52 protein-coding genes and 1 riboswitch (2 of these 53 running past the window's edge) are annotated in these 56,959 nt (G+C 63.7%); of the genes, 33 read left to right on the top strand and 19 right to left on the bottom strand.

Translation table 11 applies throughout. The features are described from left to right. A protein-coding gene (locus ACMX2H_RS05885) for an ABC transporter substrate-binding protein (protein ID WP_414959583.1) crosses the window boundary here: on the bottom strand, positions 1-194 show its 5' portion. 1,003 nt of this gene lie to the left of the window's left edge; 194 of the gene's 1,197 nt are visible here — the first part of the coding sequence; the start codon lies at positions 192-194; its stop codon lies off the left edge, out of view. Between the two features lie 47 nt (positions 195-241). After that, positions 242-1,309: an ABC transporter ATP-binding protein gene (locus ACMX2H_RS05880; protein WP_414959581.1), complete on the bottom strand. Its 1,068-nt coding sequence runs from the start codon at positions 1,307-1,309 to the stop codon at positions 242-244. Between the two features lie 183 nt (positions 1,310-1,492). Here ACMX2H_RS05880 and ACMX2H_RS05875 point away from each other — a divergent pair, with 183 nt between their 5' ends. Further along, positions 1,493-2,278 carry a GntR family transcriptional regulator gene (locus tag ACMX2H_RS05875; RefSeq protein WP_414959579.1) on the top strand — a complete coding sequence of 262 codons (786 nt, stop codon included), beginning with the start codon at positions 1,493-1,495 and terminating at the stop codon, positions 2,276-2,278. Beyond that, positions 2,275-3,117: a cache domain-containing protein gene (locus ACMX2H_RS05870; protein ID WP_414959578.1), complete on the top strand. Its 843-nt coding sequence runs from the start codon at positions 2,275-2,277 to the stop codon at positions 3,115-3,117. The genes ACMX2H_RS05875 and ACMX2H_RS05870 overlap by 4 nt, the downstream gene beginning before the upstream one ends. Before the next feature lie 297 nt (positions 3,118-3,414). Here the strand turns inward: ACMX2H_RS05870 and ACMX2H_RS05865 are convergent, their stop codons facing one another. The 5 genes from ACMX2H_RS05865 to ACMX2H_RS05845 form a co-directional block, all read right to left on the bottom strand. Continuing rightward, positions 3,415-3,876: a hypothetical protein gene (locus ACMX2H_RS05865; RefSeq protein WP_414959576.1), complete on the bottom strand. Its 462-nt coding sequence runs from the start codon at positions 3,874-3,876 to the stop codon at positions 3,415-3,417. An 11-nt stretch (positions 3,877-3,887) separates the two neighbouring features. After that, positions 3,888-5,393, bottom strand: coding sequence for an SDR family oxidoreductase (locus ACMX2H_RS05860; RefSeq protein WP_414959574.1), 1,506 nt, complete (start codon positions 5,391-5,393; stop codon positions 3,888-3,890). After that, on the bottom strand, positions 5,387-5,560 hold the full coding sequence (locus ACMX2H_RS05855) for a hypothetical protein (protein ID WP_414959572.1): 174 nt from the start codon (positions 5,558-5,560) through the stop codon (positions 5,387-5,389). Before ACMX2H_RS05855 ends, ACMX2H_RS05860 begins: the two co-directional genes overlap by 7 nt. A gap of 2 nt (positions 5,561-5,562) precedes the next feature. Continuing rightward, complete coding sequence (locus ACMX2H_RS05850; RefSeq protein ID WP_414959571.1) at positions 5,563-7,056, bottom strand: peptide MFS transporter; 1,494 nt, start codon at positions 7,054-7,056, stop codon at positions 5,563-5,565. Between the two features lie 187 nt (positions 7,057-7,243). Beyond that, a complete protein-coding gene (locus tag ACMX2H_RS05845) occupies positions 7,244-7,759 on the bottom strand; it encodes a DUF6328 family protein (protein ID WP_414959569.1) in 516 nt (171 codons plus the stop codon). A gap of 209 nt (positions 7,760-7,968) precedes the next feature. On the opposite strand from ACMX2H_RS05845, the gene ACMX2H_RS05840 reads away from it, so the two are divergent. The 10 genes from ACMX2H_RS05840 to ACMX2H_RS05795 all read left to right on the top strand — a co-directional run bounded on the left by ACMX2H_RS05840 (position 7,969) and on the right by ACMX2H_RS05795 (position 16,501). Then, complete coding sequence (locus ACMX2H_RS05840; protein ID WP_414959567.1) at positions 7,969-8,523, top strand: dihydrofolate reductase family protein; 555 nt, start codon at positions 7,969-7,971, stop codon at positions 8,521-8,523. An 87-nt stretch (positions 8,524-8,610) separates the two neighbouring features. Further along, a complete protein-coding gene (locus ACMX2H_RS05835) occupies positions 8,611-9,432 on the top strand; it encodes a DUF4397 domain-containing protein (RefSeq protein WP_414959565.1) in 822 nt (273 codons plus the stop codon). 101 nt (positions 9,433-9,533) lie between these two features. Then, a complete protein-coding gene (locus ACMX2H_RS05830) occupies positions 9,534-10,310 on the top strand; it encodes a class F sortase (RefSeq protein WP_414959563.1) in 777 nt (258 codons plus the stop codon). A gap of 67 nt (positions 10,311-10,377) precedes the next feature. Continuing rightward, positions 10,378-10,950: an RNA polymerase sigma factor gene (locus ACMX2H_RS05825; protein ID WP_414959561.1), complete on the top strand. Its 573-nt coding sequence runs from the start codon at positions 10,378-10,380 to the stop codon at positions 10,948-10,950. Next, positions 10,937-11,677, top strand: coding sequence for an anti-sigma factor (locus ACMX2H_RS05820; protein WP_414959559.1), 741 nt, complete (start codon positions 10,937-10,939; stop codon positions 11,675-11,677). The genes ACMX2H_RS05825 and ACMX2H_RS05820 overlap by 14 nt, the downstream gene beginning before the upstream one ends. Before the next feature lie 57 nt (positions 11,678-11,734). Further along, positions 11,735-12,538 carry a TspO/MBR family protein gene (locus ACMX2H_RS05815; RefSeq protein ID WP_414959558.1) on the top strand — a complete coding sequence of 268 codons (804 nt, stop codon included), beginning with the start codon at positions 11,735-11,737 and terminating at the stop codon, positions 12,536-12,538. A 135-nt stretch (positions 12,539-12,673) separates the two neighbouring features. After that, positions 12,674-13,234: a Dps family protein gene (locus tag ACMX2H_RS05810; RefSeq protein WP_414959556.1), complete on the top strand. Its 561-nt coding sequence runs from the start codon at positions 12,674-12,676 to the stop codon at positions 13,232-13,234. A 161-nt stretch (positions 13,235-13,395) separates the two neighbouring features. Beyond that, positions 13,396-14,277, top strand: coding sequence for an acyl-CoA dehydrogenase family protein (locus ACMX2H_RS05805; RefSeq protein ID WP_414959555.1), 882 nt, complete (start codon positions 13,396-13,398; stop codon positions 14,275-14,277). Continuing rightward, positions 14,271-15,716: a PIG-L family deacetylase gene (locus ACMX2H_RS05800; protein ID WP_414959553.1), complete on the top strand. Its 1,446-nt coding sequence runs from the start codon at positions 14,271-14,273 to the stop codon at positions 15,714-15,716. Before ACMX2H_RS05805 ends, ACMX2H_RS05800 begins: the two co-directional genes overlap by 7 nt. Further along, entirely contained in the window at positions 15,713-16,501 is a 789-nt protein-coding gene (locus tag ACMX2H_RS05795; RefSeq protein WP_414959552.1) for a glycosyltransferase family 2 protein, read from the top strand. The genes ACMX2H_RS05800 and ACMX2H_RS05795 overlap by 4 nt, the downstream gene beginning before the upstream one ends. 63 nt (positions 16,502-16,564) lie before the next feature. On the opposite strand, the gene ACMX2H_RS05790 is transcribed toward ACMX2H_RS05795, so the two are convergent. From ACMX2H_RS05790 to ACMX2H_RS05775, 4 genes are all read right to left on the bottom strand, one after another. Further along, positions 16,565-16,921, bottom strand: coding sequence for a hypothetical protein (locus ACMX2H_RS05790; RefSeq protein ID WP_414959551.1), 357 nt, complete (start codon positions 16,919-16,921; stop codon positions 16,565-16,567). Between the two features lie 30 nt (positions 16,922-16,951). Next, positions 16,952-17,082, bottom strand: a riboswitch (SAM riboswitch). A 79-nt stretch (positions 17,083-17,161) separates the two neighbouring features. Continuing rightward, complete coding sequence (locus ACMX2H_RS05785; RefSeq protein ID WP_414959549.1) at positions 17,162-17,551, bottom strand: VOC family protein; 390 nt, start codon at positions 17,549-17,551, stop codon at positions 17,162-17,164. Positions 17,552-17,695: 144 nt separating this feature from the next. After that, entirely contained in the window at positions 17,696-19,048 is a 1,353-nt protein-coding gene (locus tag ACMX2H_RS05780) for a GAF domain-containing serine/threonine-protein kinase (protein WP_414959548.1), read from the bottom strand. A gap of 147 nt (positions 19,049-19,195) precedes the next feature. Next, positions 19,196-20,116, bottom strand: coding sequence for a DMT family transporter (locus tag ACMX2H_RS05775; RefSeq protein WP_414959546.1), 921 nt, complete (start codon positions 20,114-20,116; stop codon positions 19,196-19,198). A gap of 182 nt (positions 20,117-20,298) precedes the next feature. On the opposite strand from ACMX2H_RS05775, the gene ACMX2H_RS05770 reads away from it, so the two are divergent. Both ACMX2H_RS05770 and ACMX2H_RS05765 read left to right on the top strand, forming a co-directional pair. Then, the gene (locus ACMX2H_RS05770) at positions 20,299-21,042 is read left to right on the top strand and encodes a GAF and ANTAR domain-containing protein (protein ID WP_414959544.1); all 744 of its coding nucleotides are present in this window, start codon (positions 20,299-20,301) and stop codon (positions 21,040-21,042) included. Positions 21,043-21,235: 193 nt separating this feature from the next. Then, positions 21,236-21,568: a hypothetical protein gene (locus ACMX2H_RS05765; protein WP_414959542.1), complete on the top strand. Its 333-nt coding sequence runs from the start codon at positions 21,236-21,238 to the stop codon at positions 21,566-21,568. A 221-nt stretch (positions 21,569-21,789) separates the two neighbouring features. Here ACMX2H_RS05765 and ACMX2H_RS05760 read toward each other — a convergent pair whose 3' ends face one another. After that, the gene (locus ACMX2H_RS05760; RefSeq protein WP_414959540.1) at positions 21,790-22,608 is read right to left on the bottom strand and encodes a CPBP family glutamic-type intramembrane protease; all 819 of its coding nucleotides are present in this window, start codon (positions 22,606-22,608) and stop codon (positions 21,790-21,792) included. A 331-nt stretch (positions 22,609-22,939) separates the two neighbouring features. Here ACMX2H_RS05760 and ACMX2H_RS05755 point away from each other — a divergent pair, with 331 nt between their 5' ends. Further along, positions 22,940-23,737 (top strand): DUF4190 domain-containing protein, encoded by a 798-nt coding sequence (locus ACMX2H_RS05755; protein ID WP_414959538.1) that lies wholly within the window; start codon positions 22,940-22,942, stop codon positions 23,735-23,737. Between the two features lie 59 nt (positions 23,738-23,796). On the opposite strand, the gene ACMX2H_RS05750 is transcribed toward ACMX2H_RS05755, so the two are convergent. The 3 genes from ACMX2H_RS05750 to ACMX2H_RS05740 form a co-directional block, all read right to left on the bottom strand. Next, positions 23,797-25,197, bottom strand: coding sequence for a dihydrolipoyl dehydrogenase family protein (locus ACMX2H_RS05750; RefSeq protein WP_414959537.1), 1,401 nt, complete (start codon positions 25,195-25,197; stop codon positions 23,797-23,799). A 151-nt stretch (positions 25,198-25,348) separates the two neighbouring features. Beyond that, positions 25,349-25,999 (bottom strand): class I SAM-dependent methyltransferase, encoded by a 651-nt coding sequence (locus ACMX2H_RS05745; RefSeq protein WP_414959536.1) that lies wholly within the window; start codon positions 25,997-25,999, stop codon positions 25,349-25,351. Beyond that, positions 25,996-27,069, bottom strand: coding sequence for an NAD(P)/FAD-dependent oxidoreductase (locus ACMX2H_RS05740; protein ID WP_414959534.1), 1,074 nt, complete (start codon positions 27,067-27,069; stop codon positions 25,996-25,998). The genes ACMX2H_RS05745 and ACMX2H_RS05740 overlap by 4 nt, the downstream gene beginning before the upstream one ends. A gap of 74 nt (positions 27,070-27,143) precedes the next feature. Between ACMX2H_RS05740 and ACMX2H_RS05735 the strand changes: the two genes are divergently transcribed. Further along, positions 27,144-27,716: a helix-turn-helix domain-containing protein gene (locus tag ACMX2H_RS05735; protein WP_414959533.1), complete on the top strand. Its 573-nt coding sequence runs from the start codon at positions 27,144-27,146 to the stop codon at positions 27,714-27,716. Further along, complete coding sequence (locus tag ACMX2H_RS05730) at positions 27,716-28,336, top strand: phosphoribosylanthranilate isomerase (RefSeq protein WP_414959531.1); 621 nt, start codon at positions 27,716-27,718, stop codon at positions 28,334-28,336. The genes ACMX2H_RS05735 and ACMX2H_RS05730 overlap by 1 nt, the downstream gene beginning before the upstream one ends. 17 nt (positions 28,337-28,353) lie before the next feature. Here the strand turns inward: ACMX2H_RS05730 and ACMX2H_RS05725 are convergent, their stop codons facing one another. Continuing rightward, positions 28,354-29,046 carry a TetR/AcrR family transcriptional regulator C-terminal domain-containing protein gene (locus ACMX2H_RS05725; RefSeq protein WP_414959530.1) on the bottom strand — a complete coding sequence of 231 codons (693 nt, stop codon included), beginning with the start codon at positions 29,044-29,046 and terminating at the stop codon, positions 28,354-28,356. Between the two features lie 111 nt (positions 29,047-29,157). On the opposite strand from ACMX2H_RS05725, the gene ACMX2H_RS05720 reads away from it, so the two are divergent. Beyond that, on the top strand, positions 29,158-29,886 hold the full coding sequence (locus ACMX2H_RS05720) for a DUF2306 domain-containing protein (protein ID WP_414959528.1): 729 nt from the start codon (positions 29,158-29,160) through the stop codon (positions 29,884-29,886). After that, the gene (locus ACMX2H_RS05715; protein WP_414959527.1) at positions 29,883-30,857 is read left to right on the top strand and encodes an NAD(P)-dependent alcohol dehydrogenase; all 975 of its coding nucleotides are present in this window, start codon (positions 29,883-29,885) and stop codon (positions 30,855-30,857) included. The genes ACMX2H_RS05720 and ACMX2H_RS05715 overlap by 4 nt, the downstream gene beginning before the upstream one ends. A 308-nt stretch (positions 30,858-31,165) precedes the next feature. Here the strand turns inward: ACMX2H_RS05715 and ACMX2H_RS05710 are convergent, their stop codons facing one another. Then, a complete protein-coding gene (locus tag ACMX2H_RS05710; RefSeq protein ID WP_414959525.1) occupies positions 31,166-32,338 on the bottom strand; it encodes an SIR2 family protein in 1,173 nt (390 codons plus the stop codon). Positions 32,339-33,021: 683 nt separating this feature from the next. Between ACMX2H_RS05710 and ACMX2H_RS05705 the strand changes: the two genes are divergently transcribed. From ACMX2H_RS05705 to ACMX2H_RS05685, 5 genes are all read left to right on the top strand, one after another. Next, positions 33,022-35,499 (top strand): hypothetical protein, encoded by a 2,478-nt coding sequence (locus tag ACMX2H_RS05705; RefSeq protein ID WP_414959523.1) that lies wholly within the window; start codon positions 33,022-33,024, stop codon positions 35,497-35,499. Between the two features lie 2 nt (positions 35,500-35,501). After that, entirely contained in the window at positions 35,502-36,917 is a 1,416-nt protein-coding gene (locus ACMX2H_RS05700; protein WP_414959521.1) for a hypothetical protein, read from the top strand. A gap of 7 nt (positions 36,918-36,924) precedes the next feature. Next, the gene (locus ACMX2H_RS05695; protein WP_414959519.1) at positions 36,925-42,495 is read left to right on the top strand and encodes an ATP-binding protein; all 5,571 of its coding nucleotides are present in this window, start codon (positions 36,925-36,927) and stop codon (positions 42,493-42,495) included. 63 nt (positions 42,496-42,558) lie between these two features. Next, positions 42,559-43,971 carry a DNA cytosine methyltransferase gene (locus ACMX2H_RS05690; protein ID WP_414959615.1) on the top strand — a complete coding sequence of 471 codons (1,413 nt, stop codon included), beginning with the start codon at positions 42,559-42,561 and terminating at the stop codon, positions 43,969-43,971. Between the two features lie 196 nt (positions 43,972-44,167). Then, positions 44,168-44,575: a very short patch repair endonuclease gene (locus tag ACMX2H_RS05685; protein ID WP_414959517.1), complete on the top strand. Its 408-nt coding sequence runs from the start codon at positions 44,168-44,170 to the stop codon at positions 44,573-44,575. 37 nt (positions 44,576-44,612) lie between these two features. On the opposite strand, the gene ACMX2H_RS05680 is transcribed toward ACMX2H_RS05685, so the two are convergent. After that, positions 44,613-46,538, bottom strand: a complete 1,926-nt coding sequence (locus ACMX2H_RS05680; RefSeq protein ID WP_414959515.1) for an AAA family ATPase — start codon at positions 46,536-46,538, stop codon at positions 44,613-44,615. 3 nt (positions 46,539-46,541) lie between these two features. Further along, on the bottom strand, positions 46,542-49,664 hold the full coding sequence (locus ACMX2H_RS05675) for a DEAD/DEAH box helicase (RefSeq protein WP_414959513.1): 3,123 nt from the start codon (positions 49,662-49,664) through the stop codon (positions 46,542-46,544). Between the two features lie 517 nt (positions 49,665-50,181). Between ACMX2H_RS05675 and ACMX2H_RS05670 the strand changes: the two genes are divergently transcribed. The 9 genes in view from ACMX2H_RS05670 to ACMX2H_RS05630 are tightly spaced (at most 47 nt apart) and all read left to right on the top strand, a layout consistent with a single transcriptional unit that may run on beyond the window. Next, entirely contained in the window at positions 50,182-50,712 is a 531-nt protein-coding gene (locus ACMX2H_RS05670) for a MarR family winged helix-turn-helix transcriptional regulator (RefSeq protein WP_414959512.1), read from the top strand. Beyond that, entirely contained in the window at positions 50,709-51,800 is a 1,092-nt protein-coding gene (locus ACMX2H_RS05665; RefSeq protein WP_414959511.1) for a polyprenyl synthetase family protein, read from the top strand. The genes ACMX2H_RS05670 and ACMX2H_RS05665 overlap by 4 nt, the downstream gene beginning before the upstream one ends. 4 nt (positions 51,801-51,804) lie before the next feature. Beyond that, on the top strand, positions 51,805-52,689 hold the full coding sequence (locus ACMX2H_RS05660; RefSeq protein ID WP_414959510.1) for a phytoene/squalene synthase family protein: 885 nt from the start codon (positions 51,805-51,807) through the stop codon (positions 52,687-52,689). Between the two features lie 47 nt (positions 52,690-52,736). Continuing rightward, entirely contained in the window at positions 52,737-54,455 is a 1,719-nt protein-coding gene (gene crtI, locus ACMX2H_RS05655) for a phytoene desaturase family protein (protein WP_414959613.1), read from the top strand. Next, on the top strand, positions 54,452-54,841 hold the full coding sequence (locus tag ACMX2H_RS05650) for a lycopene cyclase domain-containing protein (RefSeq protein ID WP_414959508.1): 390 nt from the start codon (positions 54,452-54,454) through the stop codon (positions 54,839-54,841). Before crtI ends, ACMX2H_RS05650 begins: the two co-directional genes overlap by 4 nt. Continuing rightward, positions 54,838-55,185 carry a lycopene cyclase domain-containing protein gene (locus tag ACMX2H_RS05645; protein ID WP_414959507.1) on the top strand — a complete coding sequence of 116 codons (348 nt, stop codon included), beginning with the start codon at positions 54,838-54,840 and terminating at the stop codon, positions 55,183-55,185. Before ACMX2H_RS05650 ends, ACMX2H_RS05645 begins: the two co-directional genes overlap by 4 nt. Then, positions 55,182-56,039: a prenyltransferase gene (locus ACMX2H_RS05640; protein WP_414959505.1), complete on the top strand. Its 858-nt coding sequence runs from the start codon at positions 55,182-55,184 to the stop codon at positions 56,037-56,039. Before ACMX2H_RS05645 ends, ACMX2H_RS05640 begins: the two co-directional genes overlap by 4 nt. Beyond that, complete coding sequence (locus tag ACMX2H_RS05635) at positions 56,036-56,911, top strand: hypothetical protein (RefSeq protein ID WP_414959503.1); 876 nt, start codon at positions 56,036-56,038, stop codon at positions 56,909-56,911. The genes ACMX2H_RS05640 and ACMX2H_RS05635 overlap by 4 nt, the downstream gene beginning before the upstream one ends. A gap of 5 nt (positions 56,912-56,916) precedes the next feature. Then, positions 56,917-56,959 carry the start of a glycosyltransferase family 2 protein gene (locus ACMX2H_RS05630; protein WP_414959611.1) on the top strand. The gene runs 740 nt beyond the window's last position, so only the first 43 of its 783 coding nucleotides appear in the window; it begins with the start codon at positions 56,917-56,919; its stop codon lies off the right edge, out of view.

Here is a 56,959-nt window from a genome sequence, read left to right as displayed (position 1 = left end):
GAGCCGTCCTCGACGAAGCCGGCCCAGGCGATGATGTTGACTTCGCCTTCCGACTCGCCCACCTCGGTGGCGGCGGGAATGTCCGGAACCTCGATGCCTCCGGCCGAGGACGCGGGAGCGGAGCCGCCGCAGCCGGCCAGAACCAGCGAGAGCGAGGCGAGCGCCGCGAGCGGCAGGGCCTTGGTGATCTTCATGGGATTGCCTTTCCTTCAGGTGCGTAGTGCTGATGAGTGGTGCAGGTCTAGACGGTGTAGTTGAAGCGGGAGGACCACTGGAGCCGGACCCGGTCGCCGCGCTGGGCGCCGGAGGCCCTCGAATCGTTCTGCTCCTGGACAATCAGGGTCTGCCCGCCGGTGGTGCGCGCCACGTAGCGGGTTGCGGGACCGGTATAGATGATCTCCTCGATCACCGCTTCCACGGTGGACAGGCCGTCGGAGTCCACCGGCTCGTCCAGCTGCCGGACGTGGATCCGTTCCGGCCGGATGCTCAGCAGGGCCTCGGAACCGGTGAGCTGCTTGGCGAGGGCGCCTTCCACCAGGTTGGTGTTGCCCAGGAAGGACGCAACAAACCGGCTGCCCGGGCGTTCGTACAGATCCTCCGGGGTGCCAACCTGTTCCACCACGCCGTCGTTGAATACGGCCACCCGGTCCGAGAGCGTGAGCGCCTCTTCCTGGTCGTGCGTGACGAAGACGAACGTGATGCCCACGGTGCGCTGGATCTGTTTCAGTTCCACCTGCATCTGCTCACGGAGCTGCTTGTCCAGGGCGCCGAGCGGTTCGTCCAGCAACAGCACCTGCGGGCGCAGGACCAGGGCGCGGGCCAGGGCCACGCGCTGGCGCTGGCCGCCGGAGAGCTGAGAGGGAAGCCGGTCGGCCACCTGCGGCAGGCGAATCATCTCCAGGGCCTCGGCCACCAGCTTGCGGCGCTCGGTCCGCGGCGTCTTGCGCAGCTTGAGCCCGTACTCCACGTTCTGCGCCACGCTGAGGTGCGGGAAGAGCGCGTAGTCCTGGAACACGGTGTTCACGTCGCGTTCGAACGGGGCCTTGCGGGTGACGTCGCGTCCGGCCAGGTCGATCCGGCCCGAACTGGGCAGCTCGAAGCCGGCGATCATCCGCAGCACGGTGGTTTTGCCGGACCCGGAGGGACCCAACAGGGAGAAGAATTCGCCCTGCTGGATGTCCAGGTCGAGGCCCTGAACGGCGGTGAAGTCGCCGAAGGTCTTCACCACCTGCCGCAGCGAGATGGCCGGAGTAGCGGTGGCCGCCGTGCCGTCCGGGGCGGTGGTTGCGGAGGTGGCTGTGGCTTGCACGGCTGGATCCTTTCCCAAGTCTGATGTGGTGCGGGTTACTTCGTCCTGCGTTAACCTATGAAAGCAGATGTTAAATGTAAAGAGGGTCACATCGTGTAAATTTCTTGTTACGGATGTTCGGAGCGGCTCCGCATGACCGCGTCGTACCAATCAGCGCCCGATCCGTCTGGAAGGATCTACCGCATGCCCAAGGACTCCCCGCCACGACAGCGGCTGCTCGCTGCGGTCTTCGCCTCGTTGGGTGAGGGCGGCAAGGCGCAGCGCGTGGAGGACCGGATTGTGGAGGGCATTGCCGCCGGCGTGCTGGCCGACGGCGACCGGCTTCCGAGCGAGGCCGAGCTGGCTTCGTCGATGGGCGTGGCGACCGTGACCGCCCGGGAGGCTCTGGTGGGGCTGCGTTCCCGGGGGCTGGTGGCCACCCGGCGAGGCCGCGACGGCGGAACTTTCGTCACCGTCCCCACCGGCCGGCGCGCGGAGCTGGTGCGTGGCCGGCTGGGCCGCATGAGCCGGGTGGAGCTGCGCGATTTGGCCATCCACTACCGGGCCATCGCCGCCACTGCGGCCGAACTGGCCGCGGAGTTTGCCGACCCCGACGACGCCGAGGTGCTGCGGCGGATCCTGCACGGTACGCACCCCTCGGGAGTGGGCGGCGCCTTGGTCGGCGAGTTCCTCCTGGAGCTGGCGGCCTTGAGCCAGTCGGCGCGGCTGACCCGCGAGTTCGTCCGGCTCTACAAAGACTTTGGCCCGCTGATGTCGCTGCTGCATGAGGACGACGAGTTCGACGCCACCATGGTGGCGTACTGCGAACGCATCGCCGACGCGCTCGCAGCCGCTGATGCCGCGGCCGCCCGCGAAACCGTGACAGCGCAGATCCACACCGGCCTCGCGGCACTGATTGATGAACATGCCCGGCTGACCGACCGGCCCGCCGACCCCACGCCCGCTACCGATCAGAGGAGAACGGGATGAGCTCACCGGCCGAACTGGCTGCAGAACGTCACGCGGAACCGCTGGCCGACGTCACCGGATTCTTCGAAGAGATCCTGGCCGAAGTGGCCAGTTGGGTACCGGTTCTGGCGGAGCTCTTCGCCGATCCGGCGCGGCCGCCGGGTGGCAAACAGGTCACCACCACCATGCAGCCGCTGGCCGCTGCCCTGGTGAAACGCGGCGAGTGGCCCGTGGTGGGCGCCGGCTTTGTGGCCGCCGACCAAGTGGTGGCCGACGCGGCGTGGCACATGGCGTGGTGGCAGGGCGAGACCATGGAGCGGCTAGTGCTGCCCGCGCTCGCTTCAGCCTCGGATGCCTACATGCGACGAGAATGGTTCACCAGGCCGATGGCAACCGGCCGGCCGCATGTGACCGGACCCTATGTGGACTTCCTCTGCACCGACGAATACACCATGACCATGACGGTCCCGGTGGCTGCCGGCGGGCGCAGAGTTGGCGTGGCCGGCGCGGACGTCTTTGTTGAATCACTGGAGCCGCTGTTGCTGCCGGCGTTGAAGAAACTGCACCCGGCTGCAAGCCTGGTCAACCACGTGGGCCGGGTGGTGGTCTCCGCCGACGCGCAACTGGCTGCCGGCACGCTGCTGGCGCCGGGGGCGGTGCAGGCTCTGGCGGACCAGCAGGGTGGGATTGCCGCGCAGGCCCTGGCCGCGGCGGAATCGTCCAGTGACTTCGAGGCGGTTGCATACCTGCCCGCTGCGCCGAGGACCGTCCTGCCCCGCGGTGAGCACTACCCGGGTTTCAAGCTCACGGTTCTGGAGTGCGGACGGCTTCCGCTGGCGGTTGTCTACCCGGAGGGCTAATGCCCGACCGCCCAATCCCGAAGGCGTAGCCCCGAACTGCCATCCCGAAGGCGTTCCGCAAGCCGCCTTCGGGTAGCTGTGCGTACAGGATGCGCCACATTGCCTTCCGGCCGGTAAGCAAACCTGGCGCTGGTCCGCTTGAGCGGGCGGAGTTGTAGGGCCTTACTCCAAGCAAGCATGAGGAATGCTGGTCGATCGCCAACGAATGTGGCGCATCCTGCACACGGCTTACAGGCCCAATCACGCAGGAGTTCAGAAATCTGCTGGACCTCACGGGCCCGTGCGCGGCGGCGGGCGTCAGGAGTCGGGGCCGCCACGCAGGCTGGGAGGTGTTGCCTCGTGGTTCTTCAGCCCGTGAGTGCGCCGGTCTTCTTTCATCTCGGCCTCGAACAGATGTTTACGGCCGTCGGCCAGCTTCTCGCGGGCCTGCAGTTCCAGTTCCTTGCACGGGCCGTAGTAGGTCTCGTCGTACTCGTCGATGATCTGGAAGGTCCAGCGACCCTCGATCACGTTCCGGCCCACCAACTCCTCGTTGATCCGCTCGGCCACTTCATGGTGTCCGGCCTTGCGGAGCAACTCCACGGCGTCGCCGAGGGCAAAGTCGGCCTTGCCGGTGAGCCGGTGGAACGCGTAGAGGTGCCCACGGGCGTGTTCGATGACTTCCAGCGCCTCGGAGAGCTTGCCCAACGCCTCCACCGTGGCGTCGTCGAGCCCCTTGGGGCGTCGGTAGCGTTCCAGTGGTCCGTCGTCGGGGTTCATACTCCGTCAATTTAGCGGACGTTGGCCGCTGCGTCAGCAGTCTGCTCGCGTACAGCCGCCCGGTGGATGATGTTGCGCGCCATGGACGGGAAGATCAGGCCGTGGAACGGCAGGACCAGCCACCAGTAGAGCTTTCCAGAGAGCCCGCGGGGGAAGTAGATGGCGCGCTGGCGGTACACGCTGCCGCCGTCTTTCGGGGCCACCGAGAGTTCCAGCCAGGCCTGCCCGGGCACCTTCATTTCCGCATGCAGCCGCAGCAGCCGGCGCTCGCTGCCCTCCTCGATGGCTTCCACCCGCCACCAGTCCACGGCATCGCCCACGACGAGCCGGCCCGCATGGCGGCGGCCACGGGTGAGTCCGGCACCGCCCACCAGCTTGTCCAAGACTCCGCGGATCGCCCACGCCGCCGGCCACGAATACCAGCCGTTCGCCCCGCCGATCCCTTGGATCACCCGCCAGACGTCCTCGGCGGGAACCTCGGATCCCCGTTCCCGGTTGTCCACGAACACGGTTTGGCCAGCCCACTCAGGGTCGCTGGGCAGCGGGTCGGATGGCGGCGCGCCGGACGCGTTGGTCCAGCTGGTTTCCACCTCACCGCTGGCCATCTTCCCCAGCGCCAGCTGCACCGCCATGCGGTAGCCGGTCAGTCCGCCGTCGGGCTGCGGGATATAGCGGTCAATGTCGTGTTCGGCGGAAACCGCATCATGCTGCAGCGACTGCACCAGGGGCACCGCCATGGCGTGGGGGATCGGCGTGGTCAGCGCCACCCACCAGCCGGCGAGCGCCGGAGCGGGGATTGGCAGCGCGTAGATCAGGCGTCGTCCCACGCCTGCCTCGTGCGCATACCCGTACATCAGACCCGCATAGGTGATCCGCTCCCGCGAACCGATGTCGAAGGTGCGGTTGAGCCCGGCCGGCAGCTCCGGTGCTCGTTCCAGGTAGTGCAGCACATCGCGGATGGCAATCGGCTCCACCGTGCGCCGTACCCAACTGGGTGCCGGCATGAACGGCAGGTTTTCGGTCAGATGCCGGATCATTTCGAAGGACGCGGAACCGGAGCCAATCACGACGCCGGCCTGGAAGACTGCCGCGGGCACCTCGCCTTCCAGCAGCGCCCGCCCCACGGCCGCACGCGAGCGCATGTGGCGGGAGAGTTCGACGTTCTCCGGATGCAGCCCGCCCAAATAGACGATGCGATTCACCCTGGCAGCCGCAGCGGCACCGGCCACAGTGCGCGCCATCGCCAGCTCACGTTCCTCGAAGTCGGTGCCGGAGGCCATTGAATGCACCAGGTAGAACACGGTCTGGACATCCGCGCAGGCCCGCCGCGCGTCGTCCTCATCCGCCAGATCCCCGGCCACGATCTCGACGTCGTCATGCCAGGGCACGGCGGCGAGCTTGCCCGGGGAGCGGACCAGCACGCGAACCGCGTACCCGCGCGCCAGCAGCCGCGGAACCAGGCGGCCGCCAATGTAGCCGGTAGCCCCGGTGACCAGCACCCGTTGCGGCGTCACCACGGCGCCGCCATCACCGTGTGGGTCTCCACGCGCTCGCTGGCGCTCGCTTGGTCGATCACCGTGTGGGTCTCCACGCGCTCGCTGGCGCTCGCTTGGTCGATCACCGTGTGGGTCTCCACGCGCTCGCTGGCGCTCGCTAGGTCGACCACCGTGTGGGTCTCCACCACGCTCAGTGCACCCCGCTCATCAGGCTCTTAATCGGCTTCGCGGCCAGGAACAGCGCCACGGCCAGCGCCAGTGCCACCAGGCCGATCACGCCGAAGTAAGGGACCTCGTTCTCCGGATTGTAGAAGCCGGCCAGCACACCGGAGAGCGCCGTGCCCAGCGACACTGAAAGGTAGTTCAGCGCCACCATCTGGGTGCGGAAAATGTGCGGCGCCAGCTTGGTGGACAGCGACAATCCCACCGGGGAGATAAAGAGCTCGGCCAGCGTGAACATCAGCAGGATCCCCACCATGGCCAGCAGGGGAGCGGTGTTCGGACCGCCGCCGGCCAGCGGGATGAAGGCCAGGATGGCCAACCCCATGATCGCCAGCCCGATGGCGAACTTCACCGGAGTGATTGGCTGCCGCGGACCCAGCCGCGTCCACACTGCGGCGAAGACCGGGGCCAGCAGGATGATGAACACCGGGTTGATGGACTGGACCCACTCGATCGGCATTTCCCAGCCGAGGATGTTCCGGTTGAGCCGCTGGTCGGAGTACAGCGTCACCACGGTGAATTGCTGCTGGAACATGGAGAAGAAGGCCGCGCTGGCGATGAACATCGGGATGAAGGAGAGCACCCGCCGTCGTTCTGTTTCATTGATGTGTTTGCTGGACAGGATCACCACGAAGTAAGAGATCGCCGCGGCGATCGCCACCAGCGCTACCACGGTGGCCAGGTTTCCGGCGTTCACCAGTCCGGTCAGCACCGCCACCACAATCAGGATCACCACAACCGCGACGATGCCGCCCACCACCGGCATCTTGCTCCGGGGCAGCGGGTCGGCGATCAGGTGCGCTTCCTCCGGCAGGTTTTTGCGGGTCAGCGCATATTGGGTGAGGCCGATGGCCATGCCCACCGCGGCCAGCCCGAAGGCGAAATGGAAGCCAAGCGTGTCCCGGGTCAGTCCGGTCAGCAGCGGCCCGAACAGTGCGCCGATGTTCACGCCCATGTAGAAAATCGAGAAGCCCGCGTCCCGGCGGTCGTCGTCGAGCGCGTACAGCGACCCCACCAACGAGGTGGCATTGGCCTTCAGCCCGCCGGACCCGAAGGCCACCAGGATCAGGCCGATCGCCAGCCCGGGGATATCGGGGATCAGCGCCAGCGAAATATGGCCCAGCATGATCATGATCGCGCTGTAGAACAGCGTCCGTTCGGAGCCCAGCAGCCGGTCGGCCACCCACGCGCCGACGATCGTGGACAGGTACACCGTGCCGCCGTAGGCGCCGATGATGCCGGTGGCCACGGCCTCGTCGATGCCCAGACCGCCCTCGGCCACCTCGAAGTACATGTAGAGCAGGACCACCACCTGCATGCCGTAGAAGGAGAAGCGCTCCCACAGCTCCACGCTGAACAGGTTGGCCAGCATCCGCGGTTGGCCGAAGAAAGTTTTCCCTTCCGGACCGCGCTGATCAGTGCGGGCTCCGGTGGGAGGGGCCGGTTCAGACGGAATGCTCATGCGGCCATGCTTCCACTCGGGCGGAAGCCTGTCACGGGTTCAGCTGCCCGCAGGGGCGCCGGCACCGCCCGCGACGGCGCCCCTCGCGTCGGAGCCGCCCGCGCTTGCACTGCCCGCGCCGCCACCAGCCGCGCCGTGACCGACCGCGCTTACCGCGCCGGCGTGCTTAGCCGCCCCTCAGCAGGCGTCAGTCGTCGGTGCCCGGTCCGCTGTTGCTCAGGCCGCGCTGCAGCACGTGCGGCAGGATCCACAGCAGGAAGAGCATCACCAGCAGCACCCCGCCGCCGATCGCCAAAGCAAGCACATCCCCGGCGATCACATCCACAATGAACGCCACGCAGCCGGTGGCCAGCAGCCCAATGCCCAGCACTGCGATCTTCACGATCCGGTGCCCGTGCGCCACCGTGGCGTCCTTGAGGTGCAGGCCGAACAGCCGCCGGTGGATCGCCACCGGCGTAAGGATCAACCCGGTCAACAGCGCGGCCAACACCAGCAAGCCGATGTACAGTCCCACCTGGTACGGGGCCAGGTCCTGGAAGGTGCTCTGGAACGGAAGCGTCATCAGGAACGCGGTGATGATCTGCGCGCCGGTCTGCATGACCCGCAGTTCCTGCAGCAATTCATTCCAGTTGCGGTCCAGCTTCTCCTCGAAGGTCTCGTGGCGACCCCTCGAGTCCTCGTTAACGCGTTCATCCGTAGCCATACCTAAAACTTAGCGTCTCCGGAGGCCCATCGCGCGCGGAAAAAGCACGACGGCGGTGCCCTCCCAATGCCTGGACGGTCACCTGCCCGGACGGTCGCCACCGTGGGCATCGGACCGCCCTTCCGGCACACTGTTGTCAGACCGGCCAGGACCGTGGGGCCGGCTGCCCGGAACTGCTCGAGTCGTGACCGTTCGGAAGGACCATCCCCATGACCCGCACCATCTTCTTCACCGCCACCACCCTGGACGGGTACCTCGCGGATGAAAATGACTCGCTGGACTGGCTGTTCAAGCAGGACATCGACGGCGGCGGGCCGAACAGCTACGACAATTTCATCAGCGGAGTCGGGGCGGTGGTGATGGGCCGGACCACGTACGAGTGGGTCCGTGAACACCTGCTGGCGTCGCGGGAACCGTGGCCGTACAAGATGCCCGCCTGGGTTCTCTCGCACAGTCAACTGCCGGGCGTGGAGGGTGCGGACATCCGTTTTGCGCAGGGAGACATCGAGCCGATCCATGATGCGCTCGCGGCCGCGGCCGCCGGGAAGGACATCTATGTGGTGGGCGGTGGGGACCTCGCCGCCCAGTTCGCCGAGGCGGGGCTGCTGGACGAGCTGGTCCTGTCGATCGCGCCGGCTACGGTGGGCTCCGGTCGGCCGCTGTTCCCGCGCAAGTTCGACTTGGAGCTCACTGATCTGGCGCGCAACCGGTCCTTCATCTGCGCCATCTATAAGGTTTTGGGACCGGCCAAAAATTCTTCATGAAAGTGCATCCAAGCACGCGGTCCGGGCAGTAGTAGGGGTGTAAGCAGCCACACGCCTGGTGCACCCGGGCCTTTGAAGGAGAATCACATGCGCAAGAGCATTTTTACTGTTTCCGCCTTGGGGTTTCTGGCGCTCGGAGCGGCAGCCCCGGCCCAGGCAGCCGATCAAGAGGCCCAGCTCTCGGTCCTGCACGGCGTCCCGGACCTGACCGTGGATGTTTGGGTCAACGGCGAGCGGACCCTGGACGATTTCGCCCCCGGCGATCTGGCCGGGCCACTGGCGCTCCCTGCGGGTGATTACTCCCTGGCCATTACCGCTTCGGATGCCGAGAACGCGGATAACCCGGCCATCGGTCCCGTCGATGTCCAACTGGAGTCTGGCGGCAACTACACCGCCGTCGCCAACCTGGACGCCGAGGGCAATCCCGCCGCCAACCTGTTCACCAACGACGTCTCAACCATCGACGCCGGAAAGGGCAAGCTGACCGTGCGCCACACGGCCGCAGCCCCCGCCGTCGACGTGCTGGCCGGCGGTTCCGCGGTGATCAACGGCCTGTCCAATCCGGACGAACAAACCCTCACGCTGGACCCGGGAACCGTCTCGGCGTCCGTTGCCGCAGCGGGGACCACCGAGCCGGTGATCGGACCGGCCGACGTGCCGGTTGCGGAAGGCACCCACACCATTGTCTACGCGTGGGGCAGCCTGGACGATGGCAACCTGGCCGTGGCCGTGCAGAATATCGAAGGGCTCCACTCGGCGCCGGGCGCGGTGCCCGGCGGCCGCTCCGGTGCGGCCAGTGAGACCGGACCGGATTACACCAGCGCCGCAGTCGCCGGAGGGGTTGTCCTGTTGCTCCTCGGCGCCGGCGCCGCCGCCCGTCGCAAGCTAGCGATTCGCGCCACAGACTAGCTGCGGTGGGCTCCGAAGCCGGTGGCGCCTGCCCGGGGTGCCACCGGCTTCCTCCGCCCCGGCCATTTGCGAAACCTCACCCGAAACGTCAAGAAGGTGCCATGACCAACACGACGACGGCGGCCCGGTCCGGGTTCCTGCTCAGTGTGCTCCTTGTTGCCGCTGTCGGCTGTGCCGCGCCCCAGCCGGTCGAAGGCATCCAGCCGCCGGCCGCGGTGGACGAGGTTGCCGCACGGTCGGAAGGTCAGGGGGACGCCGGCGTCGCGCAGGACGGCAGAAGCCCGGGCACTCCGGCGCCACCGGACGATGCACCACAGGAATCCGCCCTGCCGGAATCTGCACCACAGGAATCCGCCCTTCCGGAATCTGCCCTGATCCCGGACCCGGCGGCCATTCCGGTGCACCGTGCGTTGCCCGCGGCGGCCGATGAGGAAGCGCCGCCGCCCACGCGGTTGATGGTGGCCGGAACGTCAATCGATCTCAGCGTGGTCGCCGTCGGAATTAGCGCTGGCAACCAGATGGAGATTCCGGATGCCGTTGACCGTGCCGGCTGGTACCGGTATGGCCCGGCGCCGGGGGAGGCGGCCGGAACCGCGGTGATCGCAGCCCACGTGGACACCCTCTCCGGTTTGGCTCCGTTTTCCGAGCTCAGGCAGCTTCAGCCCAACACGGCCATCACCGTAGAAAGGGCGGAGGCGGAAGCGCTCACCTACCGCGTCACCGAGGTTGAGTTGATGGACAAGGACGAATTCGATGCAGCTACCGTGTTCCGCCGGGACGGAAAACCGCTGCTGAAACTGGTCACCTGCGGCGGCACGTGGCTGGACGGACGGCAGGATTACAGCCACAATGTGGTTGTCACAGCGGTCCCTGACTGACTTTTCCGGCCCTTCAGCACCACGCCACGGGGTAGCTTCCCCTCCCGACGACCGGAAGGACGCAGGCTTGGTACCTCCTCCTTTCGACGCGTGGGACACCGGCATCGACACAGCTTTCGCGGCCGGTGACGAATCAGCCATCGCTGATGCCTACCGGCACCTGGCACCGCTTGTCCGCACGCTGGCCTCCCGGGCCTTGCGGGATCAGGCGGCCGCGGACGATGTGACCCAGGAGGTCTTCATCCGGGCGTGGCGGCTGCGGGACGGCTTCGACCCTTCGCTGGGCCGGCTTCCCGCGTGGATCGTCGGGATTACCCGGCGCGTCATCGCCGATGCGCAATCGTCCTCTGCCCGTGAGCATCGCAAACTCCATGCCGTGTCGGCGGTCCTGCCGGACCCCGAATACGCCGACAGTTCCCAGTCACCCGAAGCGCTCGCGGACCGGTTGTTGCTGGACGGCGAGCTCGAACGGCTCGGTGAACCCAAGGGCTCGATCATGCGCCTGGCGTTCTACGAGGATCTGACCCACGAGCAGATCTCACGCCGGCTGGACCTGCCGCTTGGTACCGTCAAGAGCCATATCCATCGCAGTCTGCAGCACCTGAAGCGCCGATTGGAGGTTGACCATGCGGCACCTTGATCCGGAACTGATCAGTTTGCTGGCCCTGGACGACACCATCGGCGACCGGTCCGACCGGGAACACCTCCGCACCTGCCCCGAATGCGCCGACGAGTACCAAGCCCTTCGCCGTGCGGTGATCGCAGCCAAAGCCGATCCCGAACCGGAACTCGAGTCTCCGGGCCCGCAGGTCTGGCAGGCCATCCACCGCGAATTGGGGCTCGCCCCGGAACTCGCGGAAGATCCCCTGCGGTCCGCGCCCGGCCCCGCTCCCTTGCGCGACGCCGCTGCGGAGCGACCTTCACCGGCGGCGCCCGCCCCGCGCCCACGGCCCCGGAACTTCCCGGCTTGGCTCGCCGCGGCGGCAGCCGTGGTGCTCCTGGCCGCCATCGGCGTGTCCTGGATCGTCAACCGGAACACCGCCACCCTGGCGCAGGCGGATTTGCAGCCCTTGGAGCAGTACGCAGCCACCGGGACGGCGCGCGTGGTGGAGAACAACGGGATCAGGGAACTCGAGATCCGGCTGAGCGCCAACGAGGCCCGCGGCTATCAAGAGGTGTGGCTGATCGCGCCGGACCTTTCCGGGCTCGTCAGCCTCGGCGTGCTGGACTCGGACAGCGGCCGGTTCCCCATCCCGCAGGGACTGGATCTGTCGAAATTCCCCATCGTGGATGTCTCGGACGAGCCGTTGGACGGGAACCCCGAACACTCCAGCGTCAGCATCGTCCGCGGCAGCCTCGGCACCTGACCGATACGTCCGCTGCCGACCCCAGCGGTGGACATCCCGACGACAGCCGGAGGAAGCATGCACCAGCAGACACACCGCGAACAAGGACTTGGCTGGCCGATAGTGGTCCTCGTCAGCTCGCTGGTGGCGATCGTTGCGGCCTTCATGGGCAGTGGGGTTGTGGTCGGGACTCCCATCCAGCAGGCGGCCGACGGCTGGCTGAACGAAGACTCCACACCGCTGGCCCCGGCCTCGCCGGCTTTCCGGATCTGGTCCGTCATCTACCTGGGCCTGTTCGCCTACGCGGTCTGGCAATTGCTGCCGGCCCAGCGGCGGTCCGAGCGGCATGCTGCCCTGCGTCCTTGGGCGGTGGCATCCATGCTGTTGAACGCGGCATGGATCTGGGTGGTGCAGGCCGGACTGCTGGTCATCAGCCTCGCGGTGATCGTGGCGCTGCTGGCCGTGCTGGCGCGTATCCTGGTGCTGCTGGTCGACACCCTGCCAGGCGGCCGGCTCGACATCCTCATCGTCGACGGCACGTTCGGCCTGTACCTGGGCTGGGTGACCGTGGCCACGGTGGCCAACTTCGCGGCCGTCCTCGCGGCGTCCGGGGTGGACGGCTTCGGGCTCTCCGTCACCTTGCTGTCATCGATCGTCCTCGCTCTGGCGGCGGCCATCGGCGTGGCCACCGCGGTGTACAGCCGTGGCCGGCTTGCCCCGGCGTTGGCCACCAGTTGGGGCCTGGGCTGGATCGCCGTCGGACGCATCGACGGGGGACTGGTGGATCAGGGCACCGCAATCGCCGCCGGTATCTGTGCGGCGGTGGGGCTGCTTGCCGCGGTGGTGATCCGGCTGGTCGCCGGCGGCAGCCCGCGCGATTAACCCGATTAGTAAGCTTGCTGAATTTCGCCCTTGGCTGACGAAGTGGCGTACGGCGGGACGTAGCAAGGGTTCGCCGCTAGGTTGGAAAACAGCAGGATGCCGACAGGCGGCATCGCCGAGCAAGGAGGTTTTCTGATGGCGGAAACAACCCGGTCCAAGGCAAGCTACACCGTTCCCGGCCTCAAGCTGGAAGACGGCCGAAAGGTCGCAAAGATCCTGCAGCAGCGGCTCCACGCGCTCAATGACCTGCAGTTGACCCTGAAGCACGCCCACTGGAACGTGGTGGGTCGGGACTTCATCGGGGTCCACGAAATGCTCGATCCGCAGATCGAGAAGGTCCGTGCCATGATCGATGCCGTCGCCGAGCGCATGGCCACCCTGGGCGTCTCCCCGAACGGGCTGCCAGGCGCCCTTGTCAAGGAACGCACTTGGGACGACTATGACATTCACCGTGCCGGCACCGCCGAGCACCTCGCCGCGCTGGACGTGGTCTACAACGGGGTGGTCGCCGACCACCGCGAGGCCATCGAAACCATCGGTGAAATCGACCCGATCACCGAGGACCTGCTGATCGGCCAGACGGCCGAGCTGGAACTCTTCCAGTGGTTCATGCGGGCGCACCTGGAGAACAGCGCGGGCGAACTCGCCAGCGGCGGTGAGAAAACGGAAAAGGGCGCGGCCAAAAAGACCAAGTAGCCCGGCCGCACGCTGTGGAACCTAACAGCGCCTTCAGGGTCCGGCAGCAGCTCCACCTCGAGTGGGGCGCTGCCGGGCCCTTGTTGGCAGAAGCTTCGCGGTGCGCGGGCGATCCGCTGCCGTTACTCCCGATCCTCCGCGCCGCCTCGGCCGCTGCACCCGTGCCCGGCTCCGGCAAGACCCTGGCCCTGTGGGAGTTCCTGGCGGCGCTGGCCGCCGAGGACCTCACCGCCGCCCGCGCGGTGGAGCCCCATCTGGACGCGGCCGCCATCCTGGCGCAGGCCGGGCTGGAGCAGCCCGCGGGGACAACCTGGGGCGTGTTCGCGGCGGAATCCGCCGGCACCCGTTTAGAAGCCAAGAACAACGACGGCGGTGCCTGGCTTTTGTCCGGCACCAAGCCGTGGTGCTCCTTGGCAGCGCACCTGGACCACGCGGTGGTCACCGCGCACGTCGACGGCGGTCGCCGGGCGTTCGCGGTGGACCTGACACAGCCGGCGGTCAGCGTTGAGCCCGCCGACTGGGTCAGCCGCGGCCTCGCCGCCGTGCCCAGCGGCCCGGTGGCGTTCGACCAAGCGATTGCCGCGCCGGTCGGTGGGACTGACTGGTACCTGCACCGCCCGGGTTTCGCCTGGGGCGGGATTGGCGTCGCCGCATGCTGGTTTGGCGGCGCTGTGGGGCTCTTCCGCACGCTCCGTACTGCCGCGACCTCCCGCACCCCGGACCAGCTGGCCTTGGCGTGGCTGGGCGAGGCGGACCGCTTGCTGGCTACCGGCGCGGACGTGCTGGCCGCCGCGGCCGCAGCGGTGGACGCCGGAGCGGCCGGAGCGGTCCAGGCACACCGCGTCCGCGGCCAGATCGCCGCAATCTGCTCGCGGATGCTGGAGATCTGCGGCCACGCGCTGGGACCGGGACCGCTGGTGTGGGACGAGCCGCACGCCCGGCGGGTGGCCGACCTGACGGTGTACCTCCGCCAGCACCATGCCTCCCGTGACGACGCGGCTCTCGGCGCCCTGGTCTTGGAACAGGCGGAGCCAGCATGGTGACCTTCTCCCACGTCGACGCCGGAACCACGGAAGCAGAGTGGCGCGCGGCGGGCATCGAGCGGCTGCCGGCGCTGGCCCAGGGAGTAGTACCCGTCCGCGGCTGCCGGCTGGTGGTGGCCGCGGCGCATCCCGACGACGAGTCACTCGGCGCCGCAGGGCTGATCCACGCCGCGCTGGTCCGCGGCGCGGATGTCACCGTGCTGCTCTGCACCGCCGGCGAAGCCTCCCACCCGGATTCGCCCACGTACTCCGCCGCGGACCTGCGCAAACTTCGGCTGGCGGAATTCCGCGCCGCGATGCAGGCGCTGGAATCCTCGGCGCAGGCGCAGGCGAAGGGGCGGGCACAGGCTGAGGCCAATGATCCGGCCCAAGCCATCTCGGAGGACGGAGCAGGGCCCGGGCGGCTGGAATGGAGGTTCCTGGGCATCCCGGATGGGAAGGTCAGCCAGCATGTCGACGTCCTTGATGCAGCCTTCGCCGCAGCCTTGGATGGCCACGCGCAAGCGGTGGTCGCCGCACCCTACCGCCAGGACGGCCATCCGGACCATGAAGCTGTGGGCCACGCGGCGGCCCGGTCAGCCACCGCCCACCGGGCAGACCTGCTGGAATTCCCCATCTGGTATTGGCATTGGGCTGACCCTGGCGCAGATAGCCGCTGGACGGAGTGGCGGACCGCGGGGCTCTCGGCGCCGGATGCGGCCGCCAAGCAGTTGGCCTTGGCCTCCCATGTTTCGCAGACGCAGCCCCTGTCGGCGGCAGCCGGCGACGAGGTGCTGCTCAGCGAAGCGTTTCAGGAACACTTTGACCGTGACGTCGAGGTCTTCGAGTGGACCCCGGCCGGGCCCGCCGGATCGGAGCACGCAGAGCACATCTTCGACCGGCTGTACCGCAGTAATCCGGACCCATGGAATTACCTGTCCAGTTGGTACGAACGACGGAAGCGGGTGGTCACGCTGGCGTCCCTCCCGGCCGAACGGTACGGGGATGCCTTGGAGATTGGCTGTTCCATCGGGGTGCTGACCGCCGAGCTCGCCGTCCGCTGCGATCGGTTGACAGCAGTGGATGCCAGCAGTGTTGCACTGGACGAGGCGCGCCGCCGGCTGGCGGACGTCAGCAACGTGGAGTTGGTGCACGCGCAGCTGCCCGCCGGGTGGCCGTCCTCGGCCGAGGACGGCTTGGATCTGGTGGCCATCTCGGAAATCGGCTACTTCCTCACCGGTCCGGAGCTGCGGGAGCTGCTTTGCAAGGTGCAGGAATCCATGACCCCTGGAGGGCACCTGTTGCTGTGCCACTGGCTGCATCCGATCGACGGGTGGGAACTGGACGGCGAACAGGTCCATGCGATGGCGAAGGAAACCACCGGCTGGAACGTGGTCGCACTCCACCGCGAACCGGACTTCCTGCTGGAAGTCCTGCAGGCACCGGAGCGTGCGCCGTGACCGCCGTCCCGGTCGCCGGCCCAGCCTCGGGCATACCCAACACCTCCGCCGGGGGACCAGGCGCGGCACCCACGTTGCGGCACATCGCCGTCGTTGTTCCGGTGCACAACGAGGAGCAGCTGCTGGGACGATGCCTGCGGCGGCTGCAACGGGCGATGGACGCGCTCCGTACCGGGCAGCCACACTGCAGCGTGCAACTGGTGGTGGTGCTAGACCGGTGCACCGACCAGTCGGCAGCCATCGCCGAGCACGCGGCCCACTCGGATGAACGGATCGCCGTGCTGGCCGGGGACTTCGGCTCCGTCGGCGCTGCCCGGGCGGCCGGAGTGTCCGCCGCGCTGGAAGCCGCAGACCACTACACGGCCGAGAAGACCTGGCTAGCCTGCACGGACGCGGACACCCTGGTGCCGGAGAACTGGCTGACCTCCTTTGTGCGGCTGGCCGATGCCGGAGCCGACGCCGTGGCGGGAACAGTGGAACCCGACACCGCCAGCCTGGCGCCCGGGCTCCTGCGGGCCTGGCGCCATAACTACGCCGGCCAGGAACCGAGCACCAGGGTGCACGGCGCCAACCTCGGCGTCAGGGCCTCGCTGTATCTGGCGGCCGGTGGCTTCCCAGCGCTGACGGAGCATGAGGACGTCCGGCTGGTCGAAGCCATCCGTTCCCTTGGCGGCGTGGTCCTGCCGGCGGCCCATCTGCAGGTCACCACCTCAGGCCGGCTGCAGGGCCGGACACCGGGCGGCTTCGCCGGCTACCTGGCCAACCTGAAAGCCGCTAGCAGCTGACGTGGTTTCCGCGCCCCACACGCACGGAGCACGCCAGCCCACGCCTTCGCCGAGCGCGCGTGGCTAAGCCCGGCACTCCACTGCCTTTTCAACCTGCCCTAGGTTGAAAAGGCGTCGGTCCAAGATCGTCTCGATCATCAGCACGCTAAACCGCGCGTGCCACATGATGTCGCCGCACGGGAGGGCCAAGGCTTCGGCGAGGCCTGCCGTGTCGTGGTGCCAGTAACGCCGCTCGTGGCCTGCATCGTCCAAGCGGACTCTTCCTTCTGCCTCCAGATGAACGGTGACCGGAATACCAACATCGTCGTGAAGTGCTTTCCGGGCCTGGATCCAATGGACGTTGTGTCCCGGGCCAAACCACGAGCACGCTCCCGTCTTCTGGTGGGGATCGTCATCGGCTCGGTTCGAGTAGTAGACCACGTCAGGGTCCTTTCCTGCAGTCCGCCGCGGCGGACACTCTTGCCCGCTCCAGTTGGAGGCGGACCGCTTCTTCATCCGAACCACCCGTGAGGTTTGGGGTTGGTGTGCGGCCATGTCGGAGCATTTGCCCTCCTAGCCGGAGGGGCGCGCATCTCGTGAAGCTGCTTTCAGCCTAGGGGCCGCCTCTGACAAAATTGCGAGGCGTGCTTGCCAGCAACCGCTGGCAGGTGCAGCGGCCGCTCAGGAACCTGTGCGGGAGCGCAGCATCTCCAGGTAGTGCGGGTTCCGCATGATGCCCAGTACGTTGCCGAACGGATCGACGACCGAGGCCGTGATGAAACCGTGCCCGCGGTCGATGAGCGGTTCCAGTTCCGTCGCGCCTTTCTCCAGCAGCCGACGGCGCGCCGCCTCCACATCGTCCACCTGCCAGTACAGGATGGCGCCGCCTGGATCTATGCCGTGGCCCGCGGGGGCGTGCCGGGTGTCGATCAGGCCTAGCTCATGCTGATAATCGCCGATCCGGAACTCGGCATAGCCGGGCCGCTCGAAGTACGGCTTGGTGCCGAGGAAGTCCGAATACCACTCCACCGCCGCCGGCAGATCCGCGGTCCAGTAGCTGACCGTACTCATTCCTCGCAGCATGGGTGCCCTTCCGGTCGTTAGCCAACGCCGCCCTAGCGACGATAAGCGTGATGCTGGGACGCTACCGCAGATCGTTCTGGCTGTCTGCCCTTTCCTGGGACACTGTGAACCGATGCGAAGCGGCGGGGAGCACTAGGAGGCCAGCGGCTCTGCCGGAAGGTGCCGGCCGCTGTCCAGCTGCAGTTCAAGGCTGTTCATCACCACGGCCGCCAGGTCCTCCAGCGTGAGGGTGTCCTCGGCGCTGAAGTCGCGCGGCTCGAAGTCCATCACGCACAAGGTGCCCAGATTGAAGCCTTCCCGGGTCTTCAGTGGCACGCCGGCGTAGAACTTCAGGCCGAAGCCGCCGGCCACCAGGGAGTTCGCCGCCGCGCGCGGATCCGCGGGGGCGTTGTTGATGATCCACGGTCCGTTTTGCAGGATGGTCGATCCGCACAACCCGGGCTCGCGGTCGATCTGCTGGATACCCAGACCGTGGTGCGATTTGAACCAGATCCTGTCGTGGTCCACCACGCTGATCGCGGCGATGGGCGCCGAAAACAGGCGGGCGACCATCGCCGTGATGCGATCCAGGGTAGCGTCCGGCGGGGTGTCCAGAATGTTGTAGCGCTGGACCGCTTCCATTCGCAGCGGCTCATCGACCGGCAGGATGGACACCTCCTTGTGCCGGCCGCGCAGCGAGAGTGCCAGATCGGACAGTGCCAGCGCCACGTCGCGGCCTGTGGGGCGTGCCTCTGGCTCGCGGGCGGTCATCGCGGTCAGTAGCGGCACCCACTCCGGCCCCAGCTCGGACGGGATCTCCGGGTCCCGCAGCAGCCGGGCGACCGCTGCTTCCAGCGGCGGGCCGGGAAAGGTTGTCACACCGGTCAGGCATTCCAGCAGCACGAGGCCCAGCGCGTAGATATCGCTGGCGGGGCCGGCCGGTTCGCCCTTGGCCTGCTCCGGGCTCAGGTAGGCGGCAGTCCCGTACATCCCGGAGACGTGGGCATCTTCTGAGATCACGACGGCGATGCCAAAGTCGGTGAGTTTGGCGCGCAGGCGGGCACCGTCGTCGTCGTAATTGAAGAGCATGATGTTGCCGGGCTTGACGTCCCGGTGAACCACGGAGTTTGTGTGGATGTAGGCCAGTCCCTCGGCCAGATCGTGGCCGATCTGCGCAACATGCAGCGGCGGCATGGGCCCCGCCTTCAAGCGGGCCTTCAGGTCTGCGCCTTCGATCATTTCCATGACCAGGTAGATCTGCGGATGTCCGGCTTCTATTCGGTCGATGCCCGCATCCAGCAGGGTCACCAGGTTGCCGTGGTTCAGCCGGGCCAGGAGCTTAATCTCCGCGTCGTCGTGGTGGAACTCTTCCTCGTTCATCGAGGGGCGTTGGATCACCTTGACGGCGACCTCGCGGCCCAGGACTTGGTCCTCGGCTCGGTACACCTTGGCGTTCGCTCCGGTGCCGACCAAGTTTATTAGCCGGTATCGCCCATTAAGCAGCATGCCGGATCGATCCAGATGAGGCGCCAACGTCTCCTGCTTTCTAGCCGTTACATGACGGCACACCGGCCATCACTTTGACAGCATCCTTACTAATCGTACGGGCGCCCGCTCCAGGAACGGGCCATAACGAGTCGGAATGCTGAATCGTTATGACTCTTCCACTGTCACCGCGGGGCACTCTTCGCTGCGGACGAGCACCCGGCGGCTTCGAGTGGTGAAGAAAACGCCCAGGATCACTGCCACAGCGCCGAGGATCTGCATCAGGCTGATGGCCTCGCCCAACAGGACATAGGCACCCAGCATGGTGAACACCGGCACGAAGTTCAAGAACACAGATGCCTGGGAAGCGCCGAGCGTGGCCACCGCCCGGTTGTAGAGGAGCAGGGCGATTACCGACGGGAAGATTCCCAAGTACAGCAGGCCGGACCACTGCCCACCGCTGATCGGGGGAATGCCCACCACCGCCCACTCCGCCAGCAGCAGCGGCAGCATGAACAAAACGGACAAACCGGTCATCACCAGGACGGTGCCGTGGGCGGGGAACAACGGGAGGTACCGCCGGACGGCGATGGAGTAGACGGCCCAGGACAGCGCGCCGATCGCCATGATCGCGTCGCCCGCGTTCCAGGACATCTCCGTCAGGCGCAGAAGTTGGCCGTTGGTGACCACCCACACCGCGCCGCACAGCGAGAGCAGGACGCCGGCCCACTGCAGCGGCCGCAACCGCTCGCGCAGCAACCAGAAACCCAGTAGCACCGTGACGGCAGGGATGGACGCTTCAAGAACCGAAACGTTGGTGGCCGAGGTGAACTGCAGTGCGGAATAGATCAGCGTGTTGAATCCGGCCACCCCGGTCACCGTCATCAGCAGCAGCGGCTTCCAGTGCCGGATGAAGAGGTGCCGGGATCGCCACGCGCTGCGGTAGCCGATGGGAAGGAGTACCAGGAAGGCGACGGCGATCCGACCGAACGCGATGGTCAGCGGCGGCAGTTCGCTCAGTGCTTTACCGGTCAGGATGTTGCCCGCGTAGAAGACCACCACCAGCATTAGCAGGAGATAGGCGCGCATGGTGCTCCTCCTGTTTGTTGCTGCGGCGGGTATCCGACAAAGACTAGTGCCAAAGACGGCGCCGGGCAGCAGGGGCGCCCATGAGGTCGGCGGAGTGATGCGGGCTACGGCAAGAAATGACGCATGGGCCGCCGGTTTTGGGTTAAATTAACGTCAACAAGGAACGGAGAAAGGGCAGCGCCGTGCCAGGCGAAAATCTTGATGCTTCTGAATTGACGGTGGAGGAGTTCCTCCACGACGCAGCAGTCGACAGCGTGGACATTGAGGTTTTCCTCAATGCGTTGGCGCGCTTGGCCGTACATAATCTTTCGCACTCGGATGAAGACCTTCTCTGCGGCATCACGCTGCTGCGCCGGAAGAAGGCCGGCACCGTGGCCAGCAGCAGTGCGCGCGCGCAGAGGCTGGATGAGATCCAGTACGACTACGCCGACGGCCCATGCCTGCAGGCTGCCCGGGAAGGGGCAGTTGTGCACGTTGCCGACGCGAAAGAAGAGACCCGCTGGCCCGAATATGGTGCCCGCGTGCTGGCTGAGGACGTCCGGTCCATCTTGGGTGTGCCGATCACCGTTGCCTCCGGTGACGCAGCCGGCCTCAATCTCTACTCGAACGAAGCCGGCAGGTTCGACGAGAAGACCATCGAAGCTGCGCAGAAGTACGCCCGCCAAGCGTCCCGGGCTCTGACCTTGGCAGTGCGCCTTGCCCGGCAGCGCGATGCGGAAGCCGACCTGCAAGCGGCGTTGGAGTCGAGGACCACTGTTGCGCTGGCCATCGGCATCATCATGGGCCAGAACAGGTGCAGCCAGGACGAAGCGTTTGAGCTGCTCAGGTCCGCCTCCAGCAACCGCAACATGAAGCTGCGGGACTTGGCGGCAGACCTGGTGACCTCCGCCGACCCGTCCACCGAGGGAACGCACTTCGACAGGTAAATTCGCTCGGCGCGGACGCCCGCATTGACACGGGGGTGTGGTGCTGTAGCGTGGAGCGTGGTTAAGCAGTTGGCCATCGAACACTCGTCTGGAAAGAAATGTTCATGAAGTACCAACTGCACATCCATGCCAATCCACTTTCTTCCCGCTGCCTCTTGCTGCGCTTCGATCAACGCAGGTCTGAGGTGACGAGATGAGCACAGCATTCGCCGACTCCGGCCAGTCCGCTATTGAACAGCCCGCTGCCATGCCGGCCGTTTCGGACCACGCAACCGGGCAAGCCGTCTTGGACCAACCTTCCGGCCAGGCTCCTTCCGTGCAGGGAAACGCCGGCCAGGCTCCTCCCGGTCAAGAAACTGTTCCGGCCACTGTTCCGGCGAACTTGTCGGAAATGACAGTCGAGGAACTCCTGGAGCTCAGCAGCCAGTCCTACCGGCAGCTGGACCGCAAACATCCGGTCCGCGATGCGTTGGTCCAGTACTACGCCATCGCCCGCGAGCTCGAAACCCGCGAAGCGCAGGGCTAAAGGCGCCTGGCGCCCATAGATCCGGAGGACTAGGCGATCCCCCCTACGCCTAGTCCTCCATCCCTGTTCTGCTTAGTCCTCCATCCACGCCGGCGTGAACAGCAGGTTCAAGCCCTCGGCGACGGTCGGGTGAGTGATGACGGGCCGACGGCGCCGGAAGAGTGGAGCTCCCTGCACCTACCGGGAAGGGCTGTTCCGCTCGCCGGCTGAACGGTAGGGGCTCAATACAAGAAAATCGGCAGCCAGTCGGGGTTGTGCGCGTGCACCAGCACGAGGAAAAGCACGAAATCGAAGATCAAGTGCACGGACACGACGTAAGTGAACGACTTCGTCAGCTTGAAGGTGTAGCCCTGAAGCAGCGCGAACGGGAAGGTCAGCAGCGGCCCCCACGCCTGATAGCCGATCTCCCACAGGAAAGACGAGAAGACCACGGCTTGCAGGATGTTGGCCAACCAGTCGGGAAAATGCCGCCGCAGTAACGTGAAGGTCGTGCAGATAAAGAACAGCTCGTCCCAGATGCCTACGGCGTTTACTCCGAGGAAGAGCCGCCAGAAGATGGTGGGGTCGGATGCGTCCGGCCAGTTTTGATAGACCCCTGTGCTGATCAAGTAGACCGGCAGAATGAAGTAGCCCAGCGCGACGACGCCGATAAGGTACAGCTTGGCTGGCAACGGCCACTTGCGCCCGGTGTTGACCGGAAACTTGATGATGTTCTCGCGATAGATGTACTTCGACACCAGCCAGGGCACCAGCACGGCCAATGTGAGGGCACCGCCCATGAGGGCCATGTGCGAGATACTCAGATCGGCGTTCAGCGGGACCAAGCTGACGATGACTATGCCCGCCGCGATCAGCGCCAGGTCCCGCAATAACTGAGCGTCGACGATAGCGGCAGTGACCAGGCTGAGAGCGAGCATGCTGTAGCCAGCGGGGTCATTTTCCATACCAAAAAGCAGTATTCCGGACGCCGAGAGCAGCACCGCCGGCACCAGTTTCCAACTGAGCGCGGTACGGGGCGGTTGGGTCGAGATGGTTGTCACGCAACCAGCATCTCAGCGCAATCCTCGGGCGGGAAACCGTCCAGAGTTCGGCGGGTTCTAGACCGACGCCGTGTGTCTAGTGCTGGCCCACCTTGGTGGTGCCGAACATGAGGGGGCGGCGGCTGACGTCGATGTTACGTTCCTCCGCCGAGAAGCCGCTGGCAAGCCCTCCGCCAATGGCACTCATCACCGCTGCTTTTTCCGAACAAATTGTCCTACCCGACCGCTAGTTTCTGTTGTGTGCCCGAGTGCCGCACCGCCCGGGCTGCAGAAATGGAAACTATTACGTTGGGGAAAGACCACCATGGCGATTAATCCGAATACGTCCGTAATGCCTCCCGCCCAGGGAGCGCCTGCACCGCAGGAGAACCACAACGCCGGCAAGGGCCTGGCGATCACGGCACTGGCGCTGGCGATCGTCTCGCTGCTGCTGTGCTGGGTGCCGATCGTCAATAACCTCGTCTTCGTGCTGGGGATTATTGCCCTGGGCTTTGCCATCGCGGCCACGGTCATCACGGTCAAGCGAAGGTCCAAGTCCAAGGGCATGTCGATTGCCGCGCTCATTATTTCCGCCGTTTCGATCATCGGCGTGATCGCTTCGCAGATGTTTTACGCTTCGCTTATCGACAGCGTTGCCAAAACCGTCGAGGACGCCGCGGACGGAGTGGTTGCGGTCGACGACGGCGAGCAGGCGGCGGTCGCCGAGGCCGCGACCCTGGCGCTGGGCAAGGAAGCGGCCATTGGGGATGAGTACAACGTCACCGTCAAAGCGGTGAACCTTGACGCCACCGAAGAAATTCTGGCGATGAACCAGTTCAACCAAGACCCTGAAGGGCAGTACGTCCTGATCGATCTGGTGACCGAGTACGTCGGCTCCGAGGAAGGCGATCCGTGGATCGATCTGGCGGTCAAGCTGGTCGGTGGCGATGCCCGCCAGTACGGCTCCAGCACTTGCATCGCTTCGCTGGAGCAAGAAGCATTGAGTGTCCCCACGCTCGAGAATGGTGGGGTCGGAGAGTACCAGCTCTGCCTCGACGTTCCGGCCGAAGCCATTACGGACGCCAAACTCTTCGTGGAGCCCACCATCTCCTTCGACAATGACGCACGCGTCTACTGGGCTGTGAAGTAACTGCTTTCGCCCACTCAGCCGGAACGCCGGTCCTGCGTAGTGCGGGACCGGCGTTCTGCTTAATCCTCCAGCCAGGCCGGCGTGAACAGCAGGTTCAAGCCCTCGGCGATGGTCGGATGGGTGATGACGGCGTCGCGGACGGCGATGTAGTCCAGTCCGCCGATCATCGCCATTTGCAGTACGGCGATCGCTTCGCTGGCATCCACTCCACGCAAGGCAGCGCCCAAGATCTTGCCGGTCTTCCGATCCAGCACTGCCTTCCATTCGCCGTCCAGCTGTCCAACGGTCCGGGCTCGCGGGATTGCGCTCACCGGCATCCGTGCGATCCGCACTTCGTGGCCGGCATCGCGTGCCTGCCGTTCGGTCAGGCCCACCCGGCCAAGCTCCGGCGTTGTGAAGACGGTGTAAGGGATGAGCCGCTCCACCGTGGACCTCGGCTGTCCCTCGCCGTGGGCAGCGGCCAAGTTCGCCTTGAGGATGCGGTAGTCGTCATAGGAGGCGTGCGTGAACTGCGGGGAGCCTGCCGCATCGCCTGCGGCCCAGACGCCGTCGGCTGACGTGTGCAGCCGGTCGTCCACCTGGATCATGCCCTTGTCGGAAAGCTGCACACCCACGCCCTCCAATCCGATGCCGTCGGTCACCGGCCGGCGCCCGAGCGCCACCAGCACTTCCTCGGCGGTGACCGTCTCCCCGGTGGACAGGCTGACCGTGACGGTGCCGTCGTCGGCGCGTTCGATCTTCTCCGCGGACGCCTCCAGCTTCAGCGTGATGCCGGCGTCGGTAAAGGCCTTCGCCAAAGCCTCAGCCACATCAGCGTCCTCGCGCGGCAGCAGTTGGCCGGCGCGCTGCACCACGGTGACCTGCACGCCAATAGTGTTCAGCAGGTCTGCGAATTCACAGCCGATGTAGCCGCCGCCCAAAATCACCATGCTGGCAGGCAGTTCATCCAGGTGCAGCAGCGTGTTGCTGGTCTGGACATTGGATTCGGCCAGCCCGTCGATGTTCGGCAGGGCCGGCCCGGTGCCCAGATTAATCACGACGTCGGTGCCGCGAAGCACGCGGGTGCCGCCGTCATTCAGCGAGACTTCGACGGTCTTGGGCGCCACGAACTTTGCCTCGCCCAAGATGAAGTCCATGCCGGAGCCGGTGAACAGCTTTTCCTGTCCGGCCACCATGGTGTCCACTACGTCTTCCTTGCGGTGGCGCAGCAGGTTGATGTCCATCCGCGGATTCTCCGACCCGGCCACGCCGAACTCTGCCGCCCGGCGCACTGTCTCCAGCACCCGGCCGGAATGGATGATGGTCTTGGTCGGGATGCACGCCACGTTGATGCACGTTCCGCCGATCATTGCCCGCTCGACCATCGCCACCGTCTGTCCCGACTTCGCCAGGTCCATCGCCAGAGACTTGCCGGCTTTGCCGCCGCCGACCACCAGCAGATCAAATTCCTCGGGTTCCATGACCATCCTTCCCTCGGGAGTGCGACAGATCCAGCCGCTTTAACGCCACCCTACGCCTCGGCACAGACCCGACGAGACCGCTGACCCTGCTCCGGGGCCGGCCACAGGCCGCGCGGACCCTGTGCGGACGCGAACCGGCCCCACCGCAACCTCAACGGCGCCGGGCAATCACCACGGTGTCCTCCAGCAAGCCCCGTTCGCCGTCCGGTCCCGTCGCCCCACGGCTCCTGACTTCGGCGCAGCGGACGTCCCACGCATTGTCCTGCAGGTCCAGGGTGGCGAGCTCCTCTTCCGGGGTGGGGAAGAAATGCCGATGGCCGGCCGCGTTCCCGGCCCAGGGCGGAGCGCCGGCGTGGGACACCAGCAGCAAGGTGCCGCCCGGAGCCACGGCCGCGGCCGCCCGCTGCAGGATGCCCGCCCGGGGAAGGTGGATGGGGGAGGCCAGGAAACAGGCGGAGACCAGGTCGAATTCGCCGGCGGGGAAGTCCTCCGCCAGATCCATCTGCTGCCAGCTGATCTGTTCCTTTCCCAGCCCGCGGGACTCGGAGACCTCCCGGGCGCGTTCCAGTGCCGTGGCTGAGATGTCCACGCCGGTGACCTGCCAGCCGTTTTCGGCCAGCCACACCGAATCGCCGCCCTCTCCACAGCCCAAGTCCAGAGCGCGCCCCGGTGTGAGCACGGGAGCCGTATCCGCCAGGACCCGGTTGACCGCTCCGCTCCAGATCCTGGAGCGCTCGCCGTAGCGGGCATCCCAGAAGGTGCGGGCGTCTGTCGCTTGCTCGGCGGAGGAGTGGCCGGTCATGATGCCCTCTCTTCTCCCGCTGTGGCTGAAATCGTTGCATAGACTGCCGCGGATGCCGTAGTGCCGGTGGCAGCGGACGTCTCGGCAGCAACTGCGGCCGCTGTGGGGTAGTTTTCCGCGGAGTCAGCAGGGTAACTTTCAGCAGAGGCCGCGGCCAGTGCGAAGTCCTCGGTCACCAGATCCGCGTTGACCATCCCGCCGGCCATCGCACCGGCGGCGATGCTGATCGGCACATTGGCGCCCGGCGATGTGATGTTTCCTGCCGCCCAAATCCGGGGATGGCTGGTGCGCCCGGTCGGATCGACCTTGAGGAAGCTGCCAAACGCCGAGTCCTCGCGTTCCAGCTCGAATTCGGCCAGGTAGCTGTCCTGCGGGACCAGCGTGGCGGCAGTGAAGACCGCGTCCACGTCCACCACCTCGCCGCCCTCGACGCGGATGCCGGTCAGCGCGTCGTCGCTGACCACCAGTTCCGACACCGGCCGCGGGTCCCTGCTGACGTTCCGCGCCGCGAGCTGCGCGGCAATGTCGCTGTCCACCGGTCCGGCCAAGGCCGTGAAGAAGACCACGTCATCGCTCCACTGCCGGATCAGCTGGGCCTGGTGGATGCCCATCGGGGAAGTAGCCAGCACGGCCAGCCGCTTCCCGCGGACCTCCCAGCCGTGGCAATACGGGCAGTGCAATACATCCCGGCCCCAGCGCTGCGCCATCCCCGGAATCGCCGGCAGGTCATCCCGCACGCCGGAGGCGGCGATCAAACGGCGCGCGGTGAGCTGGCCGCCGTCGTCCGTCTCCACCATGATTCCCTCAGTGGTCTCGCTCACCTGCTTGACGACAGCGGAGCGCACCTCCACGCCGTAGCCTGCCACTTCGGCGCGGGCCCGGCTGAGGAATTCCAGCGGGTCGGCACCCTCGTTCCCCAGCACCCCATGCATGTGGCTGGCGAAGCGGTTGCGCGGACTGCCGCCGTCGAGCACCAGGACCTTCCGCAGCGCCCGGCCCAGCATGAGGGCCGCGCTTAGCCCGGCAGCGCCGCCGCCGATGATGATGACATCCCATTCGTTGTTTTCCATGGTCCAAGGGTGCGGGAGCCGATGATAAGGTTGCAAGTATCTTTGCAGAAACAGCAAACTGAGGGAGGAGGGCCATGAAGGACTCGGTGCTGGAGCAAATCGGTCCGCGGCTGCGTGCCGCCCGGATCAAGCAGGACCGCACGCTGGAGGATTTGGCGACCCGCACCGGGATGTCCGTGTCCACGCTCTCGCGGCTGGAAAGCGGCAAGCGGCAGGCCAGCCTGGAAATCCTGCTGCCGCTCACCCGCGAGCTGCGGATCACCATTGATGACCTGATTCCGGCCGAGGTGCCGGATCCGCGGATCAAGCCCACACAGTCCGTCCGCAACGGCGTGCAGATTGTCCGGCTGTCCCCGCCCGGCTCGCCGACCCGCACGTTCAAGATGACCTACCCGGCGCGCAAGACCATGCCGCCGCAGCGAACGCATGACGGCTACGACTGGCTCTACGTGCTCTCCGGCCGGCTGCGGCTGAAGCTGGGGGAGAAGGACCTGGTGCTGGAGCCGGGCGAGGCTGCGGAGTTCGACACCCGCGTGCCGCACAGCATGGGCTCCGCGGACGGCAGGCGCGTCGAGATCCTCAGCATCTTCGGTCCCGACGGCGAGCAGATGCATACCTACACACACGGCACAGAGGGGCAGGAATAATGGCTCAAACCTACGTTAAGATCTGCGGATTGCGGACCTCCGAAGCAGTCGCGGCCGCCGTCGACGCCGGCGCAGACGCCATCGGATTCGTGTTCGCACCGGGCGGCCCGCGCACCGTCACTGCCGCAGCAGCCCGCACGCTCGGCGAAGCCGTGCCGGCGGAAGTCGAAACCGTCGGCGTGTTCCGCAACCAGCCCATAGCGGAGGTGATCGAGACCGCCCGCGCCGCCGCGGTGAGCACCGTCCAGTTGCACGGTGACGAACCGCTCAGCGATCTCCGCCTGCTGGAGGACGCCGGGTTCCGCACACTTCGGGCCTTCTCCGCCGAGGCCTACAGTTCACTCCCGGACGATGAAAAGGTGGACTGGGAAACCGGCCGGATCCTGCTCGATGCCGTGGAACCCGGTGCCGGCGTCACGTTTGATCCGACGGCCATCCAGGCACAGCCGCCGCGCGGTCACTGGCTGCTGGCCGGAGGGCTGACCCCGGCCAACGTCGGCATGCTGATTGCCGCGCTCCGGCCGCATGGCGTGGACGTCTCCAGCGGCGTCGAATCCAGCCGCGGCGTCAAGGACATCGGCCTCATCCGAGACTTCGTCCACGCCGCCAAAATGCGCTGAGCCGGCGGCCCGCCGCGTCAACGCCGGGCCGAGGTCCAGCCCTGCTGGTGCAGCCGTTCAAATCCGTCCAGCAGTAGGTCCAGCGCAAACTCGAACTCGAACTGGTCGTCGCAGCCCTGGCCCACCACGGATCCGTCGTCGTGCGCGCCGGCCATGGCAACTTCCGCAATATTGGGGAACCGCGCGGCCATTATCTGCAGCATCTCCGGCGGCACCTCCACCGGCGCGCTTTGCGAATCGTCGAACAGCTCCTGGGTGAAGCCCCACATCCGGCTCCCCAGCGCGTGCATCACGTGATGCGTCAGGTCCACCGAGAACCCGCCGGCCCGGAACATGCCGATCACCGAGTCCATGTAATCCAGAACCACCGGCGTCTTGTTGGTCCGCGACTCCAGCACCTGGCGGGCCCATGGGTGGCGCAGCAGCACTTCCCGCGCTGAGAGCACCCGCTGCCGGACCTCGCTCCGCCAATCCGACCCGGTGGGCCGCGTATCGATCTCGCCGACGATGACGTCCACCATCCCGTCGAGCAGTTCTTCCTTGTTGGCCACGTGCTTGTAGAGCGCCATCGGCACCACGCCGAGTTCTTGAGCCAGCTTCCGCATGCTGAGCGAATCGACGCCGGCTTCGTCCGCAAGTACGACGGCGGCGCTCAGCACCCGCTCTCTGTTCAGCGGTGCGCGGTGCACCGCCTCCGACTGCTGTGCCATCCGGACCACCTTTGGCGAACTGGAAACTTCCTCTTGACAAGTGTACGCCGTACACCTAGCTTTAGGAGCATAAAGGTGTACGCCGTACACCAACTACCCGAGGATCAGATGATGGTTACAGAAACCACTGGCGCCACTCCGGCAGCCAAGCGCTCCCGAACCGGCTGGCTGGTGCCCGCCGGCCTGATATTCATCAGCATCATCCCGGTGATCTTCGGGTCGCTGCGGATGGCGGAACTGACCGGCGGCGCTGCAGTCACTCCGACGAACCAGCGGTTCTTCGACTCGCCCATCCCGGTGCTGATCCACATCCCCGCCGCCATCGTGTACAGCTTGCTCGGGGCCTTCCAATTCGTTCCCTCGCTGCGGCGCGGTATGCGCGGTCGGCGCAACTGGCACCGCATCGCCGGCGTCATTCTGATTCCCGCGGGGCTGCTCTCGGCCCTGTCCGGACTCTGGATGGCGGTCTTCTACGATCTGCCCAAAGATGACGGCGTCATCCTGCTGGTCCTTCGGCTGGTCTTCGGCACGGCCATGACGGCGAGCATCGTCCTGGGCATCGTCGCGATCCGGCGGCGAAACTTCGTTGCCCACGGCGCCTGGATGGCCCGCGGCTACGCCATCGGCATCGCGGCCGGAACCCAAGCCCTGGTGAGCATCCCCTGGTTCGTGTTGGTCGGCCCGACCAACGAATTGAGCCGGGCGATCCTGATGGGGGCAGCCTGGGTGCTCAACCTTGCGGTCGCCGAATACTTCATCCGCCGACGCGCCCGCCGGTCCGCGTCCTCGCGGCGGCTGTCCGGCAGGTCCGCTGCCCTCCCGGCTGGAGCTTCCCGATGAGGGCCGCGGTGTACCGGCAGTTCGGTGCCCCGGAGGTCGTCAGCGTGGAAGAGGTGCCGCAGCCCTCGCCCGGTCCACGCGATGTGCTGGTTAAAGTCCACGCGAGCACGGTGAGCGCGGCTGACTACCGTTCCAGGAGCCGCAACGTTCCCAAAGGCCTCGGGTTGTTGGCCGCGAAAGGCCTGGGTCTCTTCCGGCCACGCAATCGAGTCTTGGGCATGGACTTCGCAGGCGTTGTTGCGGCCGTAGGGACCGACGTCACCAAATTCCACCCTGGCGATGAAGTCATCGGAATGTTCGGCGCTGACTTCGGCGGCCACGCCGAATATGCGTGCCTGCGCGAAGACGATAACCTCACCGTCAAACCCCGCAACATGGGCTTCGAGGAAGCCGTGACCCTTGTTTTTGGTGGACTCACCGCACACAGCTTCCTCAACCGCGCCGACGTCAAACCCGGGGATCCCGTCCTGATCAACGGTGCTTCCGGCGCTGTAGGAACGGCTGCAGTGCAGCTCGCCAAACAACTCGGTGCCCACGTCACCGGGGTCAGCAGCGCAGCCAACGCCGAACTCGTCGCTTCACTCGGCGCTGACCGGGTTATCGACTACGCCCAGGCCGACTTCACCGCTGAAGGCAAGACCTACGATGTCATCATGGACTGCGTTGGCAACGCCCCATTCGAGCGAGTCGACGCCTCTCTCAATCCCGGAGGCTCACTGCTCCTGGTCATTGCCGACCTCAAAGCAATACTGCGGGCACCCAGCCGCATGCGGAAAAGCGGCAAGCAAGTCGTCGTCACCAGCAAGTACACCGCCGGCGACCTCAAGCACCTTGTCTACCTCGCCGAAACCGGCCACTTCCGAGCCGTCATCGACGAGACCTACAACCTCGACGACATCGTCGAAGCCCACCGCTTCGCCGACACAGGCCGAAAGGCTGGCAACGTCGTCCTGCAGATCGCGTCAGCGTGAACGAAGCAACGAGCACGCTCACCATAAGGGAGGAAGACGACAGCGTACGTGGTGGGGTCACGGCCTGGGCGACATCGAACGAGCGCGCATGAGGGCCGAGGTGTACGGTATGGCCAACAGCGTCAGTAGCTCCGCAACTTCCCGCGGCGCCGCCCCGGAAATCGACGAAACGCTTTCGACCCTAGGCATGTAGAAAAACCCGGCGGAAGTCCTCGAAGCGTGGGCCTCACAGCCAACCGCGTGTACGCCCGGCCAGAGCAGCGTGGACAGCACGGGCTCCGCGGACAAATTCTCAAGCGGCGTCCCTCTTATAACTCTTCGTGGTACGAGGCATTCTCGGACCAGCCAAGGGTTCTAAGCATTTCGTCGATTACGTCAACCACACTGCTTTCACCTCGGGCAGCCGGCAGAGTCTTCAGCTTAAGGATTTCCCGCCTTAATTGTTTGTCCTTGGGGTTGAGTCCACCTTCATACTTCGGCGCCAAAAAATAGAAGTGACTTGCCGTGGAGTAACAGGTTAGGGCATCAAGAAAGATTTCTAGAGTGCGGGCCAAATCTTCCTGTGCCGAGTCTTCCATGGAGATGAAACTGAGATTGTCGCTCCAAGCGAGCGCTTGGAGCGGATCTGCGTTGAGCGTGAGCACTGTTCCGAGCATCCCGGTTCCGCCCTGTCTGCTGGGCATGGCCCGTCTAACGTCGTGGACTATCTCATGGAAGTGGTCGTCCTTGAGGCCGAATCCGACGAACAACAGGTGATGCGTCATTAGATGCGCCTTGACGAGCGCCGACAAGGCTTCCCTGTTCGCGTTGTATCCAAGATAATCGTCGCGCGTGAGCACAATGGAGTCCGGCTGCGAAACTGAGCCATGGAGCTTGAGCAGCCAACGCGAGCCCGTGTCGATGTGGGGGCTCATTGATTCGTGCGGGATGACGGCGCGATTTCGACCTGCATCGGTGCTTGCCCGTTCGAACAACGAATCGTAGTTCAGCGTGATGGCTCCCTCAGAAGGCAGATTTGCAAGCAATGTGGGCGCAAGTCCATACTTTTCCATCGAGAAGCTTCTCGCCACCAGCGACCCAAAAGATTCGCTCGAGTCATCACTACCTCGCGAAGATTCATGCTGGGACTGGAGGATGTTCGCCCGGTCTAGGGGACTCAGCTTCCGGAACCCCGCAGCCAAATCGGGGCTCAAGCCAATCCTTTGCGCCAGCTCATCCAGTAGGCCATCCCAGGAGGGAGCCCCTGAACTGATGCTCACACCGGAGCCCATGAAAGGAACCAAGCGTCCTTTTCTGGCCATGTGCGCAAGACGCTTGGCCTGGTCCAAGTGTCCAGGCGGAAGTGCGGACCAGTAACAGACCTCATTCGCTCGGCGGACCTCTTGAGCTAGCGCAAAGGCTGCTTCATCTTGGAGAACCAAAACGACGTCACACGCCAGCAGAGGTAATTCCTGGAGGATCGCGTCGAGAATGGCGCGCATAATCTCACCTCGCTGAAAGTCACCACCTCCTGCCGCCGTTCCGAAGAACGGGAGGCCTATTAAGGGAGTTGGGCGGGCTTTCGTATGTTCCGGTCGTCGCCTGTCAGAGACTGCCTCAACCGCTTCGAGAAGGAAAGCCCTCACCCTGGGTATCAATTCCTCGGCTGATTGAACTCCCCGGTGAGGTACGGCAGTAAACACGGGTAGCGGTTCATCGAGAGGCCACTCGGCTGCCGAGACGGCGAAAGCTTCACCTTTTAGAAATGAGGGTCCGGCACTTGTCCGAACAGCTTCGGTTAGCCCGGGCACGCCTTTTTCCCAGAAGGGACTGATATTGAGGTCTTCATCTGTAGGGGCCATCCATGCATCGCAGCGTAGGTGCAATAGATCGCCCATCGTCACGAACAGGTGCGAGTCAGGCATAGTTGTAGTTGTATCAGTTGACCGAACCGGAAGTCAGTTGAGAAACGTCGGGCAGGAAGTGCGAATTGAATTCGCGCGTTTGTCCCTGTCATGGCAAAGACCGTAAAATGCTGCTTGTGGCGACCGGGGAGATGCGGGTTGCTTAATACCAGCCCCTCCTAAAGCACAATCATGCGCTACTCGGTAGGGGTCTGAAAGAGGGGAGACGGTAAGCGCGTTACGCTGCCGTTCGCGTCGGACATGGATACCCCGTCCGGACCATGTATGTTGTCAATGTGGGGGAATCGAAACCGTGGAGTGACGACGAGACGACTGTACTCGTCGCCGCTTATTTTGAGATGCTTGACAGCGAAATCCAAGGCAGAGCCTATTCGAAAATTGAACTCAATCGGCGCGTGCAGTCTCTTACTGGGCGCAGCAAGGGTTCGATTGAGTTCAAGTTCTGCAATATTAGCCACGTCCTAGCAGAGTCCAGCTTGAGATTCGTTGAAGGGTATAAGCCGCGAAGCCATGTGCAGAACGCGTTACGTGTAGCCGTGCTTCAAGCGATGAACGTTGAGGAAACACGAAGCCCACGAATAGTCGACCCCCGATCGGCTGTGGCCAAGTCCGTGACTCAGTTGAATCTAGGAGACCGCACAGTCGTCTCCAAGGAAAGAGGTCCCTTGTCTGTCTCAAACGCCTTAACAGCGAGTGATGAAAATGTTTGGGACGGCCTTGTCGGTCTGTGGGACCGGGCGACAGGAGGAACCGACGTCGCTGCGAGACCGGACCACCCAATAGAATCAGCTTGGCCATCCGCCATGCGTCCGGCTGGCGTTCAAGAGGCCTGTGAGTGGCTGAAGGACGGGGTGTCTGCGGGCCATCCACCGCGTTTGCTGTTCCTTGTTGGAGGGCCCGGAGCGGGGAAGTCCCACGCGACTGCACAGGTGGTAGCCGGGATGCGGCTCAAGAGTGAACTTGACGACGGTCTGGCGCATCGACTCTACGAGTATCACGGAACCCAGTCTGACCTCGTCGTCGTCAATGACGCCACAATCAATCTGGAAGCCGGCAACCGGGCGCCGCTGATATCTGATATCGATGGGATCACGTCCATCTACGTGGACGATGCAGTTCCTTCTCGACCTCGTCACCTGATGGCGTGCGTAAATCGAGGCGTCCTAGTTGAGGAAATGTCCGACTCTCGACTCCGTGAGTCCAGAGACTGGACCGCCGGAGATATACTCGTGCGATGGCTGTACGGTTTCTCCCTCAATGACTCGAATGAGTCGTCTTGGCAACTGAATCACGTTACCGAGCAAGACTTTGTACAGTCCGCCAGGCTGAGCTACCTGGACAAGCATGTTGCCAATGTGTTGGCTGTGTTCGTTGACGAATGCTCGCTCTTCGAGGGACGTCCCGCCATCACCATCGGGGCCGATTCCACCGTGTCTGCTCAAGACTATCGAATTGTGCCACTGGCTCAGCGTTCAGCGATGGAAGCCACGAGTGCTCCCGCCGCTGATTTGTTGGTCAACGTCCTAAAGACTGTCGAAGAATCGCTTGGCCGCCCTCTTGAACAGGTGCGCGGACAGATTGCGGATCCACTACGGGCTAATCTGGAATCTCTCCGCTCACCTCTGGTTCGGTCAGGTCTGCTGACCATGGCGCGAAGCGCTGAGTTGGTGTCGGCGACTCGCATGACGTACAGGGAACTGTGGGGGTACCTTACCCGCGCTTTGGTTGGTGATGCGCCATCCCGGATGCCTCGTGAACGTCTGGGTGAGTTCGTCATATCGAACCAGCCGATCGGATTAAGTCCGGAGGATGATTTTGAACGCCTGCGAATCTTGTCAGGTCTTAGATTCAACCAAGGCATCTTTGGTGCTGGCATGCGCTCGGCAGCTGCGGAGGGAGCAAGCCGGGATCCTGTCCTGAAGCTTTTAATCCCAGTTGATCCAGTAAACGATGCCGTGCCAGGTTCGAGCCCGGATTCCCCAGAGGGAGGGTGGGCTACTCGTATTTCTGACGCGTTTGCCGTGCACGCCTCGGACGGTACACCGCTCCAGAGCCTGCATGACTCGACATCAGAAGACAGCGCCTTCCGTGCAGTCGTGAAGGACTTTGACAGACGCCTAGACGAAGCCTTTTGCCAACTTCTGAAGTCGCCGAACCTCAAGGATGACCAGCGGTTGGAAGCCACCGGCTGGTACGGGGCCTACTTGACCCGGCTTTATGCGGTGTCCAACGGGATCTGTGCGTTTCGACGCGAAGTAGACATGCTAATCAGAACCTGGGTGCAATCCCCGCATCTCCCGGATGATTTGAAGTCTCCGCTGCGTACTCTCATTAGGCCTAAGCGGGATCCTGCTGAATCCGGCTCTTCCCTGCTGCCGCTGTTCGACAGTCGAACTGAACCGATTACCGGAAGAACCACGGAGCCAAAACTTGCTGTTCGCGTCAGGGAACCAGAACTTACAACCGACCGACGAGGTCAAGGCGAGCAGGTCCTCCTGCTTATCGGAACAGACGGATCTACCAGAAGCAGAGTGGCCTTGGACTTTGCGCTAATTCGGGAGGCCATGGCCTGCGTGGACGACCACGTAGGCGTAACGGACCTCATCGATGTGACAGCACCCCGATTGGAACGCGTTCGCGCATCGCGGCTTCTTTCGTCCCACCTGCACGGGGCGGAGTTCTGCTTATTGGATGGAGATCGTGAAGTCCAAATAACACAGCGGTACACGAAGGAATGATTATGGACAGGGTTGCCAAAGCAGAACATCTCCTGCTCCCGTTTAACCGGCCAGAGTACTTTTCCGTGCCGGAAGCCCTGCTCTCGGCGCTTGCCTGGAATGCCTACGACATCGCTTCAGACGTTGAAGTGCGAAAGCCTGTCGGTCTGATGTACAAGGCCGATCCTAAGGAGACGCAGTATCTTTCGCTCCGTCCGACGAAGCCAAAGGGGGCCGCGGCAGAAGCGCTCGGACTCGGGCTGAAGGAACGCGCATTGAGTACCACTGCTTCCGACCTGCTTCTGGGTGAGGCAGTCGCCTCGAGCGTCATGGGCATACGAATCGAAAAGACGGGAAACCAGCCTTCTAGCCCTATGACGCCGGCCCTTGCGCTAATGCAGGATCCCCGCGGTGTTCTTGTGAAGAAGGGGCCACCAGACTTCGCCTCCATAATTGAGGGCCTCTTTACCGTTGGACATGTCTCAGGCGGGCCGACGGCATCAGCGACGGAGCGATGGCTGCGGGCAGCGGATCATCGGCTGGACTTGGACCCGCTGCTGAAGACCATTGATATGTCCATGATGTCAGCCGTATTCGAAGATCGATGCAGCCGGCGGGAATCGTTCCCGATTTCTCAAGACAGCGTCGATTGGTGCGGTTTATATCCGGATACTCCCTATGAGTGGTTTGCCAAGTCCTGGACGGCGTTGACGTCGCAAGAGTGGGTCGAGGCGCTTCCTGCGCGAGTATGGGTCGACTGGGCCACCACCGTCCTGAGACTCGCAATGGGGCTCGGGTTCCTGTGGGAGTATGCGTGGTATGAGGCGCTGGGGACCGCCATCATGCAGGACTCGGTACCTGACACCTTCGACGAGTTGCGGACTATGGTCAGGGCGCCCCTGCCTTGGCAATCCAGCCGCTCCTCCATATCCGTGCGCGATGTTGGGTCCAGCATCAAATGGCGTATTTCCCGAGGCGAAAGGATTAGGAGGAGCCTCAAAGAACGGCTGGATGAACTTGGCGGACAGCAGGACGCCATTGAGTTCCTTCGCGACGCCGCGGAAAGCGAGTTCAGGCGCTCGTTAGCGGTCCAAGCTGCAGAGAAAAAAGAAGCCGGGAAGCTTGTCTGGGAGACAGTCAAATACGGCCTGCAGGTGCGCGAATCGAGTGGGCCATTCACGGACTATTACGGGATTCTCAAGACCAGAGGGCGCCGATACCTCCTTATAGATCCAGGCACCGAGTGGATTGCGGTGGTTGCCAGCCTTACCTGCGGCACTCCCGGGTCTCAATGCAACGTGGGAGATGTGTTACGTGACCTAACGATTTTAGGGATGAGGCCTGAGCTCGGCGACCTTGTGTCGCTGCTCGAACGGGCCGGAATGGCGCGTGGCAGCGCAGATGCCGACCACGCCGTTATAGTCGAGAGCGCTTTCTAGGAGAATCATGGCATCCATTTCGTTGGGCAAAGTTCTGGGTCGAGCCCTCGCCGCCACTAACGGCCTCGTCCACGTCCACCTGCCTGAGGGAATCGGCAGGGACTCCGCTGAGGAGATCGTCCGGTCTGCCAACCTGGCCCGACCAACGACGCCGCCGTTTGCCCTTCTGGTCACTGCGGGGACTTCGTCTCTCGACGATGCGAACTGTCCACGCGTGAATCCTCAGCACACGATTCAATATCGCCAAGGTGATCATCTGGCTGTCGTATATGGTCGCCAACCCGATCTTTCATCCTTCATCCAAGTCTTTCGCGAGGTCTTCGGTCAGAGCTTTCCAGAACAAGCCGGAGGGCCAATCGCCCTCCCTGAGATTTCCGCTCTGATCGTTGATGAAATTGTCGGAGAATTCGGCGTTGCCGAACTGAACGATAGCCAACGAGCGCGCTGTTCTCAGATACTTGCGTCCTGCCTTTCCACACTTTCGACAGTCCATTCGCGGTCGGCGGACACTGGAAGAAGCTGGAACGCGGCTTGGTTTGCGCACGTCGATCGCGGAATAATCAACCTCTGGGCTATGCTCGCCCATCTGAGGTCTGCTGGCTCTCCTCTCGAACTGCCGGAGGCCCTAGCAGCGTATGCGTACGCATGTTTCGCCCTCCCAAAACCCACTCCCGGCACCGCAAAGTCATTCGTTGCCTCTGTATCTGCGGCGGTGGCGCTCGGAGATTCCTTGTCGGAGAGTTGGAGCGACGAGGAAACCTTTCGGATGAGCGCGGGACAGCTAGCTACTCGTCCCGAGGTGAAAGCTGCGGGCGGCAAACACGCGCTTGAGGACTTCGTAATTGATGACTTTGATGACGCTGTGTCCAGATCAGGCAGTACATGGTTGGGATTAGCCGAAGTTATCGGCGTCTCGCCAGAAAACATTGAGCGGTTCTCGGATTTGAGCGAAGGACAGTTTAGGAGTCCGGCCCGGGAGGACAGCGGCTCCGAAAGAATTGATATTGCCTTCTCCAGGGGTGGGTCGCTCGTGCTCGACCCGGAGCTCCCGGACAGCCCCTACCTCATTCCCTTTTCTTCCGATGGGACAGCTGGAGATCGCCAGCTGCAATCCGAGCCTCTAACGATTCGAATTCCGACCCTGGAGCCTATAGAGCCTGCCGATGCCCGCTCTTCTCTGTTGACCTTCAAAATCCTGCCTGCAAATATCGGGAACTGGGTGGGAGACGTTGAAGTGGCAGGCGACGGTAGCTTGGTTGCCGTTGGTCGATTTGTCAAACCCAACGGAACGGGACGGAGCGCCGCGCCATTCCGGCTTGTATCACTCAGAGTGTCGCTCCCCGCCAACGACCCCCTTTCCCATAAAATCCGAAGTGACCTGACTACCAAGGCGTACGTCTTTTCCGGTATGCAGACGTTCCTGGCTGCAGCTCCATTCAAGAAATCGGGGGCGCTGGGAAAAGTAAGGTATATGGGACCGATGAATTGGATCCCGTCGCCCAGCCTCGATGAGCCTCAGCAGGATTTTGCGGAGGAACTCCCGGAGGTGGCTGGTGGGTATCAAGCAATGCTGTGGCACGCTTCCGCCGAGGATCAACCGCTGCTGGATGGTGTTGCGCTCAAGATGCATCCCGTCCTGAAGGGGCTCTTCCCACTACGTTTCACTCCCACTGGTGATAGCGAATTTGTGGCCAACGGCCATTCCTTCCGGGTCAGGCCTGTCGCAGCGGGCGGAGGCCAACAATCTGCGCTCCTCGCTGCGGCAGTCAAGCAACAAGTTGTACCCGACAGACCCAAAGCAGCGACGGAGGGGTCAGTCCGAGGGCAGGCCGAGGCATTCTATGCCAGCCGGTTAGTCGCCGGAGACGATTCCGTTGTAGCGGCCCTCGGTCACATAATGATGCCTAGCAACGAGTCGACGCGCATCTGGGACGTACGCCCTCAAGACGACGGGGCTATTCTCATGCCGGACTCCGCGCGGACAGCCCTTGGCAGTGTGAGCTATTTTGAGCTGGACCAAAACTTCGTACGCAGCGTCGAAGCGGAGAGATTCCGTGATGCCTTTCGGGCCTTGAACCTGAGTGACCATCTCCGGCGGCAGGATGTCCGAGGTGAGGGAGTCGATTACGAGTGGCCATCACGGACGTCTTGGCGGTCGCTTTGGGCAACCCCGGTATTGGGTGAATATTTGGATGCTTATGCACAACTTGTTGACGCTGCCCGGGCTACAGGTAAGGATGAAAACGTTTTCTGGGCGGCATATCCGATGTCAGTCAGCGTCTGGGATGTCCAGGGTGATGCAGGCTGTCAGGCGGTCCTTCTGAGCCCGCTCCATCCGCTGCGGCTGGCATGGCTAACGGGTGCGGAACACGTACTGTTCGAAGCCGTGAATTCAGTGCAGCATGCCGGCTCGATCGAAGGCTGGAACCTCCCACTAGTTGGTCCTGGGGAGTCTAGCTCGGGTCGTATGTTGGCGGTTCCCACGGACTCTGGGGAGGACCAAATCTTCTTGGGTTGGTCGATGATGCTTCCTCCTGGAAGGTCGAAGCCCCGGCGGCTGTCCCCGCCAGACCGGATCGGAAATGCGGTAACACCGGGAACGGCTGTGAGCGGACTCAACGCGACAGCTGTTGATGCGGCGTTGCGATCCTTCCGAAGAATGCATCCCCACATCACGACGCTTACAGTAGACCTTCACGCGCAGGACCGGCAGATACGTCTCACCGAGATTGACGACGCTGTTCTAGCCGTCGCGGAGGAGTGGGGCAAAGATGAGACAGGACGGCTTATGGGCGGCCTCAGAGTGCTCGACTCGGTGAGGCGCGAGGGGCCGGTGCCCCGAGACGCGGTCACAAAATTGGTCCGCGAGAATCACGACATGCTATTGACCTGGTCCAGATACGCACCGCAATCAGATTCAAAGGCCTGGTGCAACATACGGTTACTTCAAGACTCAGGCACGACCGTCCGGGTTGCGGACGGTGGGACGGCACACGGCGTGCTGGGTGGCGTTCCCCTACGCCGGTTCGAAAGCAACCTGAACCGACTGACGGACAGACGACTCAGCCTGAGCCAACCTGCGGTTCCAGGTGAAATGGGATGGATCCCATTTAGCAGGGCCCTCGCAGCCTGTGAATCCGAAGGTTCTGCCCCCGTCGTCGAGGCAGGGATGCTGCGCCGTGACGTTGCAGATGCGACGGCAGACTGGACCGTCATGGGCGAATCGTTCCTTAGTCCCGCCATCATGGCTGAGCTGATGGATGCGCACGGCGGAGGTGCGCGGATGCTGTGGGAATGGCGTCCGCCTGTGTTCGAGCGCTCCACCGACGTTCCTTTTATGGAACGTCGTCCCTTTGTATCCATTGCCAAAGTCCCTGACAGTTTCGGGAATCAGCTTGAGAGCCTCCTGACGAAAGCAACGGGTCGGCAGGACACTTCTGATTTGAAAGCTACTGTCATGTCGACACTTGGTAGCCGTGGCGTCGGCCTATCCTCGCTTCTCTCGATGGGGGGAACACACGTGGCCGGTGCCCTGGGATTCTTCCTCACATTCGGGCTTTTCGATAGGGCAGGTTCCTGTACGACGAACCGATTTGTTCTTCCGATTGATGCTGCGGACTACTTCCTGCGCACGCTTGCCGGGCAGGCGAATCACGGCCAGCACCAGCGTCGTGCGGATTTGCTGTTCATAGCCATGGACGAAAACGAAATCGTTCTTTCTCCAGTGGAGATCAAATGCTATGGACTCAATGGTGACTCCATGAGCTCCACACTTCCGAGTCCGAACTCAGCGGCGCTGAAAGAGCCTTTTGCGCAACTCGAGGCCAGCTATCGATTGCTGAAAGGAATTGAGCTCAGGGCTGCTGAAGTTTCGGGCGCGGACAAGGTCATCTGGATGAATAGCCTGGCCACCTTAGTTGAGACCGCGGCGCGGCTCAACCCCGTGCTTGCGGGCTCCCCGGGGGACTTTGCCAGCCGCCTTGCCGCGTTGGTCGATGGCCGCTTGAAGGTTCGTGTGGGCAAGCCGCTCCTTACATATCTTCAACACGGCGCTACGACCTCCACCGGTGACTCCTTTTATGTCGGAAGAGCGGGCAGCGACGAATTTCAAGTCGGCGCGTTAATTGCAGACACCGGGACAGTTTTTGAAAGTTTGGATTCGGCTGATCCGTGCGAGGCTACAGAGCGCTGGTGCGAATTGGTCAACTGGTCTGTGGCCGAGCCGGACGACGTATCTTCCGAGCTAGGCAGTCCCGACGAAGACTTGAATTACCGAAATGGCACTCTCGCGGTGTCCGCTGGCCGACACGCTACTCTTCCGGTGCCAGAACCGTTCACGCCTAGCGGCCAAGGGCCGGCAGAGCAGGATGCGGTCGCTCAAGATCAGCGCAAGGCTTCTTTCGCACCTGAACCGGGGTCACTGGGCGATGGGGAACTCTCCTCAGCCCGGATAGCCGGTGACGGGGTCCGAATCAGGGTTGGCCATCTCTTAGGAGCCCTGGGGAAGACCGGCGTCGATTTTTGGCCGAGCAACACGAAGCTCAACCAAATGAACGTTGGCATCGTCGGCGACCTGGGAACAGGCAAGACTGAACTCGTAAAGGCCTTGATCTCGCAGATCCGGGAACAAACACTTGAAAATCAGCCGCACGAGTCCACATCGATGCTGATTTTTGACTACAAGGGCGACTTCCAGAAGGAGGAGTTCGTCAGCCGAGTCGGTGGCGTTGTCCTGGAACCACATCAGATACCGGTGAACGTATTCATGCCTGTAACGGGGGAGCATTCAAGGCTGCCATACCAGCAAGCGGCAGCATTTGTCGACGTGCTCAGGAAAATATATCGGGGCGTCGGCCCGGTGCAAGCTAGCCTTTTGAACGAGGCTGTCAGGGAGCTATACGAACGGAATAACAACAGGCCGCCGACACTTGCTGAGGTTAGGGCGGAGTACTTGGACAAGTCGGGCAATCCAGATTCCGTATCGTCTATTCTTGATAGCTTCGTGCTCAGCGGAATTTTTAGCGCAGATAGGGCACTTCTAAAGCCATTCAGCGAGTTGCTCGAAGGCAAAGTGCTTATTGTTGCGCTAGACCGACTGGGCCCGGACCAAAGCGCCAAGAATGCGCTCGTGGCTCTGTTCTTGAACTTGTACTACGACAACATGTTGAGGGGGGACAAACCGCCATTCCAGGGCAGTGACCCCCAGCTTCGGTACCTGAAGTCGTTCCTATTGGTCGACGAGGCAGTCAACATCATGCGATACGACTTTCAGGTACTGATGGATTTGATGCTGCAGGGTCGACAGTTCGGCTACGGCGTTATGCTGGCGTCCCAGTATCTTTCGCATTTCAGGGAGGGCCGCGAGAACTACGGCCAACCATTGCGGACGTGGTTCATCCACAAGGTGCCATCCGTGAACGGGCGGGAGCTTGCAACACTGGGACTGCCGGACCTTTCGGCCGATGTGCCCCGGAGAATCCCCGAGTTGCGTCAACACGAAGTGCTGTATAAGTCCTTGGGGTGTGACGAAGGCAGGTTCATTCGCGTGGTGCCATATTACGAGCGGTACGGGCTTTGATGTGTGAGGATCGGTGCGCCGTGCCCAAGGAATAAGGTCCGGTTCTGTCAGAATGTACCAGTGATGAAGTTCGTTGACCTGTTCTCCGGTTGTGGTGGTCTCTCGTTGGGTATGGAACGGGCGGGGGGCGAACTTGTCGCGGCCGTAGAGAAGTCAGACATGGCCGCGCGAACGTTCTTCCATAACTACGTCGGGGACGCGGCGGACGCGCGAGTCTGGCAGCAATACCTGCAGCTGAGTCTCCGGCGTCAGTTCGAAGGCAAAGTGTTAGTGAGTGAGCTGGCCAACGTGCTTGCCGATGACGGCCTGATGGGTAAATTCAGTGATCAGGATCTTGATGCCGTAGTGGGCGGCCCTCCGTGCCAAGGGTTCTCACTCGCTGGCCGTAGACTCAAGGATGACTTACGGAACAGGCTCGCTTGGGAATATCTGGTTTTCGTGGAACGGACCAAGCCAAAAGCGGTCGTAATCGAAAATGTCGTCGGAATGAGCCAGAGTTTTGTTAAGGGCGAAGAATCCTCCTTTTCTCAGCTGCAGGCCGCCCTCACCAAAATCGGATCCGGGTACGTTGTCCAAGCCGTTCGCGTGAACGCGGTGCACTACGGAGCTCCCCAGTTTCGCCCTCGACTAATGCTAATCGCATTAAGAAGTGACGTTGCAAAGAGACTTCGAATACAGGCCACTCCTGGGATTTGGAAGTCAAATTTTGCAGACCAGGTGGTCGATATCCCGCCGCTAGCGCCCGTCCCAACCACCTTTTCGAATCGCGCATTCAGCATCCGTGATGCCATCTCTGATTTGGGTGGTTGGGACGCAGCCGACGTCGGACGGAACGGGGAATACTTAGCCAAACTAAAGAAAGCGGAGGAGGCCGTTCGGCCCAAACGCAGCGACGTTTCGAACGGTCCTCCGAATCACACGACTAGGCGGCACACGGATATTGTTGTTACTCGGTTCTCTTTCTACCGGATGATGCATAGCAATGGCATTGATCAACGGCTACTCAGCCAGATGAGCTCTAAGGACCTGGAAAGTCAGAAGTCGATGGCGAAGCGTGCTTTAGCGGACGTCGAATTTCCGCTGAATCTGCAGTGTTCTGCACGCCCTTCGGCAGTAAGGACAATCTCTTCTCTGGACGAGTTGGTCGATCTTAGTGTTGAACTGGTGACGCGGAAACACAGCCAGAAGGTGCTCAGCCCCATCGAACCGAGCCGAACAGTCGTTACTCTGCCTGATGACTACGTCCATCCCATGCAATCCAGGATTTTTACCGTTCGGGAGCTAGCACGTTTCCAAGGCTTTCCCGATTCATTTGAGTTCCTGGGCAGGGAAACTACTGGTGCTCACCGACGGAAGTTGGAAGTGCCGCAGTATACGCAGGTAGGGAATGCGGTATCACCTTGGCAGTCGCTTGCAGTGGGCACTCTTCTCTCAGGGCTGCTGGAAGAGTACGGAGGAACTTCGGCGTCAGAATAAGTTTCCACAAGTTCTTGATGCGTTGTCCTACTAATCGGAAAGCGTTATTCGCTGCCGCAAGCAATTGTTCTGCCCGGCCGGGCTCGATGTGGCCGCCGACGCACTCCCCGGTCGCCCACCGAGCGAAGCGAATATTTCCGTTGTGAGCGCACCTTCCGCCGGCCCGATGTGCGAGCGAGCCAACTAGGATAAGAGCATGGCGGACTTCATGAGCCCTGAACGGCGAAGCGCCCACATGGCCAAAATTCGTTCCAAAGATACGAAGCCTGAAATCATGTTAAGGCGCATGTTGCACCGCGACGGGCTTCGGTATCGGCTCCATGATCGCAGGCTACCGGGCAAACCGGACATAGTGTTTGCCGGCCGAAGGAAAGTCATATTTGTCAATGGGTGCTTTTGGCACGGACATGACTGTCCGGTCGGTTCACGAGTACCGAAAAGCAACACTGAGTTCTGGGTTGAGAAACGGCAGCGGAATCAGAAGCGGGACGCCCTGCAGCGAACGCAACTCCTGGAGCAAGGCTGGAAGTACCTTGACGTCTGGGAGTGTGAAGTTTTGGCTAACGACGACATTATCCGCCGTGTCAAACTGTTCTTGGGATAGCGAATAAATAAGATTTTTCGGACTGCGGGAGGCGACGCTATGGCGCGCTAAAAGCATTCGTCGACACCAGCCGTGTGGCGGCTCGCGCCAGTGCTGCCGGGAGCGGCTTGTCGTGGATAACCACCAGCTCATGGTTCGCCCTCGTTAGCGAGGTATACAGTCGGCCGTTAGTGCCGGTATCAGCTCTGAAGACTGCGGGCTCAACAACGATTACGGCATCGAACTCGAGACCCCGAGCGTCCTCGGGCGTCAGGAACTGATACTTTTTCCCTTGCTTGTCGACCTGAGTCCAACGTCCCTCGCCCTGCCAGCCGGACTTCCTCGCTTCCCGTGCGACTTGCCCAACCAGTGGCGAGATAACAGCGATGCTTCCAACCGGATACTCCGAAGCCAGGCGCTGGCACTCTTCGAGTGCGAGCGATTCCATGCTTCGCCGCCGGATTTGGGCATTAATTACGCTCGGTGCCTTCCCCCTGCCAAGCGGAGATTGACGTCGGTGTCTGGTGATGAGCGGAAGGAGGGAAGCAGCAAATTCTGTGATGGCCTGAGTAGTCCGGTATCCATCATTAATGGTTCGTTCGTCCCAAGTGCTTCCGGTCAACCAATTGCTGATGTCCTTCCAGCGCTTGAAGGTCCGCTGGGAATGGCGTTGCTGCATGTCGCCAACCAACGTCCATGTGCCCGCGTTCAGTGCTTCCAGGACCCGCCATTCAAACGCTGTCAGATCCTGTGCCTCGTCGACAATTACATGCTCAAACTTGGCCGCGGGCACTAGACAGATCTTCATAAATGCAAGGAGCGGCCACAGGCTAGGATCCAGAATTGCCTCGGCTAGATCGCGTGGAAGCGCCCTTCGCCAAGCATCCACCGGCTTGCGCAACTTAGCGCTGATCGTTGTGTTGGCCCCGACGAAGTCGGCATAGAACCGGTCTAAAGAGTCTCGGTGCTGGGCCTCCCGCTTCCAATCATCGGCAAAGGCGGCTACCGCGATATCGGCTCCGGCCGGAACCGGCTTGGTTTCGGTAGAGCGCGTTGTAGTCGTCTTTTCGGACTTAATATCTAAGAGATCGAGCATCAGTCCCAACGCCGAACCAACCATGACGTTTTGCGTCCGTCCGGAGAGTTCGGTGACTGCCGTGCTCACATGGTCTTCCCATGCGGGCGTTGGTCCTAGGAGCAGAACCCGCTGGTGGGCGACACCAGTGCGTTGTGCGTCGACGAGCCAAGCGGCCCTATGCGTGGCGATGATCGTCTTGCCTGTGCCTGCGTGGCCTTGTATGACGAGTGACTTATCGGGGGCAAACGTCACCAAGGAGTACTGCTCTGCCTGGAGAGTCGACAACACGGACTCAAGCCCTAGACTGCGTGGTGCGGAGAGGGTCACCCGCAGGAGATCATCAACCGTGGACACGTCTTCTGACAAGTGCGAAGTAGAATCCGGTACTGGAGTCGGGGCCTCTGCGGGCGGCGAGGCGAGCTCAACCTTTTGTTTAGCCTGAGCTTTCGCCAGCCAGGATCTCGCCGACGGGCCTGAGGGTCGTGCAGGGGTGGGCAGCGCCTGTGTCTGCGTAGGCTTCGGCGAAGGGAAGGCTTCCTTCTCCTTCGGCACCACCCATTCGTCTGAGTAGTTCGTTAACCTTTCAATGCGCTTGACAAATCTTCGTCGCACACGAATTTTCTGTGAATCCCATTCCTGCGAACTTCCGAAAAACACTGCAGCCGCCGGAGCAGCCCAACTGACAACATACAAGCCTTCGAGATTTACATGGGTCGGCCCGATGTAGTAATCCTCAAAAGTTCCAGGTTTTTCACCTTGCAGGGATACTCGTCCGGCCAGTGGTCCAAACTTGTCCGGCCGCGGTCTCATCCCTGCGACCTTGTGAACTTCCTTGGTCTCAAGCGCTTTGAGGTAACGGCTATTCATGGAGTTCTCGAAGGCGAGCGTCCGTTGCTTCTCATCCAATAGTTAGATCACTTCCAACTGTGCAATGGCGAGCTCTTCGAGGGCGAGACTGGTTTGGTCGCTTGCGTTGATGCGCGCCATTGAATCGTTGAACCGGTTCTCGCTTCGCCGCAGCTGCCCCTCGAAAGCATGGCGCATGGAGGGCGCTTGCGACATGCGGTTTAGGATGGACCGCCGTTCGTTTTTGTGGACCTGTTCGGCGCGCATTTTGCGCTCCAGAACAAGTGCATTATTTTCACGACGTCGGTCTTGCTCAAGCTCCTGCCGGCGCTGACGGAGAGCGTCGAGAACTACGCTCGCATATGTCCCGGCACTTGGATGAAGGCCACTTGGGCCGTTCATCAGAGTTCCTGCTGCAAGCGCCGTGAAGAGCAGGCCTCCGACAGCCTCGGCGGCTCGGCGCCCTGTTCTAAGGTCGATGGCGTCAGTCCACAGCTCGCTGGTGGGCCGAAGACCACGCCATTCGGCGGCAGCTATGGCAACGAGGTAGTCGCCCGGCGGGCACTCCTCGTTCCCTCTTGCCCGAAGGATGGAGAATCGCGGAACGTTGTGTTCCGCATAGTCGTGCGCGGCAATCTGAACCAAAGGATGATGACCGTTTAAAAGAGTTCCACCATCGACTCGAGCCGTCTCTGAGTCCAGCCACACGTGGACAGCAGATTTCTGGCGAGCAAGGTGTTCCACTCGGCTGATCTCCGACGAGGTCTGGCCCTCCTCTCGTCGCCAAGCCACCAAGCGATGCAGCATGTCGCTACTTAGGGACACCCGAAGTTCGTGTTTTGCTGCGTTAATGTCAGCTTTTCCACCTCGAATATTCGTCCAATCTGCAACGAGAGTCGCAAGCTCTTGTTGGCCGAGATACCGGCCTCGGGCGACCCGCTTCTCCACTGCTTCAATGCCGAATTGGTCCTCTGCTTGCAGCTTGGAGGATGCCGAATCCAGCTGTTTTGAATCCGCTCGATTTTGTTCGACCGCCGCAATTGCTTTATTGAGCTTGCGGACCTGTTCTTCAGGTGTAAGTCTAAAATCCAGAACCACTTCTTGGAATTCGTCAAAGGTCTCGGCCAGAATAGGTTCAAGATCACCAATGGAATGTTCAAATACACCCACCCGGTCTAATAGCCGTTCCATAATCCGGGTCTCGATTGTTCCTGGCGTCGAAAAGTTGAGGATCAGGATTTTCTCGGAAGTCTGGCCGAGCCTGTCGATACGACCGATTCGCTGTTCGACCTCCATCGGGTTCCATGGCAAATCGTAATTGACCACGAGCGAGCAGAATTCGAAGTCAAGGCCTTCGCTTGCGACGCGGGTGGCGATTACCAAATCGTATCGACCTGACCGGAAATCTCTCATGATCGCCTCTCGGTCCTCCACGCTGACTCCGCCATGGAGCGCAGCTATGCGGAATGATCCGGATAGCTGCTTATAGAGATAGTCGAGGGTTTTACGAGAGAAAGTGAAGAGTAAGGCCTGGCGGCCGCGCATTTCGGCCGACGAGATGGCCGATACTAAGGCGTCGAATTTGCTGTCGATCCCTGAGAGCGCCCTTGCAAGTTTCGTGACGTTTGGAGGAGGGGTCTCCTGTTGCAGGAATGTATGGCCCGTTCGCACGGGCCCGTCCCCGTTATCGTCATCGAATTCGTCGTGCAAAACGCTGCGAGCCGTTGCTGGAAGGCAACTGCCCGCCAGTCTCAATGGCATTTGCAGGGCGAACCCGGTAGGAAGCTGCCGTTCAAGGGCGACCTCCCGGATCCATGCGTAGTAAGCGTCATAGAAATCCTGCTCAGCGGACGTCCAATTAACGGGCTTATTTATTGCCTCACGCACAGTCGTTGCCTCGTTAACCTCGGACTTCTTCGTCCGAGTAATCGCCGCTGACAGGCCGTGCAGTTGGGAGCATGACTCCCGCAAAACCGGCGCCTGCTCCGGGCCGAACTCGTCGCCTTCGAGCAGCTCCTCGAGCCGAATATATGCGGCCCTTTGCCTGAGGGCGGATCCCATGGCGGACGAACCAATACCCCGCAGCCAGCGCCGTCTCTGCTCGTTGGAAATGGTGGGATCCGTTGCACTACGTCGAAGCGCTTGTAAGGGCTCATGATGATCGAGACGGGCCTGGAGGTCCTGCTCGGTTTCAACTTCACCTGGCATGAGAAGCTGCATCAGGGAAAGCAAGTCCCGATTGCCTAGGTTTAGAGGAGTGGCACTGAGCAGAACCATGGCGTTGGACCAATCGCGGAGCAGCAGGCCAAGCCGGTGGCTGGCGGTTCCAGAATTCCGCATCTGATGCGCTTCGTCAACGATGCACAGATCGAGGCTGAAGTTCAGGCTTTCGAGCTCCCCGAGCTCCTTAAAGTTACGAAAGGTCTGCAGGGAAACGACCGCGGCAAGCCGGTTGGGCTGTGAACCTTGTTCCAGTCGCTCTACCAATTTGGAAAGGTCTGCAGTTGAGTACTTCTCAAGTTCGAAACCGAACCGAGCCTGCATTTCCGATCGCCACTTCTCGACTAGAACTGAAGGGCAGACAACCATGACCCGGTCCGCTTGTCCGCGTGCCGCCATCTCGGTCCAGAGCAACCCGGCTTCGATTGTCTTGCCCAATCCAACTTCGTCGGCAATGAGCATGCGCTCGGTTGCAGAGTCCAGATACTTTAGGACGGGTTTGAACTGATACGGAAGAATGCTAGTTTTCGAAACGCCATAAGAGAACAGCGCGTCGGTGACGCCGCGATTCAGCTTAGCCCGCGTCAACATGGCTGCGAAGCTTTGTGCATCAGCGGGTGGCTCGTATACCCAGTCTTCCTCTCTGCTGGTTTCGGGGATCGGCTCCAGATCGGCTTCGGAGACCAACTCTGGCCGACCATCAATGCGGACACGATATGACCAGGAGGTTCCTTGAAGGTGCCGGGACATGATCACTGCGTCGCGGCCCGTGGAACGCGAAATTGCGACTCCCTGAGCCGGAAACATGGGGGAATGGACATCTGTCCCTTGTTCCCACCAATGTTCCAGCCACTCCAAGCCAGCAGGTCCCAGATCACTCTCTGTCGCATCGGCAAGGGGAATATCCTCCGCCGGTCGAGGCGGCACCGTCGACACGTGGTCACCGTGAAAGACAAGCGCATCCATGGTTCCGTCGATTATGGCCCAGTAAATACCAGGCGGGAGGGGCGGAAGCGTTTCCGGAGCAGCGAGAACGCGGGTGTCACTCGCAATGTTCAAATCTATGGGGCGATGGCCTATCTGCAGTACGCGACCAAATCGACCATCGCCGAGCAAAGAAAGATCAGAAGGTTGTGGGTGGTATCCACAGCGATCGATATTGATGGTGGCCCCCTGCACCCGACAATATGTGTTTTCCCAGAATGGGTTAGTTAGAACCCAATATATCTATATTTTTGAGAAAGGCTCAGACCGGCCCGATTCGTGTCGCCGCGCATGCCTTTAGGTCAGGAGTTGCGGGGCGCAGTGCACCCCGACGATGCGCTCACGGAGCCTGTGGTCGACGCTCGGAATCCTCTCTTCTGCTGGATCCGGCCTCACACCCACCCAATCTGGATTGGTGGGTCTGGCCGAGCATCGGACCCAGATCGCTTTGCTCTCGACAAACGAACTTCGTTAGACCATCATGTAGCTAGATAATCTGATGATCAGTTGGGTTGTGGTTTTGGGCGAGGACGAAGAGCCGAAACGGCCGGAGATGCATGCCGCGTCAGTGTTGATGCGTAGGGTGCTGGTGCTCAACGACATGGTGGAGTACCAGATGCGCCGCGTCATGGGGACGAACGAGACAGACTTTCAAGCGATGCAACATCTGATGGCGAAGGGGCCGATGACGCCGTCCCAACTGGCAGATGCCCTGCACATCACCACTGCCGCGGCCACCACAGTGGTGGACCGTCTGGTGAAGGCCGACCATGCGCGCCGAGTGCCGAATCCGGTGGATCGGCGGAGCACGATGGTGGAGCCGACAACCCATGCAGCCGACTTCGCGATGGCCAAGCTGATGCCGATGATCCAGCAGACCGACCAGCTGGTCAGGGACATGCAACCCGACCAGCAAGAGGCGGTGGTCGCCTACTTGGGTGGGGTCATCCAGGCGATGGAGCAGCACATTGTAGAGCTGGCGAGTGAACAACCCGTTGTCCCCCTACTGACCGGGAAGGGCCCGTTATGACTGCCAACACCACCAGCTGGAAGCCTGCCCCGACGCAGTCCAACAATGGCAGCTGGACACGGTTCAGTTCGCTGGTCGAAGCGGAACTGCTGGACTTCGTGGACAAGAACCGGGCACAGGCCGGCAAGATCTCGCAGTCCTTCCCGCTGATGTGGGACCACATTGAGTCGGCCCTGCAGGGTGGAAAGCGGCTGCGGCCCAGGATGGTGCACCTGGCATACACCGCCTTCAATGGAGTGGACCCTCACCGCTGCGCGAGAATGGCAGCCGCGTTTGAGCTGCTCCATACCGCGTTGGTAGTGCACGACGACGCCATCGACCGCGACTTCGTCCGCCGCGGGCAACCGACCATCGGCGCCCACTACCGGGACCACGCCTTGGCGCAGGGACTGTCCACGCCGGATGCCGAGCACTTCGGCCACTCGGCGTCGATCATCGCCGGCGATCTGCTGCTCGCCGGTGCGCTGCGGCTGGCCGGCCGGGCCGCTGCGGGCCTGCCGCAGGACGAAGAGTTGACCGACACCATGCACGACGCCGTGTTCGCCTCTGCTGCCGGCGAGCTCGAGGACGTGCTGTTGTCCGTCTCCACGGACCGGCCCGACTTGCAGGACGTGCTGGAGATGGAGAGCCTGAAGACCGCCGGCTACTCCTTTGAAGCTCCGCTGAAGGCCGGGGCCTTGCTGGCCGGAGTCGATCCGGGCCAAGCCGAAGCACTGGCCGCGATTGGCCGCCGCATCGGCGTCGCCTACCAAATCGTGGACGACGTGCTGGGGACTTTCGGCGAACCGGATACTACCGGCAAGTCGGCAGAATCGGATCTGCGCGAAGGCAAACGCACCGTGCTGACGGCCTTTGCCGCAGAGGCCGACGGGTTCGATGACCTGCTGGCCGCTTTTCGCAGGGGAGAAGCGGAAGCAGACCAGGTGCGGGCCGCGCTCAAGGACTGCGGCGCCGATACCCGCGCCCAGGACCTCGCCCGCAGTCTGGTGGACGAGGCGCTGCAGGAATCCCGAAGACTGCCGCTGCACGCCGCAGCCCGGGCCAACCTCGAAGCGGTCTGCCTGCACGTGCTGACCAGGGGGAACTGACGCCATGGAACTGAACCCGCTCAGGCGTTATACCGACGCTGCCGGCCGGAGCGCCGGCGTCGTGATTTCCGCCTACTCCACCTCCTTCGGCCTCGCCTGCCGGCTGCTGGGCCCGGAGGGGCGCCGGGATATCGCCAACATCTACGCCCTGGTCCGCGTGGCCGACGAGGCGGTGGACGGCGCCGCGGCGGCGGCCGGACTGGATGCCGCGGCCGTGCGGGAGCAGTTGGACCGGCTGGAACGGGAAACCGAGACGGCGATGCTTTCCGGCTACAGCACGAACATGGTGGTGCACGCGTTTGCCGAAACCGCCCGCAGGCGCGGCATCGGCACCGACCTGACCCGCCCGTTCTTCGCCTCCATGCGCGCCGACATCACGGTGGCCTCACATACGGACGATTCGCTGGAGGAATACATTTACGGCTCCGCCGAGGTGGTGGGACTGATGTGCCTGCGGGTGTTCCAGTCGATGCCCGGTGCGGTTCCCGGCCACGACGAAGAGCTCGCAGTCGCCGCCCGCCGGCTGGGCGCGGCGTTCCAGAAGGTGAACTTCCTGCGCGATCTGGCCGCGGACAATGTGGAGTTGGGCCGCAGCTATTTCCCGCGGGCGGATACCGGCAGCTTCGACGAGCCGCTGAAGCTGAAGCTGGTGGCCGAGATCCGCGAGGATCTGGATGCTGCCAGGAAGGGCATTGCGCTGCTCCCGCCCGGCGCCTGCAGCGCGGTGGAACTGGCCCATGGCCTGTTCAGCGCACTGGTGAACCGGTTGGAGCGGGTTCCCGCGGATGAGCTGCTGTCCCGCCGCGTCCGGGTGGGCTCCCCGCAGAAGGCGGCGATCGCGTTGCGGGTCCTGGCCCGACAGCGGTTGCGCGGACGGAGCGCCGCCTGATGAGCCTGACCTCCTTCAAACACCGGCTGGCGGCCCGCAGGGTCAAGATGGGGCCGGCCGCGCACCCCCGTGGATCCGCCGAAAAGCCCGTGGTGGTCATCGGCGGCGGCATCTCCGGACTGGCGACCGCCGGGCTGTTGGCCAAGGCCGGACACCGCGTGACCCTGCTGGAGCAGCGCTCCGGCCTGGGCGGGCGCTCGGGACGGTACGAGCGCGACGGCTTCCGCTTCGACACCGGCCCGTCCTGGTACCTGATGCCGGAGGTAATCGACCACTGGTTCCGGCTGATGGGCACCAGCGCCGCCGAACAGCTGGACCTCGTCACCCTGGACCCGGCCTACCGGACCTGGTTCGAAGGGCACCCCGAGGTGGCGGAGGTCCGCTCCGGCCGCGAGCACGCCGTGGGTCTTTTTGAGCAGTTGCAGCCGGGCTCCGGACAGCCGCTGCGCCGCTACCTGGACGAGGCCGCGGAAACCTACCGTCTGGCCAAAGAGCACTTCCTGTATGACGACTTCGCCAGCTTCCGCGGCCTGGCCCACCCGCAGGTGCTGCGGCGCGCCCCGCGGCTGGCCAAGCTGCTGGGCTGGAGCCTGGACCGCTACGTCCGCGAACGGTTCGCCGAGCCGCGGCAGCAGCAGGTGCTGGGCTATCCCGCGGTGTTCCTGGGCACCAGCCCGTTCCGCGCGCCGGCGATGTACCACCTGATGAGCCACCTGGACCTGGACGACGGCGTGTACTACCCGATGGGCGGGTTCGCCGCGCTGGTGGACGCGATGGAACGGCTGGCCCGCGAGGCCGGCGTCCAGATCCAAACCGGTGCCACCGCCCGCCGGATCATCACCGGTCCCTCCGGCGACAAGGCCCGCTGCGAGGCGGTGGTCTGGACCGACGCCGACGGCTCCACACAGCGGACACCGGCACGCACCGTCGTCGCAGCCGCTGACCTCCATCACGTGGAGACCGAACTGCTCCCGGCCCACTTGCGCAGCCACCCGGAACCGGTCTGGCGGCGCCGCGACCCCGGGCCCAGCGCGGTGCTGGTCTGCCTGGGCGTGCGCAGCAAGCTGCCGGAGCTGGCGCACCACAACCTGCTCTTCACCCGCGACTGGAAGGACAACTTCGGCCGGATCCGCGCCGGCCGCGCGCTGGCGGACGAAACGTCGCTGTACGTGTGCAAGCCCAGCGCCACAGACGACGGCGTGGCACCCGAGGGGGACGAGAACCTGTTCATCCTGGTGCCCACCCCGGCGGCTCCGGCGTGGGGCAACGGCGGCGACGACGGCGAGGGCTCGGCCATCGTGGAGTCCGTGGCGGACGCGGCCATCGACCAGTTGGCGGACTGGGCCGGCATCGCCAATCTGCGCGGCCGGATCGCGGTCCGCCGCACCTACGGGCCCGCGGACTTCGTCGACGGCTTCAACGCTTGGCGCGGCAGCGCCCTGGGGCCCGCGCACACGCTGCGGCAAAGTGCGTTCCTGCGGCCGGGCAACCGGAGCCGCAAAGTCGAAGGGCTGCACTACGCGGGCAGCTCGGTGCGGCCGGGCATCGGCGTGCCAATGTGCCTGATCAGCGCCGAACTAGTGCTCAAGGCGGTTCAGGGGATCAAGAAACCGGGCGCCCTGCCGGAACCTTCGGGCCAGATCGTCTCCGGCCCGGCCGCCTCCGGCGCATCACCTGCCAGCCAGCCATCTGACGGCACCGCACTGGCTGATGGCGCGCCGAAGGCGCAGATCCCGTCCGCCGACACCGCGGGGAGCAGCGCATGATCTACCTTGCCGTGCTGGTGGTGTTGCTGGGCTGCATGGCCCTGCTAGACGCCCGCTACAAGCTGTTCTTCGTCGCCAGGCCGCTGGCGGCCACCATCACCATGGCCGTGGGGCTGGCCTACTTCCTGGCCTGGGATGTCTGGGCGATCTCGCTGGGCATCTTCCTGCATCGGGAGTCGCCGCTGATGACCGGCATCATGCTGGGCCCGCAGCTGCCGCTGGAGGAGGCCTTCTTCCTGGCTTTCCTCTGCTACCAGACCATGATCCTGTTCACCGGCCTGCTGGCCCGGGGCCGGCACCGGCGCACCGCCGGCCGCGCCGACCCAGAGGAAGACCCGCAGCTCGTAGAACACGAGCGCGGCCCGCGGGCAGGGGGCACGGCATGAGCTTCCTGGAACTGAACTGGATCTTCCTGGGCCTGGCGCTCGCCGCAGTGGTAGTTGCCCTGTTGGCCCGGCGGGTGCCCCGCGGAGCCGCCGCGGCCGCCGGGTTGTCCATCGCGGCGCTGTGGGTGCTGACCGCGGTGTTCGACAACGTAATGATTGCCTCCGGGCTGTTCGACTACGGCGGCCACACACTGGCCGGCCTGCGGATCGGGCTGGCACCGATCGAGGACTTCGCCTACCCGCTGGGCGCGGCGCTGCTGCTGCCCGCGGTCTGGCTGCTGCTCACCGGCGGCCCCCGCCGTCGTCGTGCTGGAAAAACGGGCAGGGGAGGGAAAGACCGGTGATCCGCGAACTGGTGATCACGTCCCGGCCGGTGTCCTGGGTCAACACCGCCTACCCGTTCGCCGCCGCCTACCTGCTGGCCGCCGGCCGGATCGACTGGCTGCTGGTAGTGGGCACCGTCTTCTTCCTGGTCCCGTACAACCTGGCGATGTACGGCATCAACGACGTGTTCGACTACGAGTCCGACCTGCTCAACCCGCGCAAGGGCGGGGCGGAAGGGGCCGTGGTGGACCGGGCACGGCACCGCGCCATCCTGCTGGCCTGCGCCATCGCCACGCTTCCGTTCGTGGTGGTGCTGGCGCTGGCCGGCAGCGTGGCGTCCAACCTGGTGCTGCTGGTGTCGCTGGCCGCGGTGTACGCCTACAGTGCGCCGGGGCTGCGCTTCAAGGAGCGGCCGTTCCTGGACTCGCTGACCTCCAGCACGCACTTCGTCTCGCCCGCGGTCTATGGGCTGGTGCTGGCGGGCGCCCAGTTCACGCCGCAACTGTGGGCGCTGCTGGCCGCCTACTTCCTCTGGGGTATGGCCAGCCACGCCTTTGGCGCTGTGCAGGACGTGGTCCCGGACCGCGAGGCCGGGCTGGGATCGATCGGCACGGTGCTGGGTGCCCGGCGCACGGTGCTGCTGGCCGCCGCGGCCTATGCCGCCGCCGGTCTGCTGATGCTGGCCACCGATTGGCCGGGCCCGCTGGCGGCGCTGCTGGTGCTGCCGTACCTGGTCAACGTGCTGCGCTTCGCCCGGATTGACGACGCCGGATCGGCCGCCGCGAATGCCGGCTGGAAGCGATTCCTCTGGCTGAACTACGTGGTGGGATTCCTGGTCACCATGCTGCTGATCTGGTACGCGGGGATCCGGTGAGCACGCCGGGCAAGCGGCCCGGTCCGGCGCAGGACCGGTGGTATCCGGCCGACGCCGGCCGGCTGCTGGGCGCTGTGCTGGTGCCGGTGTCCTGGCTGGTGGCGGGCTGGCCGGCCGCTGCCGCCATGTTCCTGGTGGTCGGTGGCCAGTGGCTGCTGCGCTGGTACCTGCTGGGCCGGCCAGCCGATATTGCCGGCCAGACGGTGCTGCTGGCGGCAGGATGGTTCAGCGCGGTGGGGCTCTACCATCGGGTGGCCTGGCTGGATGCCGTCATGCACGTGCTGGCCAGCCTGGTGGTGGCGCTGCTGGCGGCGGAATTGCTGCGGGCGCACTTGCTGGACAGGGAACTGCCGGACGCGGATCTGCCGGAGGGCCGGGGGACCCCGACGCACCGGGGGATGCCGGCAGCGGCTCACGGCCTGCGGCGGGGCCGCGGCGGATGGACCGGCGCCGTGGTGCCGGCGGTGCTGCTGGTCTGCGCGACCGTGACGCTGGGCGTGCTGTGGGAGCTGGGGGAGTGGCTGGGCCACACCTACATCACGCCGGAGATCGGCGTGGGCTATGACGACACCATCGGCGATTTGGCCGCCAACCTTGTCGGGTCGGTGCTCGGCGCCGCCCTCGCGGTCCGCTCCACGCGCACCGCCCACAGCCATTCCAGGCGCGCTGCCCCCGGCCGCCTGCACACGCCAAGCCGCAACGGGCACAGACGTGATGGCCGCCGCCGTGGTGCTGCGGTGGCCGCCGGGCCGGGCACAGGCTCGCGCATCATGAGCGCCTCCGGCTCCGGCTCCCGAGTTGGAACTGGCTCCCGCGTCGGCACTGGTACCCGTGTCGGCACTGGCACCGCCGGCAATCGGACTGAACGGTGACCAAGATGCCGGGAGCAGGCAGGGTGCGGCAGCCGGAAGGGCCTTCTC

This window comes from Arthrobacter sulfonylureivorans (assembly GCF_047607445.1).
Lineage (GTDB): Bacteria > Actinomycetota > Actinomycetes > Actinomycetales > Micrococcaceae > Crystallibacter > Crystallibacter sulfonylureivorans_A.
The sequence above is the reverse complement of the archived record's forward strand: the minus strand, read 5'-3'. Positions and strand labels throughout refer to the sequence as shown.

Coding starts and splice junctions, on each gene's coding strand:
- ACMX2H_RS05875 (WP_414959579.1), top strand. CDS start 1,493: ATGCCCAAGGACTCCCCGCCACGACAGCGGCTGCTCGCTGCGGTCTTC.
- ACMX2H_RS05870 (WP_414959578.1), top strand. CDS start 2,275: ATGAGCTCACCGGCCGAACTGGCTGCAGAACGTCACGCGGAACCGCTG.
- ACMX2H_RS05865 (WP_414959576.1), bottom strand. CDS start 3,876: ATGAACCCCGACGACGGACCACTGGAACGCTACCGACGCCCCAAGGGG.
- ACMX2H_RS05850 (WP_414959571.1), bottom strand. CDS start 7,056: ATGAGCATTCCGTCTGAACCGGCCCCTCCCACCGGAGCCCGCACTGAT.
- ACMX2H_RS05845 (WP_414959569.1), bottom strand. CDS start 7,759: ATGGCTACGGATGAACGCGTTAACGAGGACTCGAGGGGTCGCCACGAG.
- ACMX2H_RS05840 (WP_414959567.1), top strand. CDS start 7,969: ATGACCCGCACCATCTTCTTCACCGCCACCACCCTGGACGGGTACCTC.
- ACMX2H_RS05835 (WP_414959565.1), top strand. CDS start 8,611: ATGCGCAAGAGCATTTTTACTGTTTCCGCCTTGGGGTTTCTGGCGCTC.
- ACMX2H_RS05830 (WP_414959563.1), top strand. CDS start 9,534: ATGACCAACACGACGACGGCGGCCCGGTCCGGGTTCCTGCTCAGTGTG.
- ACMX2H_RS05820 (WP_414959559.1), top strand. CDS start 10,937: ATGCGGCACCTTGATCCGGAACTGATCAGTTTGCTGGCCCTGGACGAC.
- ACMX2H_RS05815 (WP_414959558.1), top strand. CDS start 11,735: ATGCACCAGCAGACACACCGCGAACAAGGACTTGGCTGGCCGATAGTG.
- ACMX2H_RS05810 (WP_414959556.1), top strand. CDS start 12,674: ATGGCGGAAACAACCCGGTCCAAGGCAAGCTACACCGTTCCCGGCCTC.
- ACMX2H_RS05800 (WP_414959553.1), top strand. CDS start 14,271: ATGGTGACCTTCTCCCACGTCGACGCCGGAACCACGGAAGCAGAGTGG.
- ACMX2H_RS05785 (WP_414959549.1), bottom strand. CDS start 17,551: ATGAGTACGGTCAGCTACTGGACCGCGGATCTGCCGGCGGCGGTGGAG.
- ACMX2H_RS05780 (WP_414959548.1), bottom strand. CDS start 19,048: ATGCTGCTTAATGGGCGATACCGGCTAATAAACTTGGTCGGCACCGGA.
- ACMX2H_RS05775 (WP_414959546.1), bottom strand. CDS start 20,116: ATGCGCGCCTATCTCCTGCTAATGCTGGTGGTGGTCTTCTACGCGGGC.
- ACMX2H_RS05765 (WP_414959542.1), top strand. CDS start 21,236: ATGAGCACAGCATTCGCCGACTCCGGCCAGTCCGCTATTGAACAGCCC.
- ACMX2H_RS05755 (WP_414959538.1), top strand. CDS start 22,940: ATGCCTCCCGCCCAGGGAGCGCCTGCACCGCAGGAGAACCACAACGCC.
- ACMX2H_RS05750 (WP_414959537.1), bottom strand. CDS start 25,197: ATGGAACCCGAGGAATTTGATCTGCTGGTGGTCGGCGGCGGCAAAGCC.
- ACMX2H_RS05745 (WP_414959536.1), bottom strand. CDS start 25,999: ATGACCGGCCACTCCTCCGCCGAGCAAGCGACAGACGCCCGCACCTTC.
- ACMX2H_RS05740 (WP_414959534.1), bottom strand. CDS start 27,069: ATGGAAAACAACGAATGGGATGTCATCATCATCGGCGGCGGCGCTGCC.
- ACMX2H_RS05735 (WP_414959533.1), top strand. CDS start 27,144: ATGAAGGACTCGGTGCTGGAGCAAATCGGTCCGCGGCTGCGTGCCGCC.
- ACMX2H_RS05730 (WP_414959531.1), top strand. CDS start 27,716: ATGGCTCAAACCTACGTTAAGATCTGCGGATTGCGGACCTCCGAAGCA.
- ACMX2H_RS05725 (WP_414959530.1), bottom strand. CDS start 29,046: ATGGCACAGCAGTCGGAGGCGGTGCACCGCGCACCGCTGAACAGAGAG.
- ACMX2H_RS05720 (WP_414959528.1), top strand. CDS start 29,158: ATGGTTACAGAAACCACTGGCGCCACTCCGGCAGCCAAGCGCTCCCGA.
- ACMX2H_RS05715 (WP_414959527.1), top strand. CDS start 29,883: ATGAGGGCCGCGGTGTACCGGCAGTTCGGTGCCCCGGAGGTCGTCAGC.
- ACMX2H_RS05710 (WP_414959525.1), bottom strand. CDS start 32,338: ATGCGCGCCATTCTCGACGCGATCCTCCAGGAATTACCTCTGCTGGCG.
- ACMX2H_RS05705 (WP_414959523.1), top strand. CDS start 33,022: ATGTATGTTGTCAATGTGGGGGAATCGAAACCGTGGAGTGACGACGAG.
- ACMX2H_RS05700 (WP_414959521.1), top strand. CDS start 35,502: ATGGACAGGGTTGCCAAAGCAGAACATCTCCTGCTCCCGTTTAACCGG.
- ACMX2H_RS05695 (WP_414959519.1), top strand. CDS start 36,925: ATGGCATCCATTTCGTTGGGCAAAGTTCTGGGTCGAGCCCTCGCCGCC.
- ACMX2H_RS05690 (WP_414959615.1), top strand. CDS start 42,559: ATGAAGTTCGTTGACCTGTTCTCCGGTTGTGGTGGTCTCTCGTTGGGT.
- ACMX2H_RS05685 (WP_414959517.1), top strand. CDS start 44,168: ATGGCGGACTTCATGAGCCCTGAACGGCGAAGCGCCCACATGGCCAAA.
- ACMX2H_RS05675 (WP_414959513.1), bottom strand. CDS start 49,664: ATGGATGCGCTTGTCTTTCACGGTGACCACGTGTCGACGGTGCCGCCT.
- ACMX2H_RS05670 (WP_414959512.1), top strand. CDS start 50,182: ATGATCAGTTGGGTTGTGGTTTTGGGCGAGGACGAAGAGCCGAAACGG.
- ACMX2H_RS05665 (WP_414959511.1), top strand. CDS start 50,709: ATGACTGCCAACACCACCAGCTGGAAGCCTGCCCCGACGCAGTCCAAC.
- ACMX2H_RS05660 (WP_414959510.1), top strand. CDS start 51,805: ATGGAACTGAACCCGCTCAGGCGTTATACCGACGCTGCCGGCCGGAGC.
- crtI (WP_414959613.1), top strand. CDS start 52,737: ATGGGGCCGGCCGCGCACCCCCGTGGATCCGCCGAAAAGCCCGTGGTG.
- ACMX2H_RS05650 (WP_414959508.1), top strand. CDS start 54,452: ATGATCTACCTTGCCGTGCTGGTGGTGTTGCTGGGCTGCATGGCCCTG.
- ACMX2H_RS05645 (WP_414959507.1), top strand. CDS start 54,838: ATGAGCTTCCTGGAACTGAACTGGATCTTCCTGGGCCTGGCGCTCGCC.